At 71.7% G+C, this 57,671-nt stretch carries 46 protein-coding genes, 1 tRNA gene and 1 pseudogene (2 of these 48 running past the window's edge); 18 read left to right on the forward strand and 30 right to left on the reverse strand.

The genetic code is table 11. The annotated features are described in order from the left end of the window. Positions 1–556, reverse strand: partial view of a class I SAM-dependent methyltransferase gene (locus IH25_RS0107850; RefSeq protein WP_037654583.1) — the 5' portion only. It extends 125 nt beyond the left edge of the window; 556 of the gene's 681 nt are visible here — the first part of the coding sequence; the start codon lies at positions 554–556; its stop codon lies off the left edge, out of view. 204 nt (positions 557–760) lie between these two features. Between IH25_RS0107850 and IH25_RS0107855 the strand changes: the two genes are divergently transcribed. Continuing rightward, positions 761–1,099, forward strand: coding sequence for a DUF6343 family protein (locus IH25_RS0107855; protein ID WP_078844174.1), 339 nt, complete (start codon positions 761–763; stop codon positions 1,097–1,099). Between the two features lie 64 nt (positions 1,100–1,163). Here the strand turns inward: IH25_RS0107855 and IH25_RS0107860 are convergent, their stop codons facing one another. From IH25_RS0107860 to IH25_RS0107870, 3 genes are all read right to left on the reverse strand, one after another. Continuing rightward, positions 1,164–1,544: a tetratricopeptide repeat protein gene (locus IH25_RS0107860; protein ID WP_030605237.1), complete on the reverse strand. Its 381-nt coding sequence runs from the start codon at positions 1,542–1,544 to the stop codon at positions 1,164–1,166. Positions 1,545–1,593: 49 nt separating this feature from the next. After that, positions 1,594–2,211: a dephospho-CoA kinase gene (gene coaE / locus IH25_RS0107865; RefSeq protein WP_030605241.1), complete on the reverse strand. Its 618-nt coding sequence runs from the start codon at positions 2,209–2,211 to the stop codon at positions 1,594–1,596. Between the two features lie 84 nt (positions 2,212–2,295). Further along, complete coding sequence (locus IH25_RS0107870) at positions 2,296–3,234, reverse strand: PAC2 family protein (protein WP_030605243.1); 939 nt, start codon at positions 3,232–3,234, stop codon at positions 2,296–2,298. A 193-nt stretch (positions 3,235–3,427) separates the two neighbouring features. Here IH25_RS0107870 and IH25_RS0107875 point away from each other — a divergent pair, with 193 nt between their 5' ends. Then, a complete protein-coding gene (locus tag IH25_RS0107875) occupies positions 3,428–4,390 on the forward strand; it encodes a right-handed parallel beta-helix repeat-containing protein (RefSeq protein WP_030605246.1) in 963 nt (320 codons plus the stop codon). 151 nt (positions 4,391–4,541) lie between these two features. Here IH25_RS0107875 and rpsA read toward each other — a convergent pair whose 3' ends face one another. Beyond that, a complete protein-coding gene (rpsA, locus tag IH25_RS0107880) occupies positions 4,542–6,038 on the reverse strand; it encodes a 30S ribosomal protein S1 (protein WP_030605249.1) in 1,497 nt (498 codons plus the stop codon). A gap of 365 nt (positions 6,039–6,403) precedes the next feature. Here rpsA and IH25_RS0107885 point away from each other — a divergent pair, with 365 nt between their 5' ends. Beyond that, positions 6,404–7,240, forward strand: coding sequence for a class I SAM-dependent methyltransferase (locus IH25_RS0107885; protein ID WP_030605250.1), 837 nt, complete (start codon positions 6,404–6,406; stop codon positions 7,238–7,240). 145 nt (positions 7,241–7,385) lie between these two features. Further along, the gene (gene hrpB, locus IH25_RS0107890; RefSeq protein ID WP_030605254.1) at positions 7,386–9,899 is read left to right on the forward strand and encodes an ATP-dependent helicase HrpB; all 2,514 of its coding nucleotides are present in this window, start codon (positions 7,386–7,388) and stop codon (positions 9,897–9,899) included. A gap of 137 nt (positions 9,900–10,036) precedes the next feature. Here hrpB and IH25_RS0107895 read toward each other — a convergent pair whose 3' ends face one another. Further along, positions 10,037–11,809, reverse strand: a complete 1,773-nt coding sequence (locus IH25_RS0107895; protein WP_030605256.1) for a lytic transglycosylase domain-containing protein — start codon at positions 11,807–11,809, stop codon at positions 10,037–10,039. A 319-nt stretch (positions 11,810–12,128) separates the two neighbouring features. Between IH25_RS0107895 and IH25_RS0107900 the strand changes: the two genes are divergently transcribed. Then, the gene (locus IH25_RS0107900; RefSeq protein ID WP_030605259.1) at positions 12,129–12,998 is read left to right on the forward strand and encodes a DUF4184 family protein; all 870 of its coding nucleotides are present in this window, start codon (positions 12,129–12,131) and stop codon (positions 12,996–12,998) included. Here the strand turns inward: IH25_RS0107900 and IH25_RS40570 are convergent. After that, a complete protein-coding gene (locus IH25_RS40570) occupies positions 12,907–13,317 on the reverse strand; it encodes a hypothetical protein (RefSeq protein WP_030605262.1) in 411 nt (136 codons plus the stop codon). The genes IH25_RS0107900 and IH25_RS40570 overlap by 92 nt on opposite strands. 452 nt (positions 13,318–13,769) lie before the next feature. Then, positions 13,770–16,496, reverse strand: a complete 2,727-nt coding sequence (gene polA / locus IH25_RS0107910; RefSeq protein ID WP_030605265.1) for a DNA polymerase I — start codon at positions 16,494–16,496, stop codon at positions 13,770–13,772. Positions 16,497–16,818: 322 nt separating this feature from the next. On the opposite strand from polA, the gene IH25_RS0107915 reads away from it, so the two are divergent. From IH25_RS0107915 to IH25_RS0107925, 3 genes are read left to right on the forward strand one after another with little or no spacing between them, the layout of a single operon-like run. Further along, positions 16,819–19,131, forward strand: coding sequence for an FdhF/YdeP family oxidoreductase (locus IH25_RS0107915; protein ID WP_030605267.1), 2,313 nt, complete (start codon positions 16,819–16,821; stop codon positions 19,129–19,131). Positions 19,132–19,180: 49 nt separating this feature from the next. Further along, entirely contained in the window at positions 19,181–19,633 is a 453-nt protein-coding gene (locus IH25_RS0107920) for a hotdog fold thioesterase (protein ID WP_030605269.1), read from the forward strand. 43 nt (positions 19,634–19,676) lie between these two features. After that, positions 19,677–20,375 carry a haloacid dehalogenase type II gene (locus IH25_RS0107925; protein ID WP_030605273.1) on the forward strand — a complete coding sequence of 233 codons (699 nt, stop codon included), beginning with the start codon at positions 19,677–19,679 and terminating at the stop codon, positions 20,373–20,375. On the opposite strand, the gene IH25_RS38525 is transcribed toward IH25_RS0107925, so the two are convergent. The 12 genes from IH25_RS38525 to IH25_RS0107985 form a co-directional block, all read right to left on the reverse strand. Further along, entirely contained in the window at positions 20,348–21,055 is a 708-nt protein-coding gene (locus IH25_RS38525; RefSeq protein WP_157846951.1) for a 4'-phosphopantetheinyl transferase family protein, read from the reverse strand. The genes IH25_RS0107925 and IH25_RS38525 overlap by 28 nt on opposite strands. A 110-nt stretch (positions 21,056–21,165) precedes the next feature. Then, a complete protein-coding gene (locus IH25_RS0107935) occupies positions 21,166–21,903 on the reverse strand; it encodes a ceramidase domain-containing protein (RefSeq protein ID WP_051753822.1) in 738 nt (245 codons plus the stop codon). Continuing rightward, complete coding sequence (locus IH25_RS0107940; protein ID WP_051753823.1) at positions 21,900–23,201, reverse strand: cation:proton antiporter; 1,302 nt, start codon at positions 23,199–23,201, stop codon at positions 21,900–21,902. Before IH25_RS0107940 ends, IH25_RS0107935 begins: the two co-directional genes overlap by 4 nt. Further along, positions 23,198–24,667 carry a DHA2 family efflux MFS transporter permease subunit gene (locus IH25_RS0107945; RefSeq protein ID WP_030605286.1) on the reverse strand — a complete coding sequence of 490 codons (1,470 nt, stop codon included), beginning with the start codon at positions 24,665–24,667 and terminating at the stop codon, positions 23,198–23,200. The genes IH25_RS0107940 and IH25_RS0107945 overlap by 4 nt, the downstream gene beginning before the upstream one ends. 64 nt (positions 24,668–24,731) lie before the next feature. Further along, positions 24,732–26,114, reverse strand: coding sequence for a GNAT family N-acetyltransferase (locus IH25_RS0107950; RefSeq protein ID WP_030605289.1), 1,383 nt, complete (start codon positions 26,112–26,114; stop codon positions 24,732–24,734). A 288-nt stretch (positions 26,115–26,402) separates the two neighbouring features. Then, the gene (locus IH25_RS0107955; protein ID WP_030605291.1) at positions 26,403–26,960 is read right to left on the reverse strand and encodes an RBBP9/YdeN family alpha/beta hydrolase; all 558 of its coding nucleotides are present in this window, start codon (positions 26,958–26,960) and stop codon (positions 26,403–26,405) included. A gap of 2 nt (positions 26,961–26,962) precedes the next feature. Next, complete coding sequence (cmlS, locus tag IH25_RS0107960) at positions 26,963–28,678, reverse strand: chloramphenicol-biosynthetic FADH2-dependent halogenase CmlS (protein ID WP_030605293.1); 1,716 nt, start codon at positions 28,676–28,678, stop codon at positions 26,963–26,965. A gap of 22 nt (positions 28,679–28,700) precedes the next feature. Continuing rightward, complete coding sequence (locus IH25_RS0107965; RefSeq protein ID WP_030605296.1) at positions 28,701–29,342, reverse strand: LbetaH domain-containing protein; 642 nt, start codon at positions 29,340–29,342, stop codon at positions 28,701–28,703. Next, complete coding sequence (locus tag IH25_RS0107970) at positions 29,339–30,718, reverse strand: ANL family adenylate-forming protein (protein ID WP_030605298.1); 1,380 nt, start codon at positions 30,716–30,718, stop codon at positions 29,339–29,341. The genes IH25_RS0107965 and IH25_RS0107970 overlap by 4 nt, the downstream gene beginning before the upstream one ends. Then, complete coding sequence (locus tag IH25_RS0107975) at positions 30,718–31,416, reverse strand: SDR family NAD(P)-dependent oxidoreductase (RefSeq protein ID WP_030605300.1); 699 nt, start codon at positions 31,414–31,416, stop codon at positions 30,718–30,720. Before IH25_RS0107975 ends, IH25_RS0107970 begins: the two co-directional genes overlap by 1 nt. Before the next feature lie 3 nt (positions 31,417–31,419). Next, entirely contained in the window at positions 31,420–32,319 is a 900-nt protein-coding gene (locus tag IH25_RS0107980) for a GNAT family N-acetyltransferase (protein WP_342447338.1), read from the reverse strand. 34 nt (positions 32,320–32,353) lie between these two features. Next, a complete protein-coding gene (locus IH25_RS0107985) occupies positions 32,354–32,677 on the reverse strand; it encodes a hypothetical protein (RefSeq protein WP_030605305.1) in 324 nt (107 codons plus the stop codon). 665 nt (positions 32,678–33,342) lie between these two features. Between IH25_RS0107985 and IH25_RS0107990 the strand changes: the two genes are divergently transcribed. From IH25_RS0107990 to IH25_RS0108010, 5 genes are all read left to right on the forward strand, one after another. Continuing rightward, positions 33,343–34,563, forward strand: coding sequence for a branched-chain amino acid ABC transporter substrate-binding protein (locus tag IH25_RS0107990; RefSeq protein WP_245172728.1), 1,221 nt, complete (start codon positions 33,343–33,345; stop codon positions 34,561–34,563). 104 nt (positions 34,564–34,667) lie between these two features. After that, complete coding sequence (locus tag IH25_RS0107995; protein ID WP_030605310.1) at positions 34,668–35,597, forward strand: branched-chain amino acid ABC transporter permease; 930 nt, start codon at positions 34,668–34,670, stop codon at positions 35,595–35,597. A 5-nt stretch (positions 35,598–35,602) separates the two neighbouring features. Next, positions 35,603–37,357: a branched-chain amino acid ABC transporter permease gene (locus IH25_RS0108000; protein ID WP_030605312.1), complete on the forward strand. Its 1,755-nt coding sequence runs from the start codon at positions 35,603–35,605 to the stop codon at positions 37,355–37,357. Positions 37,358–37,409: 52 nt separating this feature from the next. After that, positions 37,410–38,264: an ABC transporter ATP-binding protein gene (locus IH25_RS0108005; RefSeq protein ID WP_051753828.1), complete on the forward strand. Its 855-nt coding sequence runs from the start codon at positions 37,410–37,412 to the stop codon at positions 38,262–38,264. Next, positions 38,261–38,977, forward strand: a complete 717-nt coding sequence (locus tag IH25_RS0108010) for an ABC transporter ATP-binding protein (protein ID WP_030605317.1) — start codon at positions 38,261–38,263, stop codon at positions 38,975–38,977. The genes IH25_RS0108005 and IH25_RS0108010 overlap by 4 nt, the downstream gene beginning before the upstream one ends. Before the next feature lie 68 nt (positions 38,978–39,045). Here the strand turns inward: IH25_RS0108010 and IH25_RS0108015 are convergent, their stop codons facing one another. After that, complete coding sequence (locus tag IH25_RS0108015; RefSeq protein ID WP_030605319.1) at positions 39,046–39,705, reverse strand: ANTAR domain-containing response regulator; 660 nt, start codon at positions 39,703–39,705, stop codon at positions 39,046–39,048. A gap of 105 nt (positions 39,706–39,810) precedes the next feature. Here IH25_RS0108015 and IH25_RS0108020 point away from each other — a divergent pair. Both IH25_RS0108020 and IH25_RS0108025 read left to right on the forward strand, forming a co-directional pair. Beyond that, a tRNA-Leu gene (locus IH25_RS0108020) sits at positions 39,811–39,883 on the forward strand. Between the two features lie 104 nt (positions 39,884–39,987). Beyond that, positions 39,988–40,761 carry a helix-turn-helix domain-containing protein gene (locus IH25_RS0108025; RefSeq protein ID WP_030605321.1) on the forward strand — a complete coding sequence of 258 codons (774 nt, stop codon included), beginning with the start codon at positions 39,988–39,990 and terminating at the stop codon, positions 40,759–40,761. A 15-nt stretch (positions 40,762–40,776) separates the two neighbouring features. Here IH25_RS0108025 and pyk read toward each other — a convergent pair whose 3' ends face one another. Beyond that, positions 40,777–42,213: a pyruvate kinase gene (gene pyk / locus IH25_RS0108030; protein WP_030605323.1), complete on the reverse strand. Its 1,437-nt coding sequence runs from the start codon at positions 42,211–42,213 to the stop codon at positions 40,777–40,779. A 261-nt stretch (positions 42,214–42,474) separates the two neighbouring features. Between pyk and IH25_RS0108035 the strand changes: the two genes are divergently transcribed. Then, positions 42,475–44,289: a bifunctional metallophosphatase/5'-nucleotidase gene (locus tag IH25_RS0108035; RefSeq protein ID WP_030605325.1), complete on the forward strand. Its 1,815-nt coding sequence runs from the start codon at positions 42,475–42,477 to the stop codon at positions 44,287–44,289. 188 nt (positions 44,290–44,477) lie between these two features. On the opposite strand, the gene IH25_RS0108040 is transcribed toward IH25_RS0108035, so the two are convergent. From IH25_RS0108040 to IH25_RS0108070, 7 genes and pseudogenes are all read right to left on the reverse strand, one after another. Then, positions 44,478–45,626 carry a GDSL-type esterase/lipase family protein gene (locus IH25_RS0108040; protein ID WP_030605328.1) on the reverse strand — a complete coding sequence of 383 codons (1,149 nt, stop codon included), beginning with the start codon at positions 45,624–45,626 and terminating at the stop codon, positions 44,478–44,480. An 81-nt stretch (positions 45,627–45,707) separates the two neighbouring features. Further along, positions 45,708–47,120, reverse strand: coding sequence for a lysine N(6)-hydroxylase/L-ornithine N(5)-oxygenase family protein (locus IH25_RS0108045; RefSeq protein WP_030605332.1), 1,413 nt, complete (start codon positions 47,118–47,120; stop codon positions 45,708–45,710). Further along, positions 47,117–48,475, reverse strand: coding sequence for a pyridoxal phosphate-dependent decarboxylase family protein (locus IH25_RS0108050; protein WP_107058350.1), 1,359 nt, complete (start codon positions 48,473–48,475; stop codon positions 47,117–47,119). Before IH25_RS0108050 ends, IH25_RS0108045 begins: the two co-directional genes overlap by 4 nt. Before the next feature lie 186 nt (positions 48,476–48,661). Next, positions 48,662–49,489, reverse strand: coding sequence for an NAD(P)H-binding protein (locus IH25_RS0108055; RefSeq protein ID WP_030605338.1), 828 nt, complete (start codon positions 49,487–49,489; stop codon positions 48,662–48,664). 91 nt (positions 49,490–49,580) lie between these two features. Then, positions 49,581–52,091, reverse strand: a complete 2,511-nt coding sequence (gene pepN, locus IH25_RS0108060) for an aminopeptidase N (protein WP_030605340.1) — start codon at positions 52,089–52,091, stop codon at positions 49,581–49,583. 116 nt (positions 52,092–52,207) lie between these two features. Further along, a complete protein-coding gene (locus IH25_RS39165) occupies positions 52,208–52,570 on the reverse strand; it encodes a chorismate mutase (protein ID WP_030605637.1) in 363 nt (120 codons plus the stop codon). Between the two features lie 51 nt (positions 52,571–52,621). Beyond that, positions 52,622–53,494: pseudogene (locus IH25_RS0108070) on the reverse strand (helix-turn-helix domain-containing protein); the annotation flags it as partial. Between the two features lie 129 nt (positions 53,495–53,623). Here IH25_RS0108070 and IH25_RS0108075 point away from each other — a divergent pair. Beyond that, complete coding sequence (locus IH25_RS0108075) at positions 53,624–55,378, forward strand: glycoside hydrolase family 35 protein (protein ID WP_030605343.1); 1,755 nt, start codon at positions 53,624–53,626, stop codon at positions 55,376–55,378. Between the two features lie 192 nt (positions 55,379–55,570). Next, the gene (locus tag IH25_RS0108080; protein ID WP_030605345.1) at positions 55,571–56,452 is read left to right on the forward strand and encodes a hypothetical protein; all 882 of its coding nucleotides are present in this window, start codon (positions 55,571–55,573) and stop codon (positions 56,450–56,452) included. Between the two features lie 197 nt (positions 56,453–56,649). Here IH25_RS0108080 and IH25_RS0108085 read toward each other — a convergent pair whose 3' ends face one another. Further along, positions 56,650–57,671: the 3' portion of an acetyl-CoA C-acetyltransferase gene (locus IH25_RS0108085; RefSeq protein WP_030605347.1), read on the reverse strand. It continues 136 nt past the right edge of the window; the window shows 1,022 of its 1,158 coding nt (coding positions 137–1,158); its start codon lies beyond the right edge, outside the window — the gene reads right to left on this strand; its stop codon occupies positions 56,650–56,652.

Raw genomic sequence — 57,671 nt, forward strand, 5'->3', positions numbered from 1 at the left:
GGGTCCAGACCGCGTCCGGGAACACGTACTCCGCGTGGACCGAGTGCACGCCCTCGCCGGCCGGCTCCACCGAGGTGATCCGGACGGTGAAGCCGCTCGGGTCGACCCGCTCCCTGGGCACCTTCGTGTGGTAGTCCGCGCCCTCCCGCTGGATGAGCACACAGCCGCCCTCCGCCACATGCCGGGCACAGGTGCGCAGCAGGCCCCTGCGCACCTCCTCGTCACCGGCGTGCACCAGGAACGACCCGAGCATCACCACGTCGAACGTCTCGCCCAGGTCGAGGGTCTCGATGGGACCGCATATCGTGCGCGCCCCGCGGACCCGGGCCAGCATGTCGGCGGACTCGTCCACGGCCGTGACCGTGAAGCCGCGTTCCAGCAGCGGATGGGTCACCCGGCCGACCCCGCTGCCCAGCTCCAGGATGTGCGCCCCGGCCGGTACCGCGGCGGCGATGACGTCCGGCTCGTCCCCCACCGGCAGCCGTGCGTAGAGCTCGACCGCGCATCCGTCCGGGGTGATCGCCCCCGGCCCCGTGCCCTCGTATCCCTCACGCATCTCGATCTTCATACCCGGACAACGGCCCACGCCCGTACGCCCGTTCCCCCTCTCCTCCGATTCACTCTTTCGAGTTATTCAGGCCGGAACGGGAACCATCCGTGCCCGATGCGTCCGGGTCCCCGCGCCGCGGATCCGGGGCCGGGCCGGGCGTTGGTGCGGATCGGAATCGAAGAGTACGTTGCAAGGAGGAGTGATGGTCCGATGCGTACGGGCAGTGAACCGGCGACCGCGCGCAGTGCCCTGCGGGCGCGGTTCTGGCTGAGCGTGTGGGGGCTGGCCTGGACGGCCCTCGGCACGGTGGCGTTCGCGCTGGCCGGGCGGCCCGGGTGGGCGGCGGCGTGCGCGGCGCTGTGGCTGGTGACCACCGTCGACCTGGCCGTGGTCCTGCGGCACATCCGGCAGGGACCGCACTACCAGCCGGGCCGTGACGTACCGCCGTACCAGCCGCCGGAGGACGGACCACCGTACCCGCCCCCGCCGGGGCACCGCCCTCCGGGCCGGCGGCCGTATCGCGGGTGGCCGGGCCCGCGGCACCCCTGAGCGAGCACGACGGGCACTCCCTGTCCGGACCGGCCGGGCGCGCGCTGTCGGTGGCATCCGGGCGTCAGTCGTCGAAGCGCGCCGCCTTCAGGTACTGCGGGTTGGGGTCCAGCGCGGCGGCCAGCCGGAAGTGCCGCTTGGCCTGGTCGGGACGGCCCTGGCGTTCGTAGGTGCGGGCCAGGGCGAAGTGCGCGAACGCGTTGTCCGGCTCGCGTTCCAGCACGATGGTGAACTCCAGCTCGGCGGGGCGCAGTTGTGCCGCGGCGAAGAAGGCACGCGCGCGCAGCAGCCGGGCCGCCGTGTTCTCGGGGTGCGCGGCGATGACCGAGTCGAGCAGCTTCACCGCGCCCCGCGGGTCCCGCGCGTTGAGCAGTTGCTCGGCGGCACGGAAGTCGATGACATGCGTTTCCGGAGTGCGTCCGGTGGAACCGCTGGTCTCGGGCACGGCTGAGTCCTTCCCTTGCTCCGGCGGTTCAACGCCCCGAAGCGGTCGGCTATTCCGCGCCGGCGCTCCCCTGCCGCGCCCGGCGGGCGAGGCCGTCCCACACTTCGGCGACCCGCTCGCGCAGGGCGTCCAGGGGCACGTCGTTGTCGATGACGATGTCCGCGATCTCCCGGCGCTGCTCGCGCGTCGCCTGCGCGGCCATCCGCGCGCGTGCGTCCTCCTCGGTCATCCCGCGCAGCCGTACCAGCCGGTCGAGCTGGGTGCCGGGGCTCGCGTCCACGACGATGACGACGTCGTAGAGCGGTGCGAGACCGTTCTCGGTGAGCAGGGGGACGTCGTGGACCACCACGGCGTCCTCGGGCACGGCGCTCTCCAGTTCGCGGGAACGGTCCCGCACCAGCGGGTGCACGATCGAGTTGAGGACGGCGAGCTTCTCCGGGTCGGCGAACACGATGGAGCCGAGCCGGGGCCGGTCGAGGCCGCCGTCGGCGGCGAGGACGTCCGGGCCGAAGGCGTCGACCACGGCGGCGAGGCCGGGGGTGCCGGGCGCCACGACCTCGCGGGCGATGCGGTCCGAGTCGATCAGGACGGCCCCGTGCTCCACGAGCAGCCGCGACACCTCGCTCTTGCCGGCGCCGATCCCGCCGGTCAGGCCCACTGTCAGCATGAGCGGAAGCCTAGACGCCCGGCCGGGAGGCCGGTGCGGCAGGTGCCGGCCGGCGCCCGCGTCCCCGCCGCCCGTGTCCTCGCCTCAGTTGTCGCCCTCCCGCTCCGCCAGGAACTTCTCGAACTCCCGCCCGATCTCGTCGGCCGACGGGATCTCCACGGGCTCGGCCAGCATGTTGCCCCGGGTCTCGGCGCCCGCCGCCGCGTCGTACTGGTGCTCCAGCCCCTGGACGAGCGCGGTCAGTTCCTCGTCGCCCTCCCGGATCTGCCGGTCGATCTCGGTCTGGGTGCGGTGGGCGTCCGTGCGCAGCGCGTGGGCCACGCCGGGCAGCACCAGGCCGGTGGCGGCCGTGACGGCCTCCAGGACGGTCAGGGCGGCGTCCGGGTACGGGGAGCGGGCGATGTAGTGCGGGACGTGCGCGGCGACGCCCAGGACGTCGTGGCCGGCCTCCATGAGGCGGTACTCGACCAGGGATTCGGCGCTGCCGGGCACCTGCGCCTCGTCGAAGGGGCTGCGGTGGCCGGGGACGAGGTCGGTGCGGTTGCCGTGCGGGGTCAGGCCCACCGGGCGGGTGTGCGGGACGCCCATGGGGATGCCGTGGAAGTTCACGGACAGGCGCACGCCGAGCCGTTCCACGATCTGCCGCACCGCCGCCGCGAACCGCTCCCACTCCACGTCCGGTTCGGGACCGGACAGCAGCAGGAAGGGGGCGCCGGTGGTGTCCTGGACGAGGTGGACCTCGATGGCCGGGGTCTCGTAGCCGGTCCAGCGGTCCCGCTGGAAGGTCAGCAGGGGTCGGCGGGCCCGGTAGTCCACGAGCCGGTCGTGGTCGAACCGGGCCACGACCTGGTGGGGCAGTGAGTCGAGCAGCCGGTCGACGATCTGGTCGCCGGTCTCGCCCGCGTCGATGTATCCGTCGAAGTGGTAGAGCATGACAAGGCCGGCCGACTCCTGGGCGAGCGCCATGTCCACCACGGCGAGGCCCTTCGGCTCCCATGCGTACAAACCCTGCGGATCAAGCACTGTGACCGCTCCTCCTCGTGTTCGTCATGGACAACGCGGCCCGGAACAGCGGAATTCCCGCCACGCGCCGCTCGTCGGGGATCTCCTGCGGAACGACGCCTTGACGGCCTGTCACATGGTCCGTACCTTCACGGGCGTCGAGTTCACGGTGACGATCGCCGTTCATGTGGGGGAAAGACGGGAAGGCACTCCGATGCGCATACGCACGCCGCTCACCGCCCTGCTCGCCACCGCCCTCGCCACCGGCGGCCCGGCCCTGTCCGCCACCGGAGCCGCCTCGGCCGCCGGCACCATCGAGGTCACGACCGCCGCCCAGCTGAAGACCGCGCTCGCCGCCGCCCGGCCCGGGGACACGATCCACCTGGCGGACGGCACCTACACCGGCAACTTCAAGGTGACCACCCCGGCCACGGCCGCCGCCCGCATCACCCTGACCGGCTCCCCGGGCGCCGTACTCACCGCCGGCGGCGGCTACGGGCTGCACCTGAACGGTGCCTCGTACTGGACGGTCAGCGGCCTGACCGTGACCGGCGGGCAGAAGGGGATCATGGTCGACGCGGCCAGGGGTGTCGTCCTGGACGGTGTCACGGTGCACGGCCTGGACATGGAAGGCGTGCACTTCCGCGCCTCCAGCGCGGACGGCGTGATCGAGAACTCGAGGATCTACGACACCGGGAACGACGGCCGGGGCATGGGCGAGGGCGTGTACGTGGGCACCGCGAACACGCTGTCCGACCGGAGCGACCGCGTGCGGATCCTGAACAACACGATCGGCCCGGACGTGGGCGGCGAGAACGTCGACATCAAGGAGGGCACGACCGGTGCGCGGATCATCGGCAACACCTTCGACGGCAGTGGCCTGACCGGCGCCAACTACGACGACTCCTGGGTCGACGTGAAGGGCAACGACGTCCTCGTCCAGGACAACACCGGCACCGCCACCACCAATGACGGCTACCAGACCCACACCCAGCAGCCCGGCTGGGGCTGCGGCACGGTCTTCCAGGGCAACAAGTCGACTCTGACGGGCGCGACCGGCCCGACCCGCCTGGCGATCGACGTCACCCACCACAGCGCCACCTGCCCGGCCACGGTCTACGCCAGCAACACCGTCACGGACGGCAAGGGCCTGACGAACATCCCGGTCACTCCCTGAGGAGCGCGCGGAACTGCGTGACGAGCCACGACGGACCCGCGGCCGAGTCCCGACCGCACCAGCCCCCCGCACCACCGGAAAACCCTGAAGGGCCGCACCTCGAAAGGTACGGCCCCTCAGCGAACTATCGGCTAAGCCTCAGCGGCTGCGCTCAGCTCTGGCCTCCGGCCAGCTTCTCGCGCAGCGCGGCCAGCGCCTCGTCCGAGGCCAGCGCACCGGAGGTGTCCGCACCCTCGGAGGAGTACGAACCGCCACCCGCGGCCGGAGCGGCACCGGCGGCGTCGCCACCCTCGGCAGCGGCCTGGGCGTCCGCCTCGCGGGACTTGATGACCTGCTGCTGGTGCTGCTCGAAGCGGGACTGCGCCTCGGCGTACTGGCGCTCCCACTCCTCGCGCTGCTTCTCGTAGCCCGGCAGCCAGTCGTTGGTCTCCGGGTCGAAGCCCTCGGGGTAGATGTAGTTGCCCTGGTCGTCGTAGGACGCGGCCATGCCGTACAGGGTCGGGTCGAACTCGACGACCGACGGGTCGGCGCCGAAGGCCTCGTTGGCCTGCTTCAGCGAGAGGCTGATGCGGCGACGCTCGAGGTCGATGTCGATGACCTTGACGAAGATCTCGTCGTTGACCTGGACGACCTGCTCCGGGATCTCCACGTGGCGCTCGGCCAGCTCGGAGATGTGGACCAGACCCTCGATGCCCTCGTCCACGCGGACGAACGCACCGAACGGCACCAGCTTCGTGACCTTGCCGGGCACGACCTGGCCGATCTGGTGGGTGCGGGCGAACTGCTGCCACGGGTCTTCCTGGGTCGCCTTCAGCGACAGGGAGACGCGCTCGCGGTCCATGTCGACGTCGAGGACCTCGACGGTGACCTCCTGGCCGACCTCGACAACCTCGGACGGGTGGTCGATGTGCTTCCAGGACAGCTCGGAGACGTGGACCAGACCGTCGACGCCACCCAGGTCCACGAAGGCACCGAAGTTGACGATCGAGGAGACCACACCGGAACGGACCTGACCCTTCTGGAGGGTCGTGAGGAACGTCTGGCGGACCTCGGACTGGGTCTGCTCCAGCCAGGCACGGCGGGACAGGACCACGTTGTTGCGGTTCTTGTCCAGCTCGATGATCTTGGCCTCGAGCTCCTTGCCGACGTACGGCTGGAGGTCGCGGACACGGCGCATCTCGACCAGGGAGGCCGGCAGGAAGCCACGGAGGCCGATGTCGAGGATGAGACCACCCTTGACGACCTCGATGACGGTACCGGTGACGATGCCGTCCTCTTCCTTGATCTTCTCGATGGTGCCCCAGGCACGCTCGTACTGGGCGCGCTTCTTCGAGAGGATCAGGCGGCCTTCCTTGTCCTCCTTCTGGAGGACCAGGGCCTCGATCTCGTCGCCGACGGCCACGACCTCGTTCGGGTCGACGTCGTGCTTGATCGAGAGCTCGCGGCTCGGGATGACACCTTCGGTCTTGTAACCGATGTCGAGCAGGACCTCGTCCCGGTCGACCTTCACGATGACGCCGTCGACGATGTCGCCGTCGTTGAAGTACTTGATCGTCTCGTCGATCGCTGCGAGGAATGCTTCCTCGTTACCGATGTCGTTGACCGCTACCTGCGGGGTGGTGGCGGTGGTCTCGGTGCTGCTCGTCATGTGGGAAAGGGCTCCGGTACGGACATTGAAGTCGTAGGTACTGCTTACGCCGGGAGCCCGTTTCGCTCTGCAGAAGCCGGACAGCCAAGGAAGCGCCTCCCCATTACTGGCGATGGCGCCTCGACAACCGAGGGGACATACAACAGATGCGAGCGCAGCCTGCTACGTCTGAGGTGCGCAGGCCCGCAGCGCAACTTGTAGCATACGGGGGCAGCCGGGCAGGGTCAATGCGCGACAGTGGACACCCGGGGCGGATCGCCGCATATCCGGCGGAGAAAACGCGTCGACAGGCCGCACGGGCCCGTGGGAACCCTCCCATTCGGCCCTTCCGGCGGGCTGGACGGAAGAGTACGACGAGGGAGCCGATCATCCAAGAGCCGGAAACGCACGACCCCCAGCGGTCCGAAGGGTTCGAGCCGGAGGCCACCCGGCGTGACGCGGACGTCACGGAAAGCACGCGGGCCAATCGGGGCTGGTGGGACCGGAACGCGGACGAGTACCAGACCGAGCACGGCACCTTCCTCGGCGACGACCGCTTCGTGTGGGGCCCGGAGGGCCTGGACGAGATGGAGGCCGGGCTGCTCGGCCGGCCGGAGGAGCTGAAGGGCAAGGACGTCCTGGAGATCGGCGCGGGCGCGGCGCAGTGCGCGCGCTGGCTGGCCGCCCGGGGCGCGCGGCCGGTGGCCCTGGACCTCTCGCACCGCCAGCTCCAGCACGCGCTGCGGATCGGCGGGGCCTTCCCGCTGGTCTGCGCCGACGCCGGCGCGCTGCCCTTCGCGGACGGCGCCTTCGACCTGGCGTGCTCCGCGTACGGGGCGCTGCCGTTCGTGGCCGACCCGCGGCTGGTGCTGCGCGAGGTGTACCGGGTGCTGCGGCCGGGCGGGCGGTTCGTGTTCTCGGTGACGCATCCGATCCGCTGGGCGTTCCCGGACGAGCCGGGCCCCGAGGGCCTGTCGGTGTCCGCGTCCTACTTCGACCGCACGCCCTACGTGGAGCAGGACGAGCAGGGCCGCGCGGTGTACGTGGAGCATCACCGGACGCTGGGCGACCGGGTGCGGGACATCGTGGCGTCCGGCTTCCGGCTGGTGGACCTGGTGGAGCCGGAGTGGCCGACGTGGAACACCTCGGAGTGGGGCGGCTGGTCGCCCCTGCGCGGGAGCCTGATCCCGGGCACGGCGATCTTCGTGTGCGAACGGGACTGAAGCGGTCCGGGCGGGACCGAAGCCTTCCGGGCGGGACCGAAGCCGTCCGAAAACCGTCCGCGTGTGCCCACGCGATCACCCAGTGTGATCACGAGGGCGCACGCGCGCGTGGGGGGCCGTTTTCCCGTCGTACGACACTGGGGACGTGATCCGTTACGACGCTCTGGACGCGCTGCCCGTGCGCTCCGCCCTGCCCGCCCTGACCGACGCCCTGGAGGGTGAGGGGACCGCCGTCCTGGTGGCCCCGCCCGGCACCGGCAAGACGACGCTGGTGCCGCTCGTGCTCGCGGGGCTGGTGGGGGACGGTCCGGCGCGGCGGGTGGTGGTGGCCGAGCCGCGGCGGATCGCGGCGCGGGCGGCGGCCCGGCGCATGGCGTGGCTGCTGGGCGAGCGGCCGGGTGAGAGCGTCGGCTTCACGGTGCGCGGCGAGCGCGCGGTGGGGCGGCACACGCGCGTGGAGGTCGTGACGACCGGCGTCCTGCTCCAGCGGCTCCAGCGCGACCAGGAGCTGGCCGGGGTGGACGTGGTGGTCCTGGACGAGTGCCACGAGCGGCATCTGGACGCCGACACGGTGGCCGCGTTCCTGTGGGACGTGCGGCAGGCGCTGCGGCCGGAGCTGCGGCTGGTGGCCGCGTCGGCGACCACGGACGCCGAGGGGTGGTCACGGCTGCTCGGCGGGGCGCCGGTGGTGGAGGCGGCGGGGGTGGCGCATCCGGTGGAGGTGGTGTGGGCGCCGCCGGCCCGTCCGCTGCGGCCGCCGCACGGGATGCGGGTGGATCCGGCGCTGCCGGCGCATGTGGCGTCGGTGGTGCGGCGGGCGCTGGCCGAGCGGGACGGGGACGTGCTGTGCTTCCTGCCCGGCGTGGGCGAGATCGCGCGGGTGGCGGGGCTGCTCGGGGAGCTCGGCGGGGTGGAGGTGCTCCAGGTGCACGGGCGGGCTCCGGCGGCGGTGCAGGAGGCGGTGCTGTCGGCCGGGGAGCGGCGCCGGGTGGTGCTGGCGACGTCCGTGGCCGAGTCGTCGCTGACCGTGCCCGGGGTGCGGGTGGTGGTCGACTCGGGGCTGGCCCGGGAGCCGCGGGTGGATCACGCGCGCGGGCTGAGCGGGCTGACCACCGTGCGGGCGTCGCGGGCGGCCGGGCGGCAGCGGGCGGGCCGGGCCGGGCGTGAGGCGCCGGGGGTGGTGTACCGGTGCTGGGCTCAGGCCGAGGACGGCCGGCTGCCGGCTTTCCCGGCGCCGGAGATCAAGGTGGCCGATCTGACCTCGTTCGCCCTTCAGGCGGCCTGCTGGGGCGATCCGGACGCCTCCGGGCTGGCGCTGCTGGATCCGCCGCCGGGCGGGGCGATGGCGGCGGCCCGCTCCGCGCTGACGGCGGTCGGGGCGGTGGACGGTGCCGGGCGGGCCACACGGACCGGCACGCGGCTGGCCCGGCTGGGGGTGCACCCCCGGCTGGGGCGGGCGCTGCTGGACACGGGCGGGGACGGGGCCGCGGTGGTCGCGCTGCTCTCCGAGGAGGTGCCGCGGGAGTACGGCGACGACCTGGCGGGCGCGCTGCGGCGGGCCCGGGCCGGCGGTGACGCCTACGGCGCGCGGTGGGCGGCGGAGGTACGGCGGCTGCGCGCCGTCTCGGCCGGGTCCGCGCGCCCGCCCGCGCGGGACGGGGCCGTCCGGGTCCCTCCGGGTGCCGGCGACGACCGGCTCGCCGGGCTGGTCGCCGCGCTCGCGTTTCCCGAGCGGGTGGCCAGGCTCGACGGGGGGTCGTACCTCATGGCGTCCGGGACCCGGGTCGAACTGGCCGAGGGGTCGGGGCTGCGGGGGGCTCCGTGGATCGTCGTCGCCGTCGCCGACCGGCCCGCGGGCAGGGGGCACGCGCGCGTGCGGCTCGGCGCGGCCGTCGACGAGGACGTGGCGCGGGCCGCCGCCGGGGCGCTGCTCGGTGAGCGGGACGAGGTGTGCTGGGCCGGCGGGGATGTCGTGGCCCGGCACGTCGAGCGGCTGGGGGCGATCGAGCTGGCCGTATGCCCCCTGAAGGACGCCGGACCGGCCCTCGTACGCGCCGCCCTGCTCGACGGGCTCCGGGAGGAGGGGTTCGGGCTGCTGCGCTGGTCGCCGGAGGCGCTGGGGCTGCGGCAGCGGCTGGCGTTCCTGCGGGCGCACCTCGGGGAGCCCTGGCCGGACGTGTCGGACGACGCGCTGCACGCGCGCGTGGACGAGTGGCTGGAGCCGGAGCTGGGCCGGGCCCGGCGGCGGGCCGATCTCGCCCGGATCGACGCGGGGCAGGCGCTGGCCCGGCTGCTGCCGTGGGCGGGCGGGGAGGCGGCCCGGCTGGAGGAGCTGGCGCCCGAGCGGATCACCGTACCGAGCGGGTCCCGGATCCGGATCGACTACCGGGATCCGGAGCGGCCGGTGCTCGCCGTGAAGCTCCAGGAGCTGTTCGGGCTGCGGGAGACGCCGGCCGTGGCGGGTGTGCCGCTGCTGGTGCACCTGCTCTCCCCCGCCGGGCGGCCCGCCGCCGTCACGGCCGATCTCGCCTCCTTCTGGGCGGACGGTTACCGGGCCGTGCGGGCGGAACTGCGCGGCCGGTACCCCAAGCACCCGTGGCCCGAGGACCCGGCGACCGCCGAGCCCACCCGGTACACCAACGCGCGGCTCAGGCGCTGACCGGCGCGGGCTCCCCGGGCCGGGCGGGTGCCGGCCGTGGCAACGCGCGGGTGAGACGAGAAACAGCGGCGCGGGCACGGACGAGGGCGCCCTCCCCGGTGAGCGGGGAGGGCGCCCCGGTGGTGTGCCGCGCGGCCTCAGGAGGAGGCGGACGGATCCGGGGCGGGGCTGCCCGAGGAGGTGGACGGGTCCGGCGTGGGGACGGCCGGGGAACCGGCGGCTTCCACCGTCAGCGGTACGGTCACCGTCGCGCCGCCCGCGGTGGTGACGCGGAGCAGGAAGGTGCCGGCGGTGTCGTCGGCGTACAGCTTGGGCAGCGTGAGCAGGCCCTTCGCGTCCGTCCGGAGGCCGGTGAGGGTGCGTACGGGCTTTCCGTCGGCGTCCTTGAAGTAGGGGCCCTTGTCGTTCGCCGTGGCGTCGAGGAGGGACTTGACCACGGTGGCGGTGGCCGCGACCTTGTCCGCCGCGGCGCCCCGGTACGTCGCCTTCAGCTGCACCTGCTGGGCGAACTCGCCGCCCGCGGTGCAGGTCAGCGGCGTGGTGCTGGTGCGGGCCAGGGCGTCGGCGACGCGCTCGGTGACGGTCGCGGTGTAGTCGACGCCCTTGACCTGGCGGCCCACCACGGCCGCGGTGACCTTGAAGGCGCCCGTCTTCTCCCCGGCCTGGAGCGGCGGGGCGAGCGCGACGCCCTTGGCGTCGGTGGCGACCGTCGCGACGGTCTCGCCGCCGGCGAAGGTGGCGTCGGTGTCGCCGGTGAGCGTGAACCTGATCCTGACCTTGGCGACGGACTTGCCGACCTTGGTCTCGGCGCGCACCCCGATCCGCTCGGTGAAGGCGTCGCCGGCCATGGCGGTGAGCTTTCCGGTGCCCGTGCCCGTCAGGTGGTCCACGAGGTCGGTGGGCGTCCCCGGGGGCGTGGGCGTGGGCGTCGGCGGGACGGGCGGCTTCGGGGTGGGGGGCTTGGGGCTGGGCGTCTCGTTGCCGCCGTCGCCGTCGCCGGGTGTGTGGGGCTTCGGAGCCGGCTTGGTCGTGGGCGGCTGGGTCGGGCGCGGGGACGGGGACGGGATGCTGTGGGTGCCCTGGTCGCTGCGGTGCTCCGGGACGCCACCGGTGCCGTCGGGGATGGTGTGGGTGCCCTTGCGGTAGTACTCCATCCAGTTCAGGACCAGGGCGAGGTAGTCCTGCGAGTTGTTGTAGCTGAGGATCGCGCTGTGCAGGTCGGCCTCGCGGGACAGGTCCCAGTCGTTGCGGCACAGGTAGTGGCCCGCGGCGAGCGCGGCGTCGTAGATGTTGTTGGGGTCCTTCTCGCCGTCGCCGTTGCCGTCGCGGCCGGCCCAGGCCCAGGTGGACGGGATGAACTGCATGGGCCCGACGGCCTGGTCGTAGCTGCTGTTGCCGTCGTACGCGCCGCCGTCGGTGTCCGGTATGAGCGCGAAGCCGTTGCCGTCGAGCTGCGGGCCGAGGATGCGGTGCAGAGTGGTGCCGTCGGCGTCGACCTGTCCGCCGCGGGCCTGCCCGGACTCGACGTTGCCGATGGCGGCCAGCAGCTGCCAGGGCATGTTGCAGCCGGGCTTGGAGGTGCGCAGTTCGGCCGCGGCCTTCTGGTAGGCGTCGAGGACCGTCGCCGGGATGCCCGCCTCCGCGTCGCCCCGGGAGACGGGTGTGCCGACGGGGGCCGAGGGACTGGGCGCGGGGCTCTTCAGCGGCGGAAGGTCCGTGTAGTACGGCGAGTTGCCGGTGGCGCCGCCGGTGCCGTCCGGTACGGAGTTCGTGGCTTCGGCCGTCGCGGGTCTGTTGTCCTCGCCGGCCACTCCCGGAGCCTGGGACGCGGAGAGAGCCGCGACCGCCGCCGCGGCCACGGCGGTGCTCGCCGCCCCCTTGCGCAGTCGCCTGCCGAAATGCGCCGCCATAGAGTGAACCCCTCCCGTGGACGCCCGCGCGTCCGTCTCCGTCTTCGCCTGCCTCGCTCTGGTGTGACGGTTGACCCGGTGCTCTGGTTGCCCCTGTGCCGTCATTGCGTCCGAGCGCCGAGTGTGCCACCGTGCGCGCGGCAGGGGGACCCTGGTGACCCTACGACAACTTGCCGTGGGCCGGCACGCGTTGATGCCCGAAGTTCACCGTTTGGCCAACCCCGGTTGTCTCGCGCGGCCTTGGAGCGGCGTCCCGGATACTGGCCGGATCCGGTCACCGGCGGTCCCGTACGGGCCGTCGTACGCTCAGGAGGCTCTGTTGCCGTTCACGCTCAGCCATGCGGCGGCCGTGCTGCCCGCGGTCCGCCGGGACGGGGGCGGGCGGGCCCGGCTGGTACCCACGGTGCTCGTGACGGGTTCCTGCGCGCCCGATCTGCCCTACTACGCGGCCGATTTCCTGCCGGGCGGCATGGAGTCCGGCTCGGTCACGCACGCGTTCGCCGGAGTCGTCACGGTCGATGCGCTCCTCGCCTGGGCGCTCGCGGGGCTGTGGCTGCTGGTCCGGGAGCCGTTGCTCGCGCTGCTGCCGCGGGCGTGGCAGGGGCGGCCGGCCGCCCTGCTGCGCTGCGGGGCGCCCCGCGCGCGCGTGCGGGGCGGGACGGTGGGCCGCTGGTACGCCTCCGCGGTGCTCGGCGCGCTGACCCATGTGGTGTGGGACGCGTTCACCCATCACGACCGGTGGGGTACGCGGCTGATTCCGGCCATCGGACGGGACCGTCCGGCGGGCGTGCCGCTGTACACCTGGCTGCAGTACGGGTCGTCGGCGGTGGGCGCCGTACTGATCGTGGTGTTCGTGGTCCGGGCGCTGCGACGGCTGCCCGGCGGGGTGCCCGTGGGGGTGCCGGTGCTGTCCGTACGGGACCGGTGGTGGGCGCTCGCGGTGATCGGGGGCTGCGCGCTGGCGGGGGCGGTGCAGCGGACGGCCCACTGGTGGGAGCGGGGCGGTACGGGCACGCGGCCCTGGGAGCTGGTGCCCACCCTGTGTTTCGGGGTGGGCGCCGGGCTGGTGCCGGGGCTGCTGGTGTACGCCGTGGCGGTCAGGGTCTGGCGTCCGGCCGCTGATCACGGGGGTCGTGGGGGCCACGGCGGGGTGGTCGGTGCGGGCCGGGGGCGGCGGGTCGCCCGGTGAGGGGGGCGACGAAGACCGTGAGCTTGTTCCGGGGGCGGGCTCTGGGGAGCAGGGCGAGCGCGAGGGCGAGATAGCCGCGGGCCAGGTCGGTCCACTGGCGCCAGTCGGGGAGGCGCGCGGGGCGGGCGGCCGGCCCGCGGCCCAGGCCCTTGGTGACGGTGCGGACGGTCGTGGCCAGGTCGGCCGGGATGCGGGCGGTGCTTGCGTCGGCCGCGAGGGCCGGGACCGGCGCGGCGGGCACGGCCTGCGCCGAGGCGACACCCGCCCAGGCCCCGGCGGCTGCCTCGGGCGTCCGGCGGTGAAGCATGCGTATACCCATGCCCGCAGTGTTGCGGCTGCGGGCGGTGGGGGGCGTTTTGGCGGGGGCCACGAGAGTGACGGGCCCTCCGGGGGTTCGGCCGGGTTGTGGGGGTGGGCGTCGTTTTCGGGGTGCGCTCTTGGGGTGGTTCGGGGGCGGTTCGAGGCTGTTTTGGAAGCGGCTCGGGCTGTTTCGGGTGCGGTGGGTTCGGCACCGCCGGTCCGCGCCGTGGTGGTTGATCGCCGTCGCGGCGGAGAACGGGGAAGGGCGCGGAGGGGGAGGGGCGGTGGCAGTGGCCGGCCGGTGCGCGGAGGTGGTCCGTGCGGCGGCGGACGGCCAGTGCCACGGACCCCGCCCCTGCGGCGGCGGACGCCCCGTCTGGCGGCGGACGCCCGGTGTGGCGGCGGAGAGCTGGCACGGAGCGGAGCGCGAAGGCTCTGTCGGTCCGGGGCAACTCTCCGCCACCTGGGGGGTCAATGGGCCGCGGATTCCCAGTCCGGGCCGACGCCGACCGAGACGTCCAGGGGAGCCCTCAGCTGGACGGCGTTCGCCATCTCGCGGCGGACGATCTCCTCCGTGACCGCCCGCTCGCCGGGGGCGATCTCCAGGACGATCTCGTCGTGGACCTGGAGCAGCATGCGGGACTTCAGGTCCGCCGCCCGCAGCGCGCTGTCCACCTTGAGCATGGCGATCTTCACGATGTCCGCCGCCGTGCCCTGGATGGGCGCGTTGAGGGCCATGCGCTCGGCCGCCTCCCGGCGCTGGCGGTTGTCGCTGTTGAGGTCGGGCAGGTAGCGGCGGCGGCCGAACAGCGTCGCCGTGTAGCCCGTGGCGCGCGCCTCGTCGACCGCCCGGCGCAGATAGTCCCGCACCCCGCCGAAGCGTTCGAAGTAGGCGTCCATCAGGGCGCGGGCCTCGCCCGCGTCGATGTTCAGCTGCTGGGAGAGGCCGAACGCGGACAGGCCGTAGGCGAGGCCGTACGACATCGCCTTGATCTTGCGGCGCATCTCCGCGTCCACCGCCCCCGGCTCCACCCCGAACACCTGGGACGCGGCCGTGGTGTGCAGGTCCTCGCCGGAGGTGAACGCCCGGATCAGGCCCTCGTCCTCGGAGAGGTGGGCCATCACCCGCAGCTCGATCTGGCTGTAGTCCGCGGTCATCAGGGACTCGAAGCCCTCGCCGACCACGAAGCCCCGGCGGATCGCCCGGCCCTCGTCGGTGCGCACCGGAATGTTCTGCAGGTTCGGGTCGGTGGAGGACAGGCGTCCGGTCGCGGCCACCGTCTGGTTGAACGTGGTGTGGATACGGCCGTCGCCCGCGATGGTCTTGATCAGGCCCTCGACGGTCACCCGGAGCTTCGCCTGCTCACGGTGGCGGAGCATGATCACGGGCAGTTCGTTGTCGGTCTGGGTGGCGAGCCAGGCCAGGGCGTCGGCGTCGGTGGTGTACCCGGTCTTGGTCTTCTTCGTCTTCGGCAGCGCCAGCTCGCCGAAGAGGACCTCCTGGAGCTGCTTGGGCGAGCCCAGGTTGAACTCGCGGCCGGCCGCCGCGTGCGCCTCCTTCACGGCCTGCTGCACCGCGCCCGCGAACATCTGCTCCATCGCCTCCAGGTGCGCCCGGTCGGCAGCGATGCCGTGCCGCTCCATGCGGGCGAGCAGCGCGGAGGTGGGCAGCTCCATGTCCTGGAGCAGATCCGCCGCGCCGACCTCCCTCAGGCGGTCCCCGAACGCCTCGCCCAGGTCCAGGACCGCGCGGGCCTGGACCATCAGCGCCTCCGCCTCGGCGCCCTCGTCCGCGCCGAAGGCCAGCTGGCCGTCGGCCGCGGCGGCGGGGGTCAGCTCGCGGTGCAGGTACTCCAGGGACAGCGCGTCCAGGTCGAAGGAGCGGCGGCCGGGCTTGACCAGGTACGCGGCGAGCGCGGTGTCCATGCCGACGCCCTCGACGCGCCAGCCGTGCTCGGCGAAGACCCGCATGGCGCCCTTGGCGTCGTGGAACACCTTGGGGCGGCCGGCGTCGGCCAGCCAGGCGGCGAACGCGTTCTCGTCGGCCTCGTCCAGCTCGGACGGGTCGAACCAGGCCGCCGCTCCCCCGGCCGCGGCGAGCGCGATCTCGGCGACCGAGCCGGTGCCCAGGGCCCAGGTGTCGACGGTGGCGACGCCCAGCGGCCCGGCGCCGTGCTCGGCGAGCCAGGGGGCCAGCTCGCCGGTGCGCAGGATGCTGCCGTCGATCTCGACGCCGTCGGCGGTGACCGGGGCGGCCTCGGTCTCCTCCGTGCCGGGGTCGACGGCGAAGAGGCGCTCGCGCAGCGACGGGTTGCGGATCTCCAGGGTGTCCAGGATCATCGCCACGGCCTTGCGGTCGTACGGCGCCCGCTCCAGGTCGGCGACCGTCCTGGACAACTCGACCTGCCGCTCCAGCTCGGTGAGGACGCGGTTGAGCTTGACGGACTCCAGGTGGTCCCGGAGGTTCTGGCCCGCCTTGCCCTTGACCTCGTCGGCCCGCTCGACCAGTTCGGCGAAGGAGCCGAACTGGTTGATCCACTTCGCCGCGGTCTTCTCGCCGACGCCCGGGATGCCGGGCAGGTTGTCGGACGGGTCGCCGCGCAGGGCCGCGAAGTCCGGGTACTGGGCGGGCGTCAAGCCGTACTTCTCGAAAACCTTCTCCGGGGTGAACCGGGTCAGCTCCGAGACACCCTTCGTGGGGTACAGCACGGTGATGTTCTCGGTGATCAGCTGGAAGGAGTCGCGGTCGCCGGTGACGATCAGCACCTCGAAGCCCTCGGCCTCGGCCTGGGTGGCGAGGGTGGCGATGACGTCGTCCGCCTCGTACCCCTCGACGGCGAAGCGCGGGGCGTGCATGGCGTCGAGCAGCTCGCCGATCAGCTCCACCTGGCCCTTGAACTCGTCGGGGGTCTTGGAGCGGTTCGCCTTGTACTCGGTGAACCGCTCGGAGCGCCAGGTCTTGCGGGAGACGTCGAAGGCCACCGCGAAATGGGTGGGCGCCTCGTCACGCAGGGTGTTGGCCAGCATCGACGCGAAGCCGTAGATCGCGTTCGTCGGCTGGCCGGTCGCGGTCGTGAAGTTCTCCGCGGGCAGCGCGAAGAACGCGCGGTAGGCCAGCGAGTGCCCGTCCATGAGCATCAGCCGGGGACGGGTGCCGCCGGAGGTCTTGTCGGTCTGCTTCGGTGCTGTCTCTGCCACGTCACCGATCCTGCCACGAGCCACTGACAACCCGGACCGCCCGCCCGCGCCCGGTGTGAGCCCGGACACGGCGAGCGGCACGGTGCGTGACCGGGGCCGCCCCGGCGGGCGGGAGCGGAGCGGCCGGCCGCCGCCCCTTCGCCGAGTGAGGCGACGCCTCGTCAAGCAGGAGCGACACCGCCCCTCGGTAAAGAGCGGCGAAAGACACACCCCGCCGCGGGCAATGGTCCCGGCCCGCGCACGCCCGACCGGTGTCGGTGTCGGTGCCCCGTGGGAGGATCGGCGGCGGTACTTCTCACACGCAGTCGAAGGGGAGCGCGCGATGGCGACGAAGCCGCCCAAGGGTGATCCGGTCCAGGACGCGCCGCAGGTCGCGGAGCCGAAGCACGCGGCGGCGGGGCTGCCGGCCATCCGGCACACGCTGCGCGTCGCCCAGCGGCAGATGGGGGTGAAGCGCACCGCGCTCACGCTGCTGCGGGTGAACCAGAAGGACGGCTTCGACTGCCCGGGCTGCGCCTGGCCCGAGCCGGACCACCGGCACGCGGCGGAGTTCTGCGAGAACGGCGCCAAGGCGGTCGCCGAGGAGGCCACGCTGCGCCGGGTCACACCGGAGTTCTTCGCCGCGCACTCCGTCGCCGACCTGTCCGCCCGCAGCGGCTACTGGCTGGGCCAGCAGGGCCGGCTCACCCACCCCGTGTACCTGCCCGAGGGCGGCACGCACTACGAGCCGGTCTCCTGGGAGCGGGCCTTCGACATCATCGCCGAGGAGATCGCCGCGCTCGGCTCCCCCGACGAGGCCGTCTTCTACACCTCGGGCCGCACCAGCAACGAGGCCGCGTTCCTGTACCAGCTCTTCGCGCGCGAGCTGGGCACGAACAACCTGCCGGACTGCTCCAACATGTGTCACGAGTCGTCCGGGTCGGCGCTCGGCGAGACCATCGGCATCGGCAAGGGCAGCGTCCTGCTGGAGGACCTGTACCAGGCCGATCTGATCATCGTCGCGGGCCAGAACCCGGGCACGAACCATCCGCGCATGCTGTCCGCGCTGGAGAAGGCCAAGGCGAACGGCGCGAAGATCATCAGCGTCAATCCGCTGCCCGAGGCGGGCCTGGAGCGCTTCAAGAACCCGCAGACGCCCCAGGGCATGGTCCGGGGCGCGGCCCTGACCGACCTGTTCCTGCAGATCCGCATCGGCGGGGACCAGGCGCTCTTCCGGCTCCTGAACAAGCTGATCCTTCAGACGCAGGGCGCTGTCGACGAGGAGTTCGTCCGCGAGCACACCCACGGCTTCGAGGAGTTCGCGACGGTCGCGCGGGCCGCCGACTGGGAGGAGACGCTGGCCGCGACCGGTCTCACGCGCGCGGAGATCGAGCGGGCCCTCGCCATGGTCCTGGCCTCCGAGCGGACGATCGTGTGCTGGGCCATGGGCCTCACCCAGCACAAGCACTCGGTGCCGACCATCCGGGAAGTGGTCAACTTCCTGCTGCTGCGCGGCAACATCGGCCGGCCGGGCGCGGGTGTGTGCCCGGTGCGCGGGCACAGCAACGTCCAGGGCGACCGCACCATGGGCATCTTCGAGCGGCCCGCGCCGGCCTTCCTGGACGCCCTGGAGAGGGAGTTCGGGTTCGCGCCCCCGCGCGAGCACGGCTTCGACGTCGTACGGGCCATCCGCGCGCTGCGCGACGGCCGGGCGAAGGTCTTCTTCGCCATGGGCGGCAACTTCGTGTCCGCCTCGCCCGACACCGAGGTCACCGAGGCGGCGATGCGCCGGGCGCGGCTGACCGTGCACGTGTCGACGAAGCTGAACCGCTCGCACGTGGTCACGGGCGCGCGGGCACTGATCCTGCCCACCCTGGGGCGGACCGAGCGTGATGTGCGGGCGGGCGGCGAGCAGTTCGTGACGGTCGAGGACTCCATGGGCATGGTGCACGCCTCGCGCGGGCGCCTGGCCCCCGCGAGCCCGCACCTGCGCTCCGAGCCGGCCATCGTCTGCGGCCTGGCGCGCCGGGTGCTGGGCGAGCGCAGTGTCGTGCCGTGGGAGGAGTTCGCCGAGGACTACGGGGCGATCCGTGACCGCATCGCGCGCGTGATCCCCGGTTTCGAGGACTTCAACGCGCGCGTGGCCCGGCCCGGCGGCTTCGCGCTGCCGCACGCGCCGCGTGACGAACGGCGTTTCCCGACGGCGACGGGCAAGGCCAACTTCACCGCGGCACCGGTGGAGTACCCGGCGCTGCCCGAGGGCCGGCTGCTGTTGCAGACGCTGCGCTCGCACGACCAGTACAACACCACGATCTACGGTCTGGACGACCGTTACCGGGGCATCAAGGGCGGGCGCCGGGTGGTGCTGGTGCACCCGGAGGACGCCCGCGCGCTCGGGTTCGCCGAGGGGGCTTACGTCGACCTGGTGAGCGAGTGGCAGGACGGGGTGGAGCGGCGGGCGCCCGGCTTCCGGGTCGTGCCGTATCCGACGGCCCGGGGATGCGCGGCTGCGTACTACCCCGAGACGAACGTGCTGGTCCCGCTGGACGCGACCGCCGACACCAGCAACACCCCCGCCAGCAAGTCCGTCGTCGTACGTCTCGAAGCCCACACCGGGGACGCGGCCGGCCGTCTGGAACAATCGGCGGCCGAGTGAGCGTTTGCTCAGCGAGCAGACTGGTGTACGACGGACGGAGCCGGGCCCCATGGGTGAGCAGCAGCAAGTGAAGTTCCCGCAGCAGGTCATCGACGAGTACGCGGCGCTCGGCGTGGACCTGCCCGCCCTGTTCTCGGCCGGGCACCTGGGCACGCGCATGGGCGTACAGATCCTGGAGGCCTCGGCGGACCGGGTCGTCGGGACCATGCCGGTGGAGGGCAACACCCAGCCGTACGGCCTGCTGCACGGGGGCGCCTCCGCGGTGCTGGCGGAGACGCTGGGCTCGGTGGGCTCCATGCTGCACGGGGGCGTCTCGAAGATCGCGGTCGGCGTGGACCTCAACTGCACCCACCACCGCGGGGTCCGCTCGGGTCTGGTGACGGGCGTGGCCACGCCGGTGCACCGGGGCCGGTCGACGGCGACGTACGAGATCGTGATCAGCGACGAGCAGGGCCGCCGGGTCTGCTCGGCCCGCCTGACCTGCCTGCTCCGGGACGCCTGAGCGGACGGCCGGAAGGGCCGTCCGCAGCCACCGAAGGGGGACCATGTCCGACACGCACCACCGGGGCCCGCGGGTGCTGGTCTTCGACGTCAACGAGACGCTCAGCGACTTCACCGCGCTGCGCGGCCGTTTCGAGGACATCGGGGCCCCGGCCGAACTGATGCCGACCTGGTTCGCCGGAGTGCTGCGCGACGGGTTCGCCCTGACGGCCGCGGGCGCGTACGCGGACTTCGCGGCCCTCGCCCTGGACGGTCTGCGCACGCTGCTGCCGGCTGCTCCAGGGTGGACCGGTGACGTCGAGGCGGGCGCCCGGCACGTCCTGGACGGTCTGGCCGAGCTGGAGGTGCACCCCGATGTCCCGGACGGGGTACGGCGGTTGAGCGAGGCCGGATTCCGCCTGGTGACGATGACGAACGGCAACGCGGCGCTGACCAGGCGGCTGCTCGACCGGGCGGGCCTGACGGACCGCTTCGAGGCGCTGCTGGACGTGAGCGGTCCGCGGTGCTGGAAGCCGGCCCCGGCCGCCTACCGGTACGCGGTCGGGCACATCGGTGCGGAACCCGAGGAGGCGCTGATGGTCGCCGTCCACCCCTGGGACGTCGACGGCGCCCTGCGGGCGGGGCTGGGCGGGGCGTGGCTGCGCCGGGAGGCAGCCGCCTACCCGGAGTCCCTGTCCCGCCCCACGTATGCCGTGCGGGGCCTGGTCGAACTCGCTCAGGCGCTGACCGCGGCCGAGGGCTGATCCCACCCGGCGGGCAGCAGGACCCGCCGGATCGGGCGGGTGGATGCCACCGAACCCAGGTGACCGGTGCGCAGCGGGCCGACGGGCGGCAGGTCGAGGAGGTGGAGGTCGCCCGACGGCCAGCCGTCGGGCAGTTCACCCGCCCGCCGCAGGGTCGGCCCGGCCGCGTCCAGATGGTCGAAACGGGCGGCCAGCCCGCGCCCGGCCAGCTTGCTGCCCGCCTCCTTGCGCGTCCACAGCCGGACGAGACCCGCCGCGCGCTCCTCCTCCGGCAGCCCGGCCAGCGCTTGCCGCTCCCCGTCGGTCAGCGCCTTCCGCGCAAGGCGGCCGCTGGTCTCGGCATCGGGTACGACGTCGACGTCGACACCCACCAGCCCCCCGGAGACGACGGCGGCCAGCACCCAGTCACGGCTGTGCGCGACCGAGTAGTCCAGCCGCCCGGCTCCGGCGGTGAACCGGGGCCGTCCGTGCTCCGCCCCGCAGTGCGCGCAGGTCCGGTCGATGCGCAGGCCGCGCGCGGGGAGGCGCAGGTAGTGGCTGCCCAGCGCGCGTTGCAGACCTCGGGAGCTGACGTAGGTGGCACGCGCCGGGCCGTCCGGCAGTGCGTCCGCGCGTGCGGTCTCCTCCTCGGTGAGCAGTTCGCCCCACACCGGATACGCCGAGACGGGCCACGCCCACACATGGAGCTCCCCGGGCCCGGGCGGCACCCCGGCCACCGCCGCGCGCGGCCGTGCCGGGGACGGGACCACGGCGCTCCCCGGTCCGGCGCCGGCCGCCGCCCCGGCCGGGGTCACCTGCCGACGGACAGGGACGTGCCGGCCGGGTCCGCGCCGGGGGCACCGGCCGCGGCCGTCCGGACCCGCCAGCGGTGGACGAGCGTGCGGGAGGTGAGGTACACGAGCAGGCCGTCGCACAGGTGCCAGACGAAATGGGTGCCCAGGGGGAACGAGCCGCAGACCCGCTCGTCCAGCGTGCGGGCGGTCAGCGAGACCGCGAACACCAGTGACGCCCCTGCGAAGGACCCCGCGTAGGCGCGCAGTTCCGCTTCACCCGACATGCGCAGGGCTGCGGTGATGCCGATGAGGAGCAGCAGGACCGGGACGTAGGTGCCGGACTTGTTGGGGATGTGGGGGCCCGCGAGGGCGATGAACAGGGCGAGGAACCCGATGAAGGCGGCGACGCCGAGCAGGCACCGCTTGAGGGGCAGGCCGTGGAACCAGAGCAGGAAGCTCCCCAGGTACCAGAGGACGAAGAGGCCGATCGGGGCGACGTCGAGGACCTGGGACCAGCGGGTGCCGATGGTGTGGAAGGCGAAGCTGCCCAGACCGATGCAGACCATCAGCGGAGTCGTGAAGCCGACGCTGACCGGGATCCCGCGGCCTGCGGCGGCGCGGTCCGGAGCGAGCATCCGCCAGATCGCGAGCGCGGCGATGAGGAAGGAGAGGTTGCTGATCGCGTTGACCGGCTCCGCCCAGAAGGCCGCCGAGACCCGCTCGCAGTACTGGTCGACGTGCTCGTTGAGGTTCATCGGCTGTTTCCTGTCGATTCCTTGTCCGATTCCAGCTCCGCACGGGGGGCGGCGTCCCGCTCCGCGCCGGCGTCGGTGTCCGGCTGGGCGTCGGTCCGCAGGGGGACGGCGAAGCGCTTGGTGTCCAGCAACGGCCCGGCCATCGCCGTGGTGACCACGGCCATGACGACCATCATCGAATAGACGGTGCCGTCGATGAGGTGAAGTTCGAGGCCGACCGAGAGGATGACGAGCTCGGTGAGGCCCCGCATGTTCATCAGGGCCGAGAGCGGCAGCGCCAGCCTGTGGTCCATCCCGGCGAGCCGTGCCCCGCCGTACACGCCGGCCGCCTTGCCGGCCACCGCCACCACGAGGACGAGGACGAGCGTCACCAGTGCCGCCCCGCCGAAGCCCTTGAGGTCGACTTTCGACCCGGCCACCACGAAGTACAGCGGCAGCAGCAGCGCGCCGATGTGGTTCGCTCCCTCGATCACATGCATGCGCAGGTCCTCGAAACCGCCGCGCGGCATGACGGCACCGAACGCGAAGGCGCCGAAGATGTAGTGCACGCCGAGCCATTCGGCGGTCCCGCAGGACAGCAGCAGCCCGACGATGAGAACCGGGAACAGGGCGAGCGGCGGCATCCGGCGGTCCGCGCAGCGGCGCAGCAGCCGGCCGAGCAGCGGGCGGACGACCGCGAGGAGGACCAGGACGTAGACGGGCAGCAGACTGATCCGCCACTGCGTGGCGCTGCCGAAGGCCGCCACCACACCTGCCAGTGCCACCCAGGCCACCAGGTCGCCGAAAGCCGCGGCGGCCAGGGCGATGCCGCCGAGCGGGGTGCCGGTCAGGCGGCGGTCGGCGAGCACCCTGGCCAGTACCGGGAAGGCCGTGACGGACATGGCGATGCCGAGGAAGAGGACGAAGCCGGCCGTGGAGCCGGGGGCGTACCGTCCGGCCAGCGGCAGGGCGAGGAGCACGCCCGCGGCGAGCGGGACGAGGACCGAGCCGCAGGCGACGCCCAGCGCGCTGCCCTTCAGGCCGCGCAGCAGCGTGTGCTCCAGTTCGTAGCCCACGACGAACATGAACAGCGCGAGCCCCAGCCCGGAGAGGGCGGACAGCAGGGGCAGCACATCGGCGGGCATCAGCGCCTCGCGCACCGCCGCGGGGAGCACCAGGGGGCCGCAGACGACGCCCGCGACGATCTCGCCGACGACGGCCGGCTGGCGTACCCGGCGGGCGAGGGCGCCGAAGAATTTGGCCACCGCCAGGAGGACGGCGAGGCTGAGGAAGAAATGGACGGCCGTTGCACTGTTCACGGGTTCACCGCCACGGAGGATGAGGGTCGGGCCTGCGGAGCCGGACGCTCCGCACGGACGATCAGCGCGGCGACGACGGCGCCGAGGGCGAGGAGGGCGACGGGCAGGTAGACGGAGTCGGCCAGGGCGGAGCCGAAGGCGGCCCGGAGTGCCTCGGGGACCGTCGTGCCACCCTTGGTGCCTCCGGCGAGATCCGCGGGCAGGCCGTGAACGGCCATCCGGGATGCCACGACGGCGCCCACCGCGGCGCTGCCGAGGACGGAGCCCACCTGGCGCAGCGCGTTGTACACGCCCGCACCCGCCCCGGCCTGCTCGGGCGGCAGCCGGAGGGTGGCGGCCACGGCGAGCGAGGGCCAGATGCAGGCATTGGCGATGCCGGCCAGCGCGGCGCCGGCGAGGAACAGTCCGACGGGTGAATCGGGGGTCATGAGGAGCGCGAACCCGGCGAGGGTGACCGCGAACAGCGCCAGGCCGGTCACGGGCGCCACCCGTGGGTGCAGCCGATCGCCGAAGAGACCGATGACGGGGACGAACACGATCGCCAGCAGCGCCATCGGGGCCAGCAGCAGCCCGGCCTTCGCCCCGGCCAGGTCGCGTACGGACTCCAGGTAGAGGTAGAGCGGCACCATCACGGCGGCCACCGCGGCAGCGGCGAGACCGACGGCGCAGGCGGCCGCGGCGAAGGCGCGGTCCCGGAAGATGCCGAGCGGCAGCAGCGGATCGGCGGAGGTGCGGGCCTGGTGGGCGACGAAGACACCGAGCACCGCGAGTCCGGCGGCGACCGACCACCAGGTCCAGCCGGCCCAGCCCTGGCTGCCGCCCTCCTGGATGCCGAGGACCAGCAGCGACATGCCGCTGCTGCTGAGCACCAGGCCGGTCAGGTCGAACCGGTGGGTGTGCGCGGGCAGCGCCGGTACGTAGCGGACGGCCAGGGCGAGTCCGGCGAGACCCACGGGGATGTTGACGTAGAAGATCGACTCCCAGCCGGCCCGGTCCACGAGGAGTCCGCCGAGCAGTGGGCCGATGAGATTGGCGAGCCCGGCGACGGCACCCCACAGGCTCATGGCCGCACTGCGCCGCTCCGGCGGGAAGGTCCGCGTGATCACGGCCATGGTCTGCGGGGTCACCAGGGCCGCGCCGACGCCCTGCACGGCGCGGGCCGCGATGAGCGCGCCGATGGTGGGAGCGAGCCCGCAGCCCAGGGAGGCGGCGGTGAACAGGGCGAGCCCGGTGAGGTAGATCCGTTTGGGGCCGAAGTGGTCGCCCAGCCGGCCGGCGGGCAGCAGCAGCGCGGCGAAGGTGAGCAGATAGGCGCTGGTGGCCCAGACGAGGGAGGTGACGTCGGCATGCAGACTGTCCATGATCACCGGGTTGGCGACGGCCACGATGGTCATGTCCAGCACCACCATGAAGTAGCCGACGATCAGCGCGATCAGCGCCGGCCACGGACGGGATGGAGCGGCCACGGGGAGGTCCTCACAGGAGCGTCACGGCAGGGGGCGGTAGGGCGGTCGGGAAGGGGCGGGCCGTTCACTGGAGGCGGCTGACGGCGCGCTTCACCCAGAACGGGGCGACCCCGAGGCCGCGTACGAGCCGGGTGAGCCGGCCGGGCGACGAGGTGCGCATGTGATGGTCGAGCACCGGACCGAACACGACCTGCCAGTACGGCCACCGGCGGCCCAGCCGGCCGAGTTGCTCGCCGATGTCGATCGCCATGACGTGGACGGGTTCCTTGCTGTACGGGTGCGTCTTGACGATGGGCAGCCGCCGGCCGCCGATCCGCTCGTACGCGGGCACGAGTTTCTCGATGGCGTCCAGCACCAGGTAGCGGCAGTCGAGGTGGAAGGCGAGCCGGGCGATCTCCCGGAACAGTGCGAGGACGACGCCCGCGCCCCGGTGTTCGGGGTGGATGGCGAGCCGGGACACCTCGACGAACCGGCCGCGCCAGATGTGCACGGGCAGGCCGGCGGTCTCGGTCTCGATCTCGCTGAGGGCCCGGTCGCCGTCGTTGACCACCACCCGGCCGGTGCCCACCGGTTTCTGCCCCAGCAGGCAGACGAAACTCACCGCGTGGGCGTCGAGCCGGTCGGCCACCTCGGTGCTGTCCTGCACCCCGGCCAGCCGCCCGAAGCGCTGGTTTCCGAGGAGCCGCACCTCGAGGGCCTGACGGTAGGTCGCCTCGTCGGCGACGGTACGCACCGTCAGATACCGGGTCACCCGGCCCGGCCGCACTCCGGCGTTCCTCAGCTCGGGGAAGCCGAAGTCCGGGTCCGTCCCGACCAGGAGGGTCGCGCTGGTGCGCGCCGAGGCCCGGTCCACGATCCGGAAGCCGAACCGGACCCCCGCGGCCTCTTCCCGGCAGCCGGTCAGCTGGGCGGTGAGCCGCCAGTGTCCCAGCCACGGCAGCCAGGCCCGGATGCTGACCGCCATCCCGGGGGCCAGGCAGCGGCCGGGGTCGTCGGCCAGGAGCTCCCCCTGATAGGGGGAGAGCCGGAGCACTCTGACCTCCAGGGGACGGCCGAACAGGACGGCGCTGTCCAGCCGGGCGGTGACCGGCTGCGGCAGCGGACGGGTCCTTCCGGCGCCGAGGCCGGCCGGGAAGCGCGCGACGACACGGCCGTTCCGGTCGTCGATGCTGTAGTCGGTGGTGAACAGCGGGACCAGCCGGCGCCGGCGCAGCCGGGCGGCGTCGGCGCGGAAGGTGAGGGCCAGTCGTCCCTCGGGCGCCAGGTGGGCGAGCCGGTCCGGCTCGGGCACGGACAGCAGGAGCGTACCGTCCGCGGCCCGCTCCTCCAGCACGGCCGTCACCTTGCGCCGGCCCGACCAGATCAACACCTCCGGCCGGTGCAGGTCGGTCTTCCAGTAGGCGTACGTGGTCTCGGGGTTGATCGTTTCCGCGTGAACAAGTTCCATCGTCGCTCTCCTGCTGGCTTGCTGATTCCGCGGCGCCCGGCACTCGGCGCGTCGCGGTGCCGCGTCGCCCACGTGGCTTGACTCCCACGCCCGGCCGGGCCGGCGGCGAAGGATGTGACGACAGGACCTGGCGGACCGCGGGCTCCCTGGGGCGTGCCCGCGGCCGGTCTCCACGCCCCGGACGAGCGCGGACCGCGCCCGCGTCCGTCCGGGGGGGGTGGCTGTGCGGGTGTCGCCGCGTGACGGGGCGGCGGCTCCGTCACGCGGGTCCTGGCGTGTGCGCTCCGCTCAGCCGGCCGTGAAGTGCCGGCGGAACAGGTTCCATCCCTCGGCCCAGTCGCCGAGGCCCGACGCGGCGTTGATGTGCCCCTTGGTCCCGACGTTCAGCAAAGGCGCGGCCAGTTGCCCGGCGACCGCGGTGGCGTGCTCGACGGTGCCGTACGGGTCGTCCTCGCTGGTGACCACGACGACCGGGAACGGCAGTGCGGCCCCGTACGCGGCGGCGGTGAAGCCCTCCGCGTCGGCGGGGAAGTTCTCCCCGCCGGGGTCGGGGGCGGCGACGAGGAACGCGCCGGCCACCTCCTCCAGCCGGCCGGCCTGGTCGCGGGCCCACTCGCCGAGCAGGGTGCAGCCCAGGCTGTGGGCGATGAACACCTTGGGGCCGGACACCGTGGCGAGCGTGTCGGTCAGGTCCTTCACCCACGCGTCGCGCACGGGGCGGTCCCAGGAGTCGTGCTCGACCCACACGCTGTGCCCGGCCTCCCGTTCGTACCACTGGCGCTGCCAGTGGTCGGGACCGGAGTTGCCGATCCCCGCGAGGAACACGTACGTCGGCTGCTGTGTCATGGTCACACCTCGTACTCGACACCCACGCCGTCGAAGCGCAGGCGGTCCTGGATGAAGACGGGCTCGTCGTTCTTGTTGAACCCGGTAAGCAGGCCCGCCTCCATCAGCCGGATGACGATCTGCGAGCCCAGGTCCTTGCGGCCGAGGTCACCGAGCTGCTGGATGACGTCCTTGTAGGAGACGGCCTCCTTCAGCACTGTCTCGAAGACCTCACGGTGGGGCTCCTCCAGAGGCCACTTGACCATGTCCCGGCCCTGTTCGTTGGCCAGCACCTGCTTGGGCTCGAGCCGGAAGCTGGTCGGCTCGACCTTGTAGTAGGGCTTCAGCCGGACCTCGGTGCCGTTCCACTGCAACCGCTTGATGCTGTTGAGCTGCTTGGTGAGCTGGCTGATCCAGCGGACCCGGGCGACGTTCAGCTCGTTGTCGGAGAACTCGTCGCTCAGCTCCTGGCGCTGGTGCCGGCCGATGGCGATCATCGTGGAGGCGCGGTCCCGGAAGTCGGCCACGGACCAGTCGTCGTTCGCGTGGTCGATCGCCACCAGACGGTCGAACCAGGCCTTGCGGCTCAGCCGGTCGTCGTCGGCCTCGCTGATCCGGCGCTTGGTCCAGAACTCGGACTCCGGCTCGGTGAAGGAGGCGAAGGTGTAGAAGGAGGCGAGGAACTCGTGGTACTGCTCGTAGGTCTCGCGGTAGGTGCGGTTGTACCAGGCGTGCACCTCTTGGAGTTCGTCCTCGTGCTGCGTGATCCGGTCGATCGCGGCGGCGGCCGAGACGGCGGACTGGCTGGCGAGGTGGACGCCCTGGGAGAACAGCGGGTCGGTGAAGCAGGCGGCGTCGCCGCAGAGGAAGAACCGGTCGCGGGAGAAGAGTTCGGACTCGTACGACCAGTCGTGGACGATGCGCACCTCGTCCACCATCTCGGCATCGCCCAGGAGGGCCGTGGCCCGCTGGGCCTTGGCCAGGGTCTCCCGGTAGAAGCGGTCCGGGCCCAGCTCCTTGACCTCGGCCGCCTTGGACCGGTCCACGACCAGGCCGACGCTGTACAGGTCGTCCTTGAGCGGGATCATCCACACCCAGCCGTCCTCGAAGGTGATCGAGTACGTGGTGCCCTTCAGGTCGCCGGTGAACGGGTCGGCCTTCTTGAAGTACGACCAGATCGCGAAGTTCTTGTAGAACTCGTCGTAGCGCCGGACCTTCAGCTGCCGGGCCAGCGGACTGCCCGCGCCGCCCGCGTCGATCACGAAGTCACTGGTGACCGTGCGGGACTCCTCGCCCTGGCGCACGGTGAGGGTGACGGAGTCCGGCGCGGAGATGTCCACGTTCGTGACCGGAGTGCCCTCGTTGACGGTGATGCCGCGCTCGCGGACCTCCTCCACCAGGAGCTGGTCGAACTCCTCGCGCTTGACCTGTATGGCGTGGTCGAAGACCCAGGGAGAGGTACGGGGCGTGCTGAACGAGAACGTCCACGGCGCCTGGTCCTGACCCCACAGGAAGGTGGCCGACGGCTTCTTCACAAAGCCCGCCGCGTCGATCTTCTCCTGCAGGCCGAGCCGGTTGAGGATCGACAGGGTGCCGGGCAGAAACGATTCCCCGACGCGGTAGCGCGGGAAGTGGTCGCGCTCGAAGACCTCTACGTCATGGCCGAGCTTCTGCAGGGTCAGGGCGGCAACGCAGCCGGCGGGACCCGCGCCGATGATGGAAACCTTCGCTCGCTTCACTACTGCTCTCCTCAAAGATCTTTCAGAGGGACTTGATGGACTTGATGCGGTTCGGCGCGATGTAGGAGAACCCGCTCGCGGCGTTCTCGAAGAGGCTGAGCCCGGCCTGGAAGCGGCAGTCGCTGCCGATCCGCACACCCGGGGCGACGGTGCAGCTGAGCCCGAAGAAGTTGTCGTCGCCGATCTCGACGCTGTTGCCGCAGTGGAAGTCGGGTGCGACGAAGTTGTTCGACCCGACACGGGAGTGGTGCCCGAAGGTGCTGCGGTAGTTGACGATGTTGAAGTCGCCGAACGTCGTGTTCACGCCCACGTAGTTGTCCGGGCCGATGATGTTGCCCGTGCCGCGCAGTGCCGCGGGGTCGACGCGGGAGGAGGGGTGGACGATGTTGTCGGCCACCAGGCCGTGCTTGACCACGATGTCGTCGATCACCTGCCGGCGCTGGACGACGTCCGACAGGGCCACCACCACATGAGTGCCGGGCCTGGGCTCGAAGCCGGCGAGCGGACGGGTGAGTTCGGCCGGGGCGTGGGCCGGGTCGCCGTCCACCGACAGGTACTGCCGGATGCGGTAGCCCGTCTCCGGGGCGGCGGCGGTGACGTCCTCGACGTACCGGGCGACCTCCAGGGCGAACTTGCCGGCGCCGATGAGGACGAGGTCCTTCATGGCAGGATCCTCCGCTTCTTGAACCGCTCGGAGACGGAGAGTTCCTCGACCACCTGCACCTTGGTGGGTATCTTGAACGGCTCGACCTTGCCGTCGAGGAACGCGTGGACGTGCTTGCGCGCCTCGGCACGGCTGAGCGGACCGCTGGCCTTGATGTCGACGCAGACCGACTGCCCGGTGATGGAGTTGGGCCTGCCGTACACCACGCAGTCGTCGATCAGCGGGCTGCCCAGCAGCAGGGACTCCAGCTCCAGCGGGAGGACCTTCTCACCGCCGACGTTGATGATCTCCTTGGCGCGGCCCCTGACCTTGAGGTAGCCGTCGGCGTTCTCCTCGACCAGGTCGCCGGTGCGGAACCAGCCGTCCTCGGTCAGCGAGTCACTGGGGTAGTTGAGGTACCCCATGAACTGCGTCCTGCTCTTCAGCTGGAGCTCTCCGTCGACGATGCGGTAGCTCACGTTCTCGTCGGAGATCTTGAAGTAGGTGCTGCTGGACGACTCGCTGGTGGTGGTCGAGATGCCCGTCTCGCTGGTGCCGAAGGTCTGGAGCAGCCTGATACGCGGAAGCGCCGTGTGGACGCGCCGGAGCAGCTCCTCGGGCATGGGTTCGGTGCCGTAGGTGATCAGTCGCAGGCTGCCGAGGTCGAACTTCTCGTGGTAGCCGCCGATGAGGATCAGGTTGAGGAACGTGGGGCTCGTGGGCAGCAGCCGGATGCCGTACGTCTCGACCAGGGAGCAGATCTCGTCCGGCGTACGCCGCTCGGGCACCACCGCGGTGCCGCCCACCTTCACCACGCCGAGCAGCGAGTTGATGCCTCCGATGTGGTCGAAGAGGAGGAACATCAGGATGTTCGGCGCCTTGGCCCCCACCCTGGTGCCGGTGCCGACCTTCTCCTCCACCAGGGAGTCGAGGTTGTGCAGGATCGCCTTGGGAGCACCGGTGCTGCCGCTGCTCAGCAGGACCAGGCCCGCCGCTCCGGCCTCGATCAGGGGCCGGTAGGCGTCGGCGGCGCCGTCCGCGCTCCCGCTCATGGCCTCGATGGTGAGGCCGCCGCGGCCGTCGTCGCCGTCCGGCTTGAGCAGGTGCCGGGGATGGCACGACTCGGTGACCGTGGCGAGGGTCGTCTCGGTGAAGGCCACCACCGGCACCACGATGTTCCGGTTGCGGTAGAGCGCGAGAAGGGCGGCGATGGAGCGGAAGGAGAAGTCCGCGTTGAGGACGACGACATCGTGCGGCCGCACCCCGTCCGCGGCCAGCCGCTCCTCCACGCGCCGGATCTCACCGGCCAGGTCACGGTAGGAGTGCGTGACACCCCGGTGGATCACCGCCGGGCGGTCACCGAAGTGGTCGAGTTTGTCCATCAGTTGACTACGCATCAGTTAACTCCGCCCAGGAAGAGCGTCTCGCCGGTGACGAACCCCGATCGCTGGGAGATCAGGAACTCGACGGGTCCGACGATGTCCGCCATCGTGCACATGCGTTTGATCGCCTGCCGTTCGATCAGGGAGTCGACCATCCCTTCGGGAAGCGTCCGGGTGAGCACGGTCCGCACCGGAGGCAGGCCGAGGCCGTTGACCCGGATGCCGAAGCCGGACAGCTCCTTGCTCATGACCCGGGTCAGCTGCTCCACCGCGGCCTTGCTGGCCGAGTAGACCAGCTGGCCGTCCAGCGCCCAGGGCACCGCGACGGTCGAGACGTTGAGGATCGCCGACGACCCTTCGGGGCTCTTCTGGAGCAGCTTCGCCCCCTCCCGGCAGCAGTTGAGCACCGCGAAGAAGTTGAGGTCGAAGATGTCCCGGGCGACCTTCTCCGGCGTCATCATGAAGTGGTTCATGTTCGACGTGCCGGCGTTGTTCACCAGGGCGTCCAGATGGCCGAACTCCCGCCGTATCTCCCGGAACATGCCCTTCACCGCGCGCTGGTCGGTGAGGTCGATGTCGTGGTGGCGGTAGCCCGGACGGTCCAGGGCGGCGGGTTTGCGGCTGCAGCCGACGACCTGGTGTCCCTGGTCGAGGAAGTGTTCGGCAAGGGCCTTGCCCACACCGGTGCGGGTACCGGTAATCAGAATGATCATCTGTCAGTGCAGCCGGTAGCCGATGAGCAGGGGCAGGGTGTACAGCGCCGGACCGATGTCCTCCGCCTTCAGGTCCCTCGACTTGTACTGGGAGGGCACCTCACGCTTGACGACGCGGGTGAAGGCCGGGGTCCCCCTCTGGTGCAGGAGATCCGCCAGCTCCGCGTGGTCGATGACGACGAAGGCCAGCCCGAGGCGCCGGCACAGCCGCATCCGCAGCCCGTCGATGGCGTCCAGCAGCATCGGCTTGTTGCTGGCGTAGAGGATCCGGCCGAACGGGATGTACTTGTGCAGCCGGAGCTTCTTCACGATGACGTAGAGGTATTCGGTGCTGCCGCGCCTGGTGATCAGGTAGTGCCGGCAGTCGAGGTTCTCGTGGTCGAGGAAGATTTTCCGGTCGGCCTCGTCCAGATGCTGGACGATCACCTGCTTACGCGCCTCGATCCGGTAGCCGGCGCCCAAGACACGCAGTGTCGGTACCGGAAGGAACTGCAGGATCTGTGTCTCCAGGTCCTCCCAGCCGAACTTTTTACTGATGTCGTAGACGGTCTGGGTGGGCGTGTAATTGAGGAGCGTCGCCTTCCGGATGGACATCACCGGAAGGAAGAGCTTCAGGCTCTCGTTCCGGTACTCATCCTTCACGAACCAGCTGTGGATCTCGCAAAATTTGTGACGCCGCCCCTGTACGTCCCGCTCGGTGAAGAGGGTGCCGAGGAACCCGACCACCTCGTCACCGTCCTCCATGACGTAGCCGTAATAGCCCTCGTTACCGCCCCACTGGGGCTGGAACATTCGCTTCCGCGACTCGAAGGGAATCCACGACGAATTCAGCGTCGAATCCCTGAGCAATGGGTAGACCTGATGCAGATCCTCCGCCACCGCTTTCCGCACCGTGACCGGCACGAGACACTCCTCCCCCGCCGTGTCGGCGGCTGTCTCAGGCGGCGCTTCCGTGGCCGGTCTCGGCGCCGGCCAGCGCCATCTCCTCCTCGATGAACTCGATCAGCCGCCCGACCCCGCTGAACGGGCTGATCCGCCGCGACACGGCCTTCTCCGAGGTCAGCGAGATCTCGACGTCGTACTCGTCCTCGATCGCCTCCTCGACCAGGGTCAGGAAGTTGACCAGGTGCATGGAGTCGAACACGCCGGAGTCGCCGTACAGGCTGACGTGCAGCAGATCGTCGGTCGGGATCTTCTCGTCCCGTCGCTCGTTGATATCGGCAACGACATTACCGATCAGTTCCAGAAGGCGGTCGCTCACGGCACAGTCCTTTCTCAATGGGCTGTTGCGGGAGGGCCGCCGTACGCTGCCGGCGAAGTGTCGGACGGAGAGCGAAGCAGTGCCCGAAGAAAAAGATGTCGTATACACAACGGCAGTCCCCCCCGCCACTCCGTTGTGGCTCCGAACATGCGTGATCAGCATCAGCGTGTTCGGCGACCACATTCTTATACACAGATGGCAGCGGCCACACCAGATGGTTTGTTACGAGCAGGTAAAAGCTCCTCCCGGTGGCACTCTCCTGCCCGGTGAGGCACTTCGACCGCGGGATCCACGGATGTGACGCTGCGTAACACGCGTGCAATATGCGAGACAACTGGCGAACACGTTGCCCCAAGCCCTCGCGCGACCCCGGGTATCACCCCGACCGCACCCGGACCGAACTGCACCGTCTCAGCATGCGGGCGATCGATCATTGTCTTGTGCCCTGCGGAGCAATGCCTTCAGAAGGACTGGTAACAGCCCTTATGACCAATGAACCCCTTCATGTCATAACAAGAAAGTCACAAGCCCTCCAGCTGCGGTGACCGAACGCACACCCCAGGCCTAGAGTCGCCGCCAGTCACCGGCTCCAACCGAGGGTTCGGTACCGATGCGGGGTCCATACCGTCCGTTCAGGGGACGTCCCGCTACGGAAAGGACTGAATGTGCGACAGCGTTCTCTGACGATCGTCACCTCGCTCCTCACCGCCGGAGCACTCACGCTCACAGCCTGCGGATCGCGCGACAGCAAGGGCAGCGACAGCGGCGAGACGACCGTCGTGATCGGCGTGGACGCCCCGTTGACCGGCCAGAACTCCGCCACCGGCCTGGGCATCCAGTACGGCGTCCAGATCGCCGTCGACGACGCCAACAAGAACAACACCGTGCCCGGGGTCACCTTCGAGGTGAAGGCGCTGGACGACAAGGCGATCCCCGCCAACGGCCAGCAGAACGCCACCTCCCTGGTCTCCGACAAGAAGGTCCTCGGCGTCATCGGCCCCCTCAACTCGGGTGTGGCCACCTCCATGCAGCAGGTCTTCGACACGGCCGGCCTGGTCCAGATCTCCCCGTCCAACACCGCCCCGGAGCTGACCCAGGGCAAGAACTGGCAGACCAGCAAGAAGCGGCCGTACAAGACGTACTTCCGCACCGCCACCACCGACGCCCTCCAGGGCGGGTTCGCGGCCGACTACACCTACAAGACGCTGAAGAAGCGCAAGGTCTACGTCGTCGACGACAAGCAGACCTACGGCGCCGGCCTCGCGAAGCTGTTCACCGCCAACTTCACCAAGGCGGGCGGCAAGGTCGTGGGAACCGACCACGTCAACACCGGCGACAAGGACTTCGCGACCCTGGTCACCAAGGTCAAGAACTCGGGTGCCGACCTCCTCTACTACGGCGGCCAGTACGACGAGTCGCAGATCCTCACCAAGCAGCTCAAGGCCGCCGGCGCCAAGATCCCGCTGTTCGGCGGCGACGGCATGTTCTCCGACACCTACATCAAGACCGCCGGCGCCTCCGCCGAGGGCGACCTCGTCACCTCCGTCGGCGTGCCCGTCACCACGCTGCCCGCCGCCAAGGACTTCGTCGCCACCTACAAGGAGAAGAAGTACCCCGGCGACTACGGCACCTACGGCGGCTACGCCTACGACGCCGCGACCGCGATCATCAAGGCCGTCGGGAAGGTCGTCAAGGACGGCAAGGTACCCTCCGACGCCCGCCGGCAGATCGTGGACGCCGTCCAGAACTCCGACTTCGACGGAGTCTCCGGGCACGTCTCCTTCGACCAGTACGGCGACACCACCAACAAGCAGCTGACCGTCTACCAGGTCAAGAGCGGCAAGTGGGAGCCCGTCAAGAGCGGTACCTACAACCCGGCCTCCTGATCACTCGGGTACCCAGCACACTCCGGGGCCGCGCGGCCACGACGATCCCCACCGCGCGGCCCCACCCCTCTCCGGTTCACGCTCCCATCCATGGAGGCCACGCGGTGAACACGCTGCCGCAGCAACTGGCCAACGGGCTGTTCCTGGGCTCGATGTACGGGCTGATCGCCATCGGCTACACGATGGTGTACGGCATCGTCCAGCTCATCAACTTCGCCCACGGCGAGATATTCATGACCGGCGGCTTCGGCGCGCTCACGGTCTACCTGTACCTTCCCGACGGCACGTCCATGTGGATCGCGCTGCCCGCCATGCTGCTCGGCGGCGTCCTCGTCGCCACCCTCTTCGCCCTGGGCGCCGAGCGGTTCGCCTACCGGCCGCTGCGAGGAGCACCGGTCCTCGCACCGCTCATCACCGCCATCGGTCTCTCCCTCGCCCTGCAGCAGGCCGTCTTCAACTGGTACCCCGACGCAAAATCCGCGCGCGTCTTCCCACAACTGCCCTTCGGCCCGTACCACCTCGGTTCCCTCCGCATCCAGAGCGGCGACGTCTTCCTCATCATCGTCGCGCCCCTCTGCATGACGGCACTCGCGCTGTTCGTCCGCGGCTCCCGCACCGGACGCGCGATGCAGGCCACCGCACAGGACCCGGACACCGCGCAGCTCATGGGCATCGACACCAACCGCATGATCGCCACCGCGTTCGCCATCGGCGGTGTGTTCGCGGGCATCGCCGGTGTCGCCTTCGGCCTCAAGTACGGCTCCGTCCAGTACGACATGGGCTTCCAGGCCGGTCTGCACGCCTTCACCGCGGCCGTCCTCGGCGGCATCGGGAACGTCTACGGCGCCATGCTCGGCGGTCTCGTCCTCGGCCTGGCCGAGGCGATGGCCACCGCGTACATCGCCAACATCCCCGGCATGGAGCAGCTCGGCGGTCAGGGCTGGGCCTCCGTCTGGGCGTTCGTCCTGCTCATCCTGGTCCTGCTGCTGCGGCCCCAGGGCCTGCTCGGCGAACGCGTCGCGGACAGGGCGTGATCCCCATGGCCGACACCACCCCCCTGATCCCGCTCCCCCGCTCCGCCGCCCGGCTCCTCATCGCCGCCGGCGCCGTCGCGACCATCGCCAGCACGTTCATGTCGTGGACCTGGACGCCCGACTTTCCCGGCGACCTGACCGTATACGGCTACCCCGCGGGGCTCCAGGTGATCGCCCTCGTCGCCGGTCTGCTCACCCTGCTGTTCTCGCTCACCCTGTGGAACGTGCGCGGCCTGCGCCGGCTCAACCCCACGGGCGCCACGACGCCCTACCTGTTCATCGCGCTCTCCGGGTTCGCGGTCTGCTGGTACACCGCCATCGCCATCGCCGTCGACCTCGGCGGCCTCGTCAACCTGGACCCGGGCGGCTACGTCGCCGTCGTCGCCTCGGCGCTCCCGGTACTCGGCGCCCTCGCCCTGCCCCGGCCTGGCAGCGGCGCACGGCACTACTTCACCAAGCCGGAACAGCCCGCCCCCGCCCGGCCGCTCACCGGCTGGACCCCGTACGCGATCATCATCGCCGGCATCGCCCTCGGCCTCCTCGCCTTCACCTACGGCATCGGCATCAGCCCGGACGAGAGCGAGACCTTCATCGGGTTCAGCCTCCTCGTCCTCTTCGCGGCCTGGGCGCTCGTGCACGCCGGACAGCTCGACCGGTTCTCCGCCCTGTGCGCACAGCACAAGGGCTTCGCCACCACGGCCGCCTTCATCGCCGCGGCGATCTTCCCCTTCACCCAGAGCGACGACCACAACGCCAACCTGGGCGTGAACATCCTCATCTTCGGCACCGTCGCCCTCGGCCTGAACATCGTGGTCGGCCTCACCGGACTTCTCGACCTGGGCTACGTCGCCTTCCTCGGCGTCGGCGCCTACGCCGCGGCCCTGGTGTCCGGCTCCGAGTACTCCCGCTTCGCCGGCACCCAGTTCCCGTTCTGGGCCGCCGCCCTGGTGGGCATGGCCGCCTCGCTGGTCTTCGGTGTACTCATCGGCGCGCCGACGCTGCGCCTGCGCGGTGACTACCTGGCCATCGTCACCATCGGCTTCGGCGAGATCTTCCGCATCGCGGTGAACAACATGGACGGCACCTCGGGACCCGACATCACCAACGGCCCCGACGGCATCCCGGCCATCCCCGACCTGAAGATCCTCGGGTTCGACTTCGGCGACCAGCACGCCGTCGCGGGGGCCACCCTGGGCCGGTTCGCCAACTACTTCTTCCTGATGCTGCTCATCACGGCCCTGGTGGTACTCGTCTTCACCCGGGCCGCCAACTCGCGCATCGGCCGCGCCTGGATCGCGATCCGCGAGGACGAGACGGCCGCCGTCGCCATGGGCATCAACGGCTTCCGCGTCAAGCTCGTCGCGTTCGCGCTCGGCGCCTCCCTGGCCGGCCTGGCCGGAACCGTCAGCGCGCACGTCACCTACAACGTCGTACCCACCCCGTACCAGTTCGCCGGCTCCACACCGCCCAACTCCGCGTTCCTGCTGGCCGCGGTCGTCCTCGGCGGCATGGGCACCGTGAGCGGTCCGCTCATCGGCGCGGCCCTGCTCTATCTCCTGCCGGAGAAGCTCACCTTCCTCCAGCAGTACGAGCTGCTTGCCTTCGGACTCGCGCTCGTCATCCTGATGCGCTTCCGCCCCGAGGGACTCATCGCCAACCGACGACGTCAGCTGGAGTTCCACGAGACCGGCCAGCTGGACGTACCCGACTCACCCGAGCTGCCCGACAGCACCGTCGGCGTCACCAAGGCAGGTGCGTGATCCCGTGACCACCACAGCCACCGACACGGTCCTTCAGGCCCGGGGAGTCACCATGCGGTTCGGCGGCCTGACCGCCGTGCGCGAGGTCGACCTCACCGTGCGCAGCGGCGAGATCGTGGGCCTGATCGGGCCCAACGGCGCCGGAAAGACGACCTTCTTCAACTGCCTCACGGGTCTGTACGTCCCCACCCAGGGCACCGTCTCCTACCGGGGCACGGTACTGCCCCCCAAGCCGCATCTGGTGACGAAGGCGGGCATCGCACGCACCTTCCAGAACATCAGGCTGTTCGCGAACATGACCGTCCTGGAGAACGTCATGGTCGGCCGGCACACCCGCACCAAGGAAGGCCTGTGGTCCGCCCTGCTGCGCGGCCCCGGCTTCCGCAAGGCCGAACAGGCCGGCGAGGAACGCTCGATGGAGCTCCTGGAGTTCGTCGGCCTCGCCCACAAACGCGACCACCTGGCGCGCAACCTGCCCTACGGCGAACAGCGCCGGCTGGAGATCGCGCGGGCACTGGCCAGCGAGCCGGGCCTGCTGCTGCTGGACGAACCGACGGCCGGCATGAACCCGCAGGAGACCCGGACCACCGAGGAACTGGTCTTCGCCATCCGGGACAAGGGCATCGCCGTGCTCGTCATCGAGCACGACATGCGCTTCATCTTCAACCTCTGCGACCGCGTCGCCGTCCTCGTCCAGGGCCGGAAGCTGGTCGAGGGCACCTCCGACGTCGTCCAGGCCGACGAACGCGTCGTCGCCGCCTATCTGGGCGAGCCCTTCGAGGGCGACCCGGGCGAGGCCGAGGCCGCGGAAGTGGAGGCCGCGGAGGCGCAGGCCGCCGAGGCCGGCTCGGACACCGAGACCGCCGACGCGGAGAGCACCAGCACCACCAAGGGAGAGCCCCAGTGACCGCACTGCTGGAGGTCGAGGACCTCAAGGTCGCCTACGGCAAGATCGAGGCCGTCAAGGGCATCTCGTTCAGCGTCGAGGCCGGCCAGGTCGTCACCCTCATCGGAACCAACGGCGCCGGCAAGACGACCACCCTGCGCACCCTCTCGGGCCTGCTGAAGCCCAGCTCGGGCAAGATCGTCTTCGACGGCAGGCCCCTGAACGGCGTCCCGGCGCACAAGATCGTCGCGCTCGGGCTCGCCCACTCCCCCGAAGGCCGGCACATCTTCCCGCGCCTGACCATCGCCGAGAACCTCCAGCTCGGCGCCTTCCTCCGCAAGGACAAGCCCGGCATCGAGAAGGACATCCAGCGCGCCTACGACCTCTTCCCCATCCTCGGGGAACGCCGCAAACAGGCCGCCGGCACCCTCTCCGGCGGCGAACAGCAGATGCTCGCGATGGGCAGGGCACTGATGTCCCAGCCGAAGCTGCTCATGCTGGACGAGCCCTCCATGGGCCTGTCGCCGATCATGATGCAGAAGATCATGGCGACGATCGCCGAGCTGAAGGCACAGGGCACCACGATCCTGCTGGTCGAGCAGAACGCCCAGGCGGCACTCTCCCTCGCCGACCGGGGCCACGTCATGGAGATCGGCACCATCGTGCTCTCCGGAACCGGCCGGGACCTGCTGCACGACGAGTCGGTACGGAAGGCGTACCTGGGCGAGGACTGACCCCCGCGGATACGACACGAGGCCCGCGCCCCTTCCCCGGGGCGCGGGCCTCGTCGCACCGCTCGTGCTCAGCCCTTCTTGGCCGCCTTCTTCTCCTCGTTGTCCGCGATGACCGCCTCGGCGACCTGCTGCATCGACATGCGGCGGTCCATGGAGGTCTTCTGGATCCAGCGGAAGGCGGCGGGCTCGGTCAGCCCGTACTCGGTCTGCAGGATGGACTTCGCCCGGTCGACCAGCTTGCGGGTCTCCAGCCGCTGGCTGAGGTCGGCGACCTCCTTCTCCAGCTCCCGCAGCTCGGCGAACCGGGAGACGGCCATCTCGATCGCCGGGACGACGTCGCTCTTGCTGAAGGGCTTGACCAGGTAGGCCATGGCACCGGCGTCCCGCGCGCGCTCCACCAGGTCGCGCTGGGAGAAGGCGGTGAGCATCAGGACGGGCGCGATGGACTCCTCGGCGATCTTCTCGGCCGCGGAGATGCCGTCGAGCTTGGGCATCTTCACGTCCAGGATGACCAGGTCCGGCTTGTGCTCACGGGCCAGCTCGACGGCCTGCTCACCGTCTCCGGCCTCGCCTACGACGGTGTACCCCTCCTCCTCCAGCATCTCCTTCAGGTCGAGCCGGATCAGGGCCTCGTCCTCGGCGATGACGACACGGGTCGTCAGCGGAGGCACGTGCGACTTGTCGTCGTCGGTCACGTCTACGGGCTGGGGCGACTCGGGGGCGGTCACTGAGGCTCCTTGATACGGGGCAGGCCGGTACTGCTGACAAGAGCCTACCTAGCTACGATAAGGTGGACGCGCGGAGGGTGACCTCCGACCTTTATTTTGCAGGAAGCCCCGGTAGCCCAGCGGGAGAGGCACGGTGCTCAAACCACCGACAGCGTGGGTTCGAATCCCACCCGGGGCACTTTCCTTCGATTCCAAGGTCAGCTTGTAAAGCGGAGGACCACGTTCGCGTGGTCCTCCGCTTTTTGCTGCGTGTCGCCGTTACCACTCTCGCATGGTGTCCACATGTACGACATCAGCACGCGCAAGCGAGCGGTGGCGCTAGTAGCGCAGGGTCGCAGCCTCAACTCCGTCAGCAGGGAATTGGGCGTGTCCCGGTACGCAATTCGTTCCTGGCAGACGCACATCGAGCCTCGGGGACGCGTCGGAAGGCCGTGCCCTCGCTGCCAGGAGGTCCCCGGGCCGCCCCAGGACCCGGCCGCCTACGCCTACCTTCTCGGCCTCTACCTCGGCGACGGCTGCATCAGTGCTCATCGCAGGGGCGTCTACGTCCTGCGCGTCGTTCTGGACACGGCCTGGCCGGGCATCATCGACGCCTGTGAGGCGGCCTTCCGCGCCGTGCGTCCGGACAACAGCGTCTGCCGTGTCCACCGACAAGGCTGCGCGGTGGTCACCGGCACCAGCAAACACTGGCCCTGCCTCTTCCCCCAGCACGGTCCCGGGCCCAAGCACGAGCGCGAGATCGTCCTCGAACCCTGGCAGCGAACCGTCGTCGACGCCCGCCCCTGGGACTTCGTCCGAGGCCTCATCCACTCGGACGGATGCCGTATCACCAACTGGACGACCCGTGTGGTCGCCGGTGAGCGCAAGCGGTACGAGTATCCGCGGTACTTCTTCACCAACAAGTCGGACGACATCCGGGACCTGTACACCGACACCCTCGACAGCCTGGGCGTCGAGTGGACTCAGTTCGCGCGCAACGGCAACGCTTACAACATCTCCGTCGCCAAGAAGGCCTCCGTAGCCCTCATGGACACCCACGTAGGCCCCAAGCACTGACCGGGGCCCCGGGCGTCATTTCGGGCTGTCGTCCTCGCCGATGTGGTGGACTCGGACCATGTTGGTGGAGCCGGAGACCCCGGGCGGGGAGCCCGCGGTGATCACCACGATGTCGCCCTTCTGACAGCGGCCGTAGCGCAGGAGCAGTTCGTCGACCTGGTCGACCATGGCGTCCGTGGAGTTCACGTGCGGGCCGAGGTACGTCTCGGTGCCCCAGGTGAGGCTGAGCTGGGAGCGGGTGGCCGGTTCGGGGGTGAAGGCGAGCAGCGGGATCGGTGAGCGGTAGCGGGAGAGCCGGCGGGCGGTGTCCCCGGACTGGGTGAAGGCGACCAGGAACTTCGCGCCGAGGAAGTCGCCCATGTCGGCGGCGGCCCGGGCGACGGCGCCGCCCTGGGTGCGCGGTTTGCTGCGTTCGGTCAGCGGCGGCAGCCCCTTGGCCAGCATGTCCTCCTCGGCCGCCGCGACGATCTTCGCCATGGTGCGCACGGTCTCGACCGGGTACTTGCCGACGCTGGTCTCGCCGGAGAGCATCACCGCGTCCGTGCCGTCGAGGACCGCGTTGGCGACGTCGGAGGCCTCGGCGCGGGTGGGCCGGGAGTTCTCGATCATGGAGTCCAGCATCTGGGTGGCGACGATCACCGGTTTGGCGTTGCGCCGGGCGAGAGCGATGGCGCGCTTCTGGACGATCGGTACCTGCTCCAGCGGCATTTCCACGCCGAGGTCGCCGCGGGCGACCATGAGTCCGTCGAAGGCGGCCACGATGCCGTCGAGGTTCCGTACCGCCTGGGGTTTCTCGATCTTGGCGATGGCGGGGAGGCGGCGGCCTTCCTCGGCCATGATCCGGTGCACGTCCACGGCGTCGTCGCCGCTGCGGACGAAGGAGAGGGCGACCAGGTCGAAGCCGGTGCGCAGCGCCCAGCGCAGGTCGTCCTCGTCCTTCTTGGACAGGGCGGGGACGGAGACGGCGACGCCGGGGAGGTTCAGTCCCTTGTGGTCGGAGACGACGCCGCCTTCGATCACCCGGGTGTGGACGCGGGGGCCGTCGACCTCGGTGACTTCCAGGCAGACCTTGCCGTCGTCCACGAGGACGCGTTCGCCGGGGGTGACGTCGGCGGCGAGGCCGGCGTAGGTGGTGCCGCACCGGTGGCGGTCGCCCTCGACGCCGTCCTCCACGGTGATGGTGAAGGTGTCGTCGCGTTCAAGGAGTACCGGTCCTTCGGCGAAGCGGCCGAGCCGGATCTTCGGGCCTTGAAGGTCGGCGAGGATTCCGACGCTGCGGCCGGTCTCGTCGGCCGCTTTGCGGACTCGCCGGTAACGCTCCTCGTGTTCGGCGTGGGTGCCGTGGCTGAGGTTGAACCGGGCGACGTCCATTCCGGCCTCGACCAGTGCCTTGATCCGGTCGTACGAGTGGGTGGCGGGCCCCAGTGTGCAGACGATTTTTGCTCGGCGCATGGGTCGAGCCTAGGGCTTACCGGTGGGTAGGGGATTGGCGCCGCATGACTACTCAACGGCCTTTTGGCGAAGGGTTTTTGACAAGTGTTGAAGTGTGCGGGCGGCTGCTCCGATGAGCGGTGGGGGTGTGGCCGGGGAGGTTGGTGAGGGGGGCCTCGCGGGGAACGGGTCACCAGATCGCAACCTTGCGGACCTGTTGCCGTAGGTCATGCCCAGGTCAGAATCTACGCGCGTTGTCCACTTCGTCGAGGAGACCGAGAGATGCCGTTGAACCGCCGGAAGTTCCTGAAGAAGTCCGCCGCCACCGGAGCGGGTGTGGCGATCGCCGGCGCGGCGGCGGCTCCGGCGGCCGAGGCGGCGCAGGACCACCGGCCCGGGAGGCCCGGGCATCCCGTGAAGCGGTACTCGCTGACCGTCATGGGCACCACCGACCTGCACGGTCACGTCTTCAACTGGGACTACTTCAAGGACGCGGAGTACTCCGACAAGGCGGGCAACGCGATGGGGCTCGCCCGGATCGCCACCCTGGTGAAGCAGGTGCGCGAGGAGAAGGGCCGGCGCAACACGCTGCTGCTGGACGCCGGTGACACCATCCAGGGCACCCCGCTGACCTACTACTACGCCAAGGTCGACCCGATCACCGCCAAGGGCGGGCCGGTGCATCCGATGGCGCGGGCGATGAACGCGATCGGGTACGACGCCGCGGCCCTCGGCAACCACGAGTTCAACTACGGCATCGAGACGCTGCGCAGGTTCGAGGACCAGCTGGACTTCCCGCTGCTCGGCGCGAACGCGGTGGACGCCACGACGCTGCGGCCGGCCTTCCCGCCGTACTTCATGAAGACCTTCCACGTGCCCGGGGCCAAGCCGGTCAAGGTCGCCGTCCTCGGTCTGACCAACCCGGGCATCGCGATCTGGGACAAGGCCTACGTCCAGGGGAAGCTGGCGTTCCCGGGGCTGGAGGAGCAGGCCGCGAAGTGGGTGCCGAAGCTGAGGTCGATGGGCGCGGACGTGGTCGTGGTCTCGGCCCATTCGGGCACGTCGGGCACCTCGTCCTACGGTGACCAGGTGCCGTACGTGGAGAACGCGGCGGCCAACGTGGCCCGGCGGGTGCCGGGGATCGACGCGATCCTGGTCGGTCACGCGCACGTGGAGATCCCGGAGCTGAAGGTCGTCAACGAGGAGACCGGCAAGACGGTCGTGCTGTCGGAGCCGCTGTGCTACGCCGAGCGGCTCACCCTGTTCGACATCGAGCTGGAGTTCCGCAAGGGCCGTTGGGAGGTGGAGTCGGTGTCCGCGTCCCTGCGCGACTCCAAGTCCGTCGCCGATGACCCGGAGATCACCAGGCTGCTCGCCGGCCAGCACAAGACGGTCGTCGCGTACGTCAACCAGGTGGTCGGCCGGGCGACGCAGACCCTGACCACGGTCGAGGCCCGCTACAAGGACGCGCCGATCATCGACCTGATCACCAAGGTCCAGGAGGACGTGGTGAAGGCGGCGCTCGCGGGCACCGCGTACGCGTCGCTGCCGGTGCTCGCCCAGGCGTCGCCGTTCTCGCGGACCTCGCAGATCCCGGCCGGCGATGTGACGATCCGGGATCTGTCGAGCCTGTACGTCTACGACAACACGCTGGTCGCGAAGTTGCTGACGGGTGCGCAGGTGCGTGCCTATCTGGAGTACTCGGCGGAGTACTACGTCCAGACGGCTCCCGGTGCCGTGGTCGACGTGGAGAAGCTGACCAACGCGGGTGGGCGTCCGGACTACAACTACGACTATGTGTCGGGTCTGTCGTACGACATCGACATCGCCCAGCCGGCCGGGTCGCGGATCAGGAACCTGACCTTCGGTGGCGCCCCGCTGGACGACGCTCAGCAGTTCGTGCTCGCGGTGAACAACTACCGTGCCAACGGCGGTGGTGCGTTCCCGCACGTCGCTTCCGCCAAGGAGCTGTGGTCGGAGTCGACGGAGATCCGCACCCGGATCGCGGAGTGGGTGACCGCGAAGGGGGTGCTGGACCCGAAGGACTTCGCCTCGGTGGACTGGAAGCTGGTGCGGGGCGGCACGCCGGTGTTCTAGGGCCTGTCGTCAAACTCCCGTCGTTCGCCCGGAGGGCGGGCCTGGCGGCGTCAGGTGCGTGCTCTCGGCGTGCCGGGCCCTGACCCTCGTACTGGGCGTACTTGGGTCTGGGCCCGGTGCGGCGAGAGTGCGTGCATGGCGGCGTCAGGCAGGCGGGAGTTTGACGACAGGGCCTAGGGTCCCGCTTTCTACAGGTCGAGCAGGGACAGGTCGACGGCGTCGGCGATGGCCTTGGCGCCGGCGTCGTTGACGTGCAGGCCGTCGCCGCTGTCGAACTCGGGGCGGATCCGCTCGGGTTCGGCGGGGTCGGCGACGGCGGCGGCGACGTCCACCACCGCGTCGAAGGGGTGGGTGTCGCCGTGCAGCCAGGCGTTGACCTCGCGTCGTACGGCCTGGCCGGCTTCGGTGTCGTAGCCCTCGTAGACCGTGCCCCGGTACGGGCCGATGGTGGAGGCGAGGGCGGTGAGGCCGGCGGCGCGCAGGCGTTCGGCGAGCGTGGTGAGCCCGGCGATGAGGTCGGCGGCGGTGGGGATGGGGGCCGGTTCCGGGTAGGCGAGCTGGCCGGGGGCACCGATGTCGTTGAGGCCGATGTGGATCAGGACGTGGCTGACGCCGGGCACGGCGAGGACGTCGTGGTCGACGCGGGCGAGCAGGTGTGTGCCGACCTCGTCGGTGAGCAGCCGGTTGCCGGAGATGCCCTGGCGGACGATCCAGCCCCGGGTGAGGCGGCGGCTGAGCTGGGCCGGGAAGCTGTTGTCGAGGCCGGGTGTGGTGGCCGCGCCCTCGATCCAGGAGTCGCCGAAGGCGACGGCGATCCGGGTGCCTTCGGGGGCGCGGACGTCGGCGCCGATGCCGAAGTGGCCGGTGGGCACCTCCTCGGCGTCCCGCAGGCGTTCGGCGGTGAGCTGGTCGCCGGGGGCGGCGTGGGAGATGTCGTAGGGCATCAGCGAGTAGGAGGTCGGTCCGGTGTCCCCGGGCAGGTAGAGGGTGACGGTGAGTTCCTGCCCGGCGGTGACGGGGCGTTCGACGGGGTCGCTGACGAGTTCCCCGCCGGCCGGGATCTTGGTGGTCGGGGCGCCGTCGAAGGTGAGGGCGGTGCCGGTGGCGGGGTCGATGCCGTGGCCGGTGGTGCGGGTGGCGAGGTGTGCTCCGCCGATCTCGACGGGTTCCTTGCCGTAGCGGTTGCTGAGGGTGATCCGTACGGCCTCGCCGCCTCCGGCCAGGCGCAGGGACTGTCTGAGGGTCTGGTCGGTGAAGCCGCGTGGTTCGAGGATGTGGAAGGACTCGTCGGGGCGGATGACGGGGCTGCGGTGGGCGGCGATCCAGGTCGTGGTCATGATCGTTCGCAACGCCGTGTCGTGGGCGCTTGTTCCGGCCTGGCGGTCCCGCCCGGTGGGTCTGGTCGGGGGCGGGGCCGGTCAGGGGCCGTCGACCAGTGGGGTGAGCCGCTTGGGCTGCCGGGCCTGTGGCACCCGGTCCGCCGGGTCGTCGAGGCCGAAGGAGGTGAAGGCGGTTCGGGTGGGCAGTGGGTAGGTCTCCTTTGCGGTGAGGGAGTTGAGGATGGTGGCGCTGCGCCAGGCGGCGAGGCCGAGGTCGGGGGCGCCGACGCCGTGGGTGTGCAGTTCGGCGTTCTGGACGTAGACCGAGCCGGTGACCGAGGGGTCGAGGACGAGGCGGAACTCCTCGTCCACGCGAGGGCGTTCGCCGCTGTCGCGGCGGATGTAGGGGTCGAGTCCGGCGAGGAGCCGGCCGAGGGGGCGTTCGCGGTAACCGGTGGCGAGGACGACGGCGTCGGTGGTGAGCCGGGAGCGGGTGCCCTGCTGGAGGTGTTCCAGGTGGAGTTCGATGGCGCTGGTGGCGATCCGGCCGGCGGTGCGGACGCGGACGCCGGGGGTGAGGACGGCGTCGGGCCAGCCGCCGTCGAGGGTGCGCCGGTAGAGCTCGTCGTGGATGGCGGCGAGGGTGTCGGCGTCGATGCCCTTGTACAGCTGCCACTGGGCGGCGACCAGCCGGTCGCGGACGGGTTCGGGGAGTGCGTGGAAGTAGCGGGTGTAGTCGGGGGTGAAGTGTTCCAGGCCCAGTTTGGAGTACTCCATGGGGGCGAACGCTTCGGTGCGGCCGATCCAGTGCAGCCGTTCCCGGCCGGCCGGGCGGTGCCGCAGCAGGTCGAGGAAGACCTCGGCGCCGGACTGTCCGGAGCCGACGACGGTGATGTGTCCGGCGGCGAGGACGGTGTCGCGGTGGCCGAGGTAGTCGGCGGCGTGCAGGACGGGCACGCCGGGGGCGTCGACCAGGGGCTGGAGGGGGTCGGGTACGTAGGGGGCGGTGCCGATGCCGAGGACGATGTTGCGGGTGTACGTGCGGCCCAGGGCCTCGGCTTCGCCCTCGGTGTCGAGCTGGGTGAAGTCGACTTCGAAGACGTCCCGTTCGGGGTTCCAGCGGACGGCGTCGACCTGGTGGCGGAAGCGCAGTCCGGGCAGTTGCCCGGCGACCCAGCGGCAGTAGGCGTCGTATTCGGCGCGTGGGATGTGGAAGCGCTCGGCGAAGTAGAAGGGGAAGAGGCGTTCGTGGTTCCTGAGGTAGCTGAGGAAGCTCCAGGGGCTGGTGGGGTCGGCGAGGGTGACGAGGTCGGCGAGGAACGGCACTTGGAGGGTGGTGCCCTCGATGAGCAGCCCGGGGTGCCAGTCGAAGCCGGGGCGCTGTTCGTAGAAGACGGCGTCGAGTTCGGCGAGCGGGTGGGCGAGGGCGGCGAGGGAGAGGTTGCAGGGGCCGATGCCGATGCCGACCAGGTCGCGTGGGGAGGTCGGTTCCTGGCGTGGGGGGTGGGTCATCCGGGGGTGCTTCCTTCGACGAGTTCGAGCAGGCGGGCCAGGTCGTCCGGCCGGCTTCGGGGGTTGAGGACGGTGGCCTTGAGCCAGAGCCGGCCGTCGAGCCGGGCCCGGCCGAGCACGGCGCGGCCTTGGTGCAGGAGTCTGCGGCGGACGGCGGCCACGGTGTCGTCGGCGGCCGCGGCGGGGCGGAACAGGACGGTGCTGATGACGGGCCGGTCGTAGAGCTCGAAGCCGGGGTGGGCGGCGATCAGGGCGGCGAACTCGTGGGCGCGGGCGCAGACGTGGTCGACCAGGGCGCCGAGGCCGTCGCGGCCCAGTGTTCTGAGGGTGACGGCGATTTTCAGGATGTCGGGGCGGCGGGTGGTGCGCGGGGAGCGGCCGAGCAGGTCGGGGAGTCCGGCCTCGGTGTCGTCGGGGGCGTTCAGGTAGTCGGCGCGCTGGTGGAGGGTGGCCAGTTCGTCCGGGCGGGCCACGGCGAGCAGGCCGGCGGCGGCCGGTTGCCAGCCGAGTTTGTGCAGGTCGAGGGTGACGGTGTGGGCGGTGTCGAGCCCGGCGAGCCGGTCGCGGTGCCGGTCGCTGAACAGCAGGCCGCCGCCGTAGGCCGCGTCGATGTGCAGCCGGGCGCCGTGGGCGGCGCACAGGGCGGCGATCCGGGGCAGAGGGTCGATGAGGCCGGCGTCGGTGGTGCCGGCGGTGGCGGCGACCAGCACGGGGCCGGCAAGTGCGGTGAGGGCTTCGGCGAGGGCGGCCGGGTCGAGGGTGCCGCGAGGTGCCGGGAGGACGACCGGGGCGGGCAGGCCGAGCAGCCAGGCGGCGCGCGGCAGCGAGTGGTGGGCGCCGGCGCAGCAGACGAGGCGCAGGTCGCTGCCGTGCGCCTCGCGGGCGAGCAGCAGGGCCAGTTGGTTGGATTCGGTGCCGCCGGTGGTGACGAGGGCGTCGGCGAGGCCGGCCGTGCGGGCGAGGGCGCGGGTGACGGCGGCTTCCAGGGCGGAGGCGGCCGGGGCCTGGTCCCAGGAGTCCAGGGAGGGGTTGAGGGCGCTCGCGGCGAGGTCGGCGGCGGTGGCCACGGCGAGCGGCGGGCAGTGCAGATGGGCGGCGCACAGGGGGTCGGCGGGGTCGGCGGCGCCCGCGGCGAGGGCCCGTACGAGGGCGTGGAGGGCGTGGGGGTCGCCGGTGTCCGGCAGGGGGTCGCCGAGGGCGGCGGCGACGCGCGCGGTGACGGCGTCGGGGCCGCCGGCGGGCAGCGGGCCGCCGCGCTCGGCGGTGCCGGCGGCGAGCGCGTCGAGCACGGTGGCGAGGAGGGGCCGCAGCGCGTCGGGGCCTTCGGGGCCCGAGGCGAGCGGCGGTGCGCTCAGGGCCGCTTCTGCGGTCATGGGCTCTCCTCCGGGGCATGAAGAACGCCGGGCGGGCCTGCCGGGCCCGGGGGGGGGTGGCGTGTGGGTGGAGTGCCAGCTTGTACCGGAAGAGAGCCCTGTGTCCCCGAAGCCCGGCGAACGGAACCCGAAAGTGTGTACTGCTCTTGCCCCGAAGGGGCCGGTGGGCTAGGGCCGGAAGTCCGGGACGTGGTCGCGGGCCCACTGGTCGAAGGGGCGGGCCGGGGTGCCGGTGAGGTCGGCGACGGTGCCGGTGATCTCCGGGGGGACGCCGACGGACTGTGCGACGGTCTCCAGCAGCCGGCCGAGCATCTGCGGCTGCACGTACGGGAACAGTTCCGGGCCGGCTTCGGCCGGGTCCACCTCCTCGAACGCCAGCTTCCTGCCGAGCGCGTCGCCGATCGCGGCGACCTGTCCGGCGTTGCTGGTCGCCGCGGGTCCGGTGAGCCGGTGCACGGCGCCCTCGTGCCCGTCGTCGAGCAGGACGCGTTCGGCGACGGCGGCGATGTCGTCCTCGTGGATGGGTGCGGAGAGCGCGTCGGCGTAGACGCCGCGGACGGTGTCGCCGCCGGCGCGGACCTGCGGGGCGTACTGGAGCGCGTTGGTGGCGAAGGCGTTGGGCCGCAGGAAGGTCCAGGCGAGGCCGCTGTCGCGGATGTGCCGCTCGGCGGTGGCGTGCATGACGTGGATGGGGTGGGTCTCGTCGGCGCCGTCCCGGAGGAGGCCGCTGGAGAGCAGGACGGCGTGCCGTACGCCGTGGTCGCGGGCGGCGGCGAGCAGCGGGGCGGTGACGGCCTGGGCGTACAGGAAGAGTTTCGTCGCCCCGGTGAACAGGGCGGCGGGGTCGTCGGGGCGGAACGCGACCACCTCGGCCCGCTCGGGCAGGCCGGCCCGGGCGGGGTCGCGGGTCAGTGCCCGGACGGGCGCTCCCGCGGCGAGGAGTCGGTCGACGAGGGCACGGCCGACGTTGCCGGTCGCGCCGGTCACTGCGATCACGGTGCTGCCTCCAGGGCTCGGATGATCACTGACCGTCCGAGCCTAGGAAGATCGGCCCGTGGCCGCATCGTCGGCAGGGACCAGCCGGGCCCTACGTCGTCGGTCGTACGCCCTGCTGTCCGGGCCGCTGTGCCTCGCGGACGCGCAGGGCGCGGGCGAGGTCGTCGAGGCGGTCGGCGAGGGCGCGGCGCAGCGCCGGGGTGAGGTCGTCGGCGCGCAGGCGTTCCTCGCCGAGCCGGAGGTTGTCGGTGTCGACGGCGTGGGCGGGGAAGCACCAGCGGCCGGCCGCGGTGGCGATGGCGGGGCCGCGGCGGGCGGCGACGGCGGCCACGTCGGCGTAGAAGCGGGGCACGTACGGGCGGACCAGGTCGGCCTGTTCGGGCTGCCAGAAGCCCTGGGCGGTGGCGGTGAAGAGGTAGTTGGACAGGTCGTCGCCGGCGAACATGGCGTCCCAGGCGGCGCGTTTGGCCTCCGGGTCGGGCAGCGCGGCGCGGCAGCGGGCGGCGCCCTCCTGGCCGGCGGCGCTCGGGTCGCTCGCCAGCTCGGCGGCGATGGCGGCCTCGTCGGTGGCGCCGAGGACGGCGAGCCGGGCGAGGATGCGCCAGCGCAGTTCGGGGTCGAGTTCGGGGCCGCCGGGCACGGTGCCGTCGGCGAGCCAGGCGGTGATGGTCTCGGGGTGGGCGGCCACGTCGATCAGGTGCCGTACGGCGATCAGCCGCAGGCCGGGGTGGTCGCCGTCCTCGGTGCGGCGCAGCAGGTCGCGGCAGAGGGAGGTGAGGGTGGCCAGGGCGGCCGGCCGGTGGTCCGGGGCGAGGTACTGCCCGGTGAGCTGGCCGGCGGCGAAGGCGAGGACGCCCTGGGCGATGGCGAGGTCGGTCTCGCGGGGCAGGTGGGCGCGGGCCGTCTCCAGGTAGGCGGTGGGTGCCAGGTCGCCGTCGCGTACGGCGTCCCTGAGGGCGTTCCAGACGACCGCGCGGGTGAGCGGGTCGGGCAGTCCGGACAGTGTGGTGCGGAGGGTGGCGAAGGAGGCGGCGTCGAAGCGGATCTTGGCGTAGGTGATGTCGCCGTCGTTGAGGAGGACCAGCGCGGGGCGCTTGCCGATGGGCTGCGGGCCGGTCTGGGGCAGGTCGAGGTCGATGCGCTCGCGCAGCACCAGCCGGCCCTCGTCGGCGAGGGCGTGGTCGTAGAGTCCGACGCCGAGGAGGTGCGGGCGGCTGCCCGCGCGGTCGACGGTCAGGGTGCAGGTGCCGGCGGCGGCGGTGATCGTGGGGACGAGGGTGTCGACGCCGGTGGTGCGCAGCCAGCTGTCGGCCCAGGCGGCCACGTCGCGGTCGGTGGCGGAGGCGAGGGAGTCGATGAAGTCGGCGAGGGTGGCGTTGCCGAACTTGTGCCGGGCGAAGTGGGTGTTGATGCCGGCGAGGAAGTCCTTCTCGCCGAGCCAGGCGGCGAGCTGGCGCAGCGCGGAGGCGCCCTTGGCGTAGGAGATGCCGTCGAAGTTGAGCAGGGCGGAGGCCGTGTCGTCGACGTTGTCGGGGGCGACCGGGTGGGTGGTGGGGCGCTGGTCGGCGTCGTAGCCCCAGGCCTTGCGGGTGACGCCGAACTGGGTCCAGGGGCCGGTGAAGCGGGTGGCCTCGGCGGTGGTCTGGTAGCCCATGTACTCGGCGAAGGACTCGTTGAGCCAGATGTCGTCCCACCACTTGAGGGTGACGAGGTCGCCGAACCACATGTGGGCCATCTCGTGCGCGATGACCATGGCGCGGGACTGCCGTTCGGTGTCGGTGACGGCGGAGCGGTAGACGAACTCGTCGCGGAAGGTGACCAGGCCCGGGTTCTCCATGGCGCCGGCGTTGAACTCGGGGACGAACGCCTGGTCGTAGGAGTCGAAGGGGTAGGGCTCCTCGAACTTCTCGTGGTAGCGGTCGAAGCACGCGCGCGTGACGTCGAGGATCTCGTCGGCGTCGAGGTGGGGGGCGAGGGAGCGGCGGCAGTGGATGCCGAAGGGCAGCCCGCGGTGTTCGGTGCGCACCGAGTGCCAGGGGCCGGCGGCGACGGCGACCAGGTAGGTGGAGATCGGCGGGGTGGGCGCGGCCTGCCAGGCGCCGTCGTCCTGGCGGGTGGTGACGCTGTTGGCGAGGACGGTCCAGGTCTCGGGTGCCTTGACGCGGACGTCGAAGACGGCCTTGAGGTCGGGCTGGTCGAAGGCGGCGAAGACGCGCTGGACGTCGTCCATGAACAGCTGGGTGTAGACGTACGTCTCGCCGTCGCTGGGGTCGGTGAAGCGGTGCATGCCCTCGCCGGTGCGGGAGTAGCGCATGACGGCGTGGACGCGCAGCTCGTGCTCGCCGGCGGTGAGGTGGTGCAGCGGCAGCCGGTTGCCGGTGAGCGAGCCGGTGTCGAGCGGCTGACCGTCGAGCGTGACGCCGCGCAGCTCGGCAGGCTTCAACTCGACGAACGTGTCCCCGTCGAACCGGGCGGTGAACCGGATCGCGGTACGGGAGTCGAAGGTCTCGTCGCCGGTGGTGAGGTCGAGTTCGACCGTGTACCGGTGGACGTCGAGGATCTCTGCTCGGAGCTGCGCTTCGTCGCGCGTGAGTACGGACATAGGGGCCATGCTGCCTGATGCCGTCGGCAGCGCACAGGGGCGGACCGGTACATCGGCGCCGGCCCCCGTGCGCGCCCGGTGCGGCGGCTTGCCCCCGGGCGCCCCGCGGTGTCCGGTCAGTGCTCCGCCGGTGTCTCGTGGGCCGGTTGTCCGGTCTGGGTGTTCTCGGCGATCCGCTCGTGGTGCCGGATCACCTCGGCGATGATGAAGTTCAGGAATTTCTCGGCGAAGGCCGGGTCGAGCTTGGCGTTCTCGGCGAGCAGGCGCAGCCGGGCGATCTGCCGGGCCTCGCGGGAGGGGTCGGCGGGCGGCAGCTGGTGCAGCGCCTTGAGCCGGCCGACCTGCTGGGTGGCCTTGAAACGCTCGGCGAGCATGTGGACGACGGCCGCGTCGATGTTGTCGATGCTGTCGCGCAGCCGCTCCAGTTCCTGGCGGACCTCGGGGTCCACGGCATCGGGGCCGGTGTTGCTGGTGGTCATGGGGGCCCACTTTATGCGGTGGGCGGGCCGCGTCGCCGGGGTGTCCGAGGACTGGATCAGCGGTGGGTCGCCGGGGTCGGGGACGCGGTCGCTCCAGCCGCCGGGCACGGTACGGCCCTGCTGGGCGCGGAAGCGTACGGGGGCGAGGCCGACGCGCCGGGTGAACAGCCGGGAGAAGTAGGCGGGGTCGTCGTAGCCGACGCGGCGGGCGACGGCGGCGACGGGCAGCTCGGTGGCGGCGAGGAGTTCCTTGGCCCGGCCGAGGCGGATGCCGAGCAGGTAGTCCTTGGGGGTGCAGCCGGCCGCCCGGCGGACCGCGCCGCGCAGCTCGGTGGTGGTCATGCCGTGCCGGGCGGCGTGGTCGGCGACGCTCATCGGGGTGCAGGCGTCCCGGGCCAGGGCGGCGAGCACCTGGTCGCCGCCCTGGGCGAGGTCGGCGCGGGCGCGGCGCAGGGCGACGAGGAGTTCGTGCACGGCGGCCGCGGTCTCGGCCTGGAGCAGGGGGTTGCCGGGGCGGGCGGCGCGGGCGATGCGGGCGATGACGGTGCGCGGGCCGGAGGCGTCGGCGAGCGGGGTCACGGGCCGGTCGGGGTCGATGTAGCCGAGTTCGCGGTAGGCGGCCGTGGCGGGTCCGGTGAAGTCCACGAAGCCCTCGTCCCAGCCGGTGCCGGCATCGGGCGCGTAGTGGTGGGGCACGCCGGGGGTGAGCCACAGCAGCGCGGGCGCGGTGACGGTCGTCCGGCGGCCGTCGGCGCCCCGGTACCAGCCGCCGCCGGAGCTGATCACCACGGCCACGTGGTGGTCGAGGGTGCGCGGGCCGACCGGGGGCAGCGCGCCGTGCTGGAGGCCGACGCCGAGGCAGACCAGGCCGAGGCGCTGGTGGGCGGGGGCGGGGCTGAAGAACCGCATCCAGGTCCGGTACATCGGCGCTCCTCCCGGCGGGTTGTGCGGCGCGGTTTTGTCCAAGCAGCGCCGATCTTCGTCCATGGCGCCGGGTGCCGGAAGGGGGCGAGGCTGGACGCGGACGGCGGGAGGCAGCGGCGGGGAGGGCGCTTGAGCGGGTTCACGGTGGGGGAATCGGGGTTCTGGGCGGACGGGCGCCCGGTGCGGCTGCTGTCCGGGGCGCTGCACTACTTCCGGGTGCACGAGGCCCAGTGGGGGCACCGGCTGGCGATGCTGCGGGCGATGGGCCTGAACTGCGTGGAGACGTACGTCCCGTGGAATCTGCACGAGCCGCGCCCGGGGACCTTCCGGGACGTGGGGGCGGTCGGCCGGTTCCTGGACGCGGTCGGCGCGGCGGGCATGTGGGCGATCGTGCGGCCGGGCCCGTACATCTGCGCCGAGTGGGAGAACGGCGGGCTCCCGGCGTGGCTGACGGGCGAGGCGGGCACGCGCGCGCGTACGCGTGACGCGCGCTACCTGGCCCGGGTGCGCGCCTGGTTCGCCCGGCTGCTGCGCGAGATCGTGCCCCGCCAGAGCGACCGGGGCGGCCCGGTGGTCCTGGTCCAGGTGGAGAACGAGTACGGCAGCTACGGCAGCGACACCGGTTATCTGGAGGAGCTGGCCGGTCTGCTGCGCGCCGAGGGGGTCACCGCGGCGCTGTGCACCTCGGACGGTCCGGAGGACCACATGCTGACCGGGGGTTCGCTGCCGGGGGTGCTCGCCACGGTGAATTTCGGCTCCCACGCGCGCGTGGCGTTCGACACGCTGCGCCGGCACCGCCGGGAGGGTCCGCTGATGTGCATGGAGTTCTGGTGCGGCTGGTTCGACCACTGGGGCGGCGGGCACGCCGTACGCGATCCGGCCGAGGCCGCCGGGGCGCTGCGGGAGATCCTGGAGTGCGGGGCGTCGGTGAATCTCTACCTGGCGCACGGCGGCACGAGTTTCGGGGGCTGGGCGGGTGCCAACCGGGGCGGCGCGCTGCACGACGGGCCGCTGGAGCCGGACGTGACCTCCTACGACTACGACGCGCCGGTGGACGAGTACGGCCGCCCCACGGAGAAGTTCCGGCGCTTCCGCGAGGTGCTGGCCGCTTACGTGCCGGGTCCGCTGCCCGGGCTGCTGCCGCCGCCCGCCGTGCTGGGCGCCCCGGCCGAGGCCGCGCTCACCGGCTGGGCGTCCCTGGCGGAGGTGCTCGGGGCGCTGGGCGGGCCGGAGACGCTCACGCCGGTGCCGCCCGTGTTCGAGGAGCTGGGGATCACCCGGGGCCTGGTCCGCTACGCGGTCGAGGTGCCCGGCCCGCGCCGGCCGTACCCGCTGTCCGTGCGCGGGCTGCGCGACCTCGCCGTGGTGTACGTCGACGGGGAGCGGGCCGGGGTGCTCACGGAGGCGGAGCCGCGGCTGGCGGAGCCGGTCGCCGGGCACGCGCGCGTGGAGCTGTGGGTGGAGTCCCTGGGGCGGGTGAACTACGGGCCCCGGCTCGGGGAGCCGAAGGGCATCACCGGCGGCATCCTGCACGAGCGGCAGTATCTGCACGGGGTACGCGCGCGGGGGCTCGATCTGGACGCGTTCGCCGGCGGGGTGGCCGCGGTGCCCTTCGGTGCGCCGCCGGGCAGGCACGCGCCGGGGCTGTACCGGGGCTCGGTCACGGTCCGGGGGGCCGGGGACGCCCGGCTGGAGCTGCCCGGCCGGACCCGCGGGTTCGTCTGGATCAACGGCTTCAACCTGGGCCGTTTCTGGTCGGTGGGACCCCAGCGGTCGCTGTACGTGCCCGGGCCGGTGCTGCGGGAGGGCGAGAACGAGGTGTGGGTGCTGGACCTGGACGAAGGCCGGCCGGACGCGCCGGCTCCGCGGTTGCTGCCGGTGTGAGGGCGGCGGGTGCGGCCTGCCCGACCGGGCACCGGTGCGGCTTGCCTGGCCGGGCGCCGGTGCCGCGCGTCCGGCCGGCCGCCCCCGGCCCCCCGGACAGCCGCCCCCCGGCCCCCTTCGTGCGGGACCGTGCGCCGGGGTCCCTCCCGCCTACAGTGGAGAAAAGTTCCGGCGGCTTCAGGGGGTGCCGACGTGGCCAACGGCGGACCGGTCGAACACGGCTACCCGCACCTGGAGACGGTGCGGGCCGCCGTCACCGCGCTGTACCGGCGGCTGTCCCGGGACACCATCGAGACGTTCTCGGCCAGCGTGGCCCCCGCCGGCGTGGCCTTCTGCGACACGGACGATCTGCATCTGGGCGCGCAGCGGGTGGCCCGGGAGATCGTGCGGCACTTCCGGCTGCCGGACGCGCGGCTGATCGTCGGCTTCCGGGAGATGACCCACGCGGCGAACGTCGAACTGGCGGCGGGCCCCGAGTACTTCGTGGAGCTGAACGACCGGTTCCGCACCCACCGCGCCGACATCGGCGCGGCCCTCGCCCACGAGGTGGCGCACGTCTATCTGCACCGCCTGGACCTCGCCTTCCCCACCACGGCGGAGAACGAGATCCTGACGGACACGGCGACGGCCTACCTGGGCGCGGGGTGGCTGCTGCTGGACGCCTACCGGGAGGACGCGGTCTCCTCCCAGAAGCTGGGTTATCTCACCCCGGAGGAGTTCGGTTACGTCCTGGCCAAGCGGGCGCTGCTGTTCGGCGAGGACCCGTCCCCGTGGTTCACCAGCCCGCAGGCGTACACCGCCTACGTCAAGGGCAGGGACCGGGCCCGCCGGGACGGGCAGCAGCCGCCGCTGACCGCCGCCGGCTGGGCGGGCCGCCGCCGTTACGCCCAGGACCGCCGGCACGCCCGCGACGGCCCGCCGGCCACGCCGTACGCCTTCGCCGCCGACCCCGCCGGCCGGCTCCGGGTCTCCTTCCCCTGCCCCACCTGCCACCAGCGGATCAGGGTGCCGGTACAGGGGCGGGTGCGGGCGCGGTGCGGGTTGTGCCGGACGGTGCTGGAGTGCGACACGTAGCCGTCGAGCCGTATGGGGCGTCCACGTGCCGTACACCCCCCGGCGGCTCCGCCTCCGTCAGCAGTCTCCGCCTGCCGGCGGCCGACAGCCGATGGTGCTGAAGTCGGCGAGGGCGGAGGAGGTGCTGACCGGACTGGCGGGGACCGCGAGGCGCTCGATGAGACCGGGCGGGGGCGCGGACGGGCCTCGGGCGCTCGTCACAGCCGTTCGATGATCGTCACATTGGCCTGGCCGCCGCCCTCGCACATGGTCTGGAGGCCGTACCGGCCGCCGGTGCGCTCCAGTTCGTGCAGCAGGGTCGTCATCAGGCGGGCGCCGGTCGCGCCGAGCGGGTGGCCGAGGGCGATCGCGCCGCCGCTGACGTTGACCTTGTCGGGGTCGGCGCCGGTCTCCTTCAGCCAGGCGAGGACGACCGGGGCGAAGGCCTCGTTGATCTCCACGAGGTCGATGGCGTCGATGCGCAGGCCGGTCTTCCTCAGGGCGTGCGCGGTGGCCGGGATGGGCGCGGTCAGCATGCGGATGGGGTCCCCGCCGCGCGCGGAGAGGTGGTGGACGCGGGCGCGCGGGCGCAGTCCGTGGTCGCGTACGGCGCGCTCGGAGGCGATCAGCAGGGCCGCGGCGCCGTCGGAGACCGGGGAGGAGCAGGCCGCGGTGATGGTGCCGCCGTCGAGGACGGGCCGGAGCGCGGCCATCTTCTCCAGGGAGGTGTCCCGGCGCGGGCCCTCGTCCACGCCGACCCGGCCGTAGGGGACGGTCTCGCGGACGAAGCGGCCGGTGTCGATGGCGCGCAGCGCGCGCCGGTGCGAGCGCAGGGCCCACTCCTCCTGTTCCGCGCGGGAGATGTCCCATTGGGCGGCGATCATCTCGGCGCCGGCGAACTGGTTGACGGGCCGGTCGCCGTAGCGGGCGCGCCAGCCGGTGCTGCCGTGGAAGGGGCCGTCGGTCAGGCCGAGGGGGACGGTCGCCTGCCGGGAGGCGTAGGCGATGGGGACCTGGGACATGTTCTGCACCCCGCCCGCGACCACGAGGTCCTGGGTGCCGGAGAGCACGGCCTGCGCGGCGAAGTGCACCGCCTGCTGGGAGGAGCCGCACTGCCGGTCGACGGTGACGCCGGGCACCTCCTCGGGCAGGCCGGCGGCCAGCCAGCAGGTGCGGGCGATGTTTCCGGCCTGCGGGCCCACCGTGTCCAGGCAGCCGAGGATCACGTCGTCGACGGCGG

Origin of the sequence: Streptomyces achromogenes subsp. achromogenes (genome assembly GCF_000720835.1) — a bacterium.
Taxonomy (GTDB): Bacteria; Actinomycetota; Actinomycetes; order Streptomycetales; family Streptomycetaceae; genus Streptomyces; species Streptomyces achromogenes.

Excerpts from the sequence above, each read along its gene's own strand:
- IH25_RS0107855 (WP_078844174.1), top strand. The coding sequence starts at position 761 with ATGCGTACGGGCAGTGAACCGGCGACCGCGCGCAGTGCCCTGCGGGCG.
- coaE (WP_030605241.1), bottom strand. The coding sequence starts at position 2,211 with ATGCTGACAGTGGGCCTGACCGGCGGGATCGGCGCCGGCAAGAGCGAG.
- IH25_RS0107875 (WP_030605246.1), top strand. The coding sequence starts at position 3,428 with ATGCGCATACGCACGCCGCTCACCGCCCTGCTCGCCACCGCCCTCGCC.
- rpsA (WP_030605249.1), bottom strand. The coding sequence starts at position 6,038 with ATGACGAGCAGCACCGAGACCACCGCCACCACCCCGCAGGTAGCGGTC.
- IH25_RS0107895 (WP_030605256.1), bottom strand. The coding sequence starts at position 11,809 with ATGGCGGCGCATTTCGGCAGGCGACTGCGCAAGGGGGCGGCGAGCACC.
- IH25_RS40570 (WP_030605262.1), bottom strand. The coding sequence starts at position 13,317 with ATGGGTATACGCATGCTTCACCGCCGGACGCCCGAGGCAGCCGCCGGG.
- IH25_RS0107915 (WP_030605267.1), top strand. The coding sequence starts at position 16,819 with ATGGCGACGAAGCCGCCCAAGGGTGATCCGGTCCAGGACGCGCCGCAG.
- IH25_RS0107920 (WP_030605269.1), top strand. The coding sequence starts at position 19,181 with ATGGGTGAGCAGCAGCAAGTGAAGTTCCCGCAGCAGGTCATCGACGAG.
- IH25_RS0107925 (WP_030605273.1), top strand. The coding sequence starts at position 19,677 with ATGTCCGACACGCACCACCGGGGCCCGCGGGTGCTGGTCTTCGACGTC.
- IH25_RS0107935 (WP_051753822.1), bottom strand. The coding sequence starts at position 21,903 with ATGAACCTCAACGAGCACGTCGACCAGTACTGCGAGCGGGTCTCGGCG.
- IH25_RS0107950 (WP_030605289.1), bottom strand. The coding sequence starts at position 26,114 with ATGGAACTTGTTCACGCGGAAACGATCAACCCCGAGACCACGTACGCC.
- IH25_RS0107955 (WP_030605291.1), bottom strand. The coding sequence starts at position 26,960 with ATGACACAGCAGCCGACGTACGTGTTCCTCGCGGGGATCGGCAACTCC.
- IH25_RS0107965 (WP_030605296.1), bottom strand. The coding sequence starts at position 29,342 with ATGAAGGACCTCGTCCTCATCGGCGCCGGCAAGTTCGCCCTGGAGGTC.
- IH25_RS0107970 (WP_030605298.1), bottom strand. The coding sequence starts at position 30,718 with ATGCGTAGTCAACTGATGGACAAACTCGACCACTTCGGTGACCGCCCG.
- IH25_RS0107975 (WP_030605300.1), bottom strand. The coding sequence starts at position 31,416 with ATGATCATTCTGATTACCGGTACCCGCACCGGTGTGGGCAAGGCCCTT.
- IH25_RS0108000 (WP_030605312.1), top strand. The coding sequence starts at position 35,603 with ATGGCCGACACCACCCCCCTGATCCCGCTCCCCCGCTCCGCCGCCCGG.
- IH25_RS0108005 (WP_051753828.1), top strand. The coding sequence starts at position 37,410 with ATGCGGTTCGGCGGCCTGACCGCCGTGCGCGAGGTCGACCTCACCGTG.
- IH25_RS0108025 (WP_030605321.1), top strand. The coding sequence starts at position 39,988 with ATGTACGACATCAGCACGCGCAAGCGAGCGGTGGCGCTAGTAGCGCAG.
- pyk (WP_030605323.1), bottom strand. The coding sequence starts at position 42,213 with ATGCGCCGAGCAAAAATCGTCTGCACACTGGGGCCCGCCACCCACTCG.
- IH25_RS0108035 (WP_030605325.1), top strand. The coding sequence starts at position 42,475 with ATGCCGTTGAACCGCCGGAAGTTCCTGAAGAAGTCCGCCGCCACCGGA.
- IH25_RS0108040 (WP_030605328.1), bottom strand. The coding sequence starts at position 45,626 with ATGACCACGACCTGGATCGCCGCCCACCGCAGCCCCGTCATCCGCCCC.
- IH25_RS0108045 (WP_030605332.1), bottom strand. The coding sequence starts at position 47,120 with ATGACCCACCCCCCACGCCAGGAACCGACCTCCCCACGCGACCTGGTC.
- pepN (WP_030605340.1), bottom strand. The coding sequence starts at position 52,091 with ATGTCCGTACTCACGCGCGACGAAGCGCAGCTCCGAGCAGAGATCCTC.
- IH25_RS39165 (WP_030605637.1), bottom strand. The coding sequence starts at position 52,570 with ATGACCACCAGCAACACCGGCCCCGATGCCGTGGACCCCGAGGTCCGC.